Source organism: Candidatus Binataceae bacterium (genome assembly GCA_035500095.1).
Taxonomy (GTDB): Bacteria; Desulfobacterota; Binatia; order Binatales; family Binataceae; genus JAKAVN01.
Genome location: DATJXN010000029.1, coordinates 1 through 46,600, shown reverse-complemented (window position 1 = coordinate 46,600; position 46,600 = coordinate 1). Strand labels below are relative to the sequence as shown.

Annotated in this window: 47 protein-coding genes and 1 tRNA gene; 29 read left to right on the top strand and 19 right to left on the bottom strand. The window is 64.5% G+C overall.

Going from position 1 to position 46,600, the window contains the following annotated elements; genetic code table 11:
• Both VMI09_04125 and VMI09_04120 read left to right on the top strand, forming a co-directional pair.
• A partial coding sequence (locus VMI09_04125; GenBank protein ID HTQ23857.1) for a hypothetical protein occupies nt 1-242 on the top strand: 242 nt, incomplete at its 5' end.
• 260 nt (nt 243-502) lie between these two features.
• A complete protein-coding gene (locus tag VMI09_04120; GenBank protein HTQ23856.1) occupies nt 503-856 on the top strand; it encodes a hypothetical protein in 354 nt (117 codons plus the stop codon).
• Between the two features lie 133 nt (nt 857-989).
• Here the strand turns inward: VMI09_04120 and VMI09_04115 are convergent, their stop codons facing one another.
• The 4 genes from VMI09_04115 to VMI09_04100 all read right to left on the bottom strand — a co-directional run bounded on the left by VMI09_04115 (nt 990) and on the right by VMI09_04100 (nt 3,800).
• Entirely contained in the window at nt 990-1,208 is a 219-nt protein-coding gene (locus tag VMI09_04115; GenBank protein HTQ23855.1) for a helix-turn-helix domain-containing protein, read from the bottom strand.
• Nucleotides 1,209-2,152: 944 nt separating this feature from the next.
• Nucleotides 2,153-2,229: transfer RNA gene (locus tag VMI09_04110), tRNA-Met, on the bottom strand.
• Between the two features lie 87 nt (nt 2,230-2,316).
• A complete protein-coding gene (locus VMI09_04105; protein ID HTQ23854.1) occupies nt 2,317-3,525 on the bottom strand; it encodes an FAD-dependent monooxygenase in 1,209 nt (402 codons plus the stop codon).
• A 95-nt stretch (nt 3,526-3,620) separates the two neighbouring features.
• Nucleotides 3,621-3,800, bottom strand: coding sequence for a hypothetical protein (locus VMI09_04100; protein HTQ23853.1), 180 nt, complete (start codon nt 3,798-3,800; stop codon nt 3,621-3,623).
• A 129-nt stretch (nt 3,801-3,929) separates the two neighbouring features.
• On the opposite strand from VMI09_04100, the gene VMI09_04095 reads away from it, so the two are divergent.
• Together VMI09_04095 and VMI09_04090 are read left to right on the top strand one after the other, a co-directional pair.
• Nucleotides 3,930-5,090: a thiolase family protein gene (locus VMI09_04095; protein HTQ23852.1), complete on the top strand. Its 1,161-nt coding sequence runs from the start codon at nt 3,930-3,932 to the stop codon at nt 5,088-5,090.
• Complete coding sequence (locus VMI09_04090) at nt 5,087-5,488, top strand: Zn-ribbon domain-containing OB-fold protein (GenBank protein HTQ23851.1); 402 nt, start codon at nt 5,087-5,089, stop codon at nt 5,486-5,488. Before VMI09_04095 ends, VMI09_04090 begins: the two co-directional genes overlap by 4 nt.
• 37 nt (nt 5,489-5,525) lie before the next feature.
• On the opposite strand, the gene VMI09_04085 is transcribed toward VMI09_04090, so the two are convergent.
• Entirely contained in the window at nt 5,526-6,215 is a 690-nt protein-coding gene (locus VMI09_04085) for a DUF1614 domain-containing protein (protein HTQ23850.1), read from the bottom strand.
• Nucleotides 6,216-6,324: 109 nt separating this feature from the next.
• Here VMI09_04085 and pyrE point away from each other — a divergent pair, with 109 nt between their 5' ends.
• Both pyrE and aroE read left to right on the top strand, forming a co-directional pair.
• Complete coding sequence (gene pyrE, locus VMI09_04080) at nt 6,325-6,927, top strand: orotate phosphoribosyltransferase (protein ID HTQ23849.1); 603 nt, start codon at nt 6,325-6,327, stop codon at nt 6,925-6,927.
• On the top strand, nt 6,920-7,867 hold the full coding sequence (aroE, locus tag VMI09_04075) for a shikimate dehydrogenase (protein HTQ23848.1): 948 nt from the start codon (nt 6,920-6,922) through the stop codon (nt 7,865-7,867). The genes pyrE and aroE overlap by 8 nt, the downstream gene beginning before the upstream one ends.
• Nucleotides 7,868-7,938: 71 nt before the next feature.
• On the opposite strand, the gene dnaJ is transcribed toward aroE, so the two are convergent.
• The 4 genes from dnaJ to VMI09_04055 form a co-directional block, all read right to left on the bottom strand.
• Complete coding sequence (gene dnaJ, locus VMI09_04070) at nt 7,939-9,069, bottom strand: molecular chaperone DnaJ (protein HTQ23847.1); 1,131 nt, start codon at nt 9,067-9,069, stop codon at nt 7,939-7,941.
• A 109-nt stretch (nt 9,070-9,178) separates the two neighbouring features.
• Nucleotides 9,179-11,131: a molecular chaperone DnaK gene (gene dnaK / locus VMI09_04065; GenBank protein HTQ23846.1), complete on the bottom strand. Its 1,953-nt coding sequence runs from the start codon at nt 11,129-11,131 to the stop codon at nt 9,179-9,181.
• Nucleotides 11,132-11,188: 57 nt separating this feature from the next.
• Nucleotides 11,189-11,881 (bottom strand): nucleotide exchange factor GrpE, encoded by a 693-nt coding sequence (gene grpE, locus VMI09_04060; GenBank protein ID HTQ23845.1) that lies wholly within the window; start codon nt 11,879-11,881, stop codon nt 11,189-11,191.
• Nucleotides 11,882-12,230: 349 nt separating this feature from the next.
• Nucleotides 12,231-12,572: a hypothetical protein gene (locus tag VMI09_04055; protein ID HTQ23844.1), complete on the bottom strand. Its 342-nt coding sequence runs from the start codon at nt 12,570-12,572 to the stop codon at nt 12,231-12,233.
• A gap of 255 nt (nt 12,573-12,827) precedes the next feature.
• Here VMI09_04055 and VMI09_04050 point away from each other — a divergent pair, with 255 nt between their 5' ends.
• Nucleotides 12,828-14,099: a CoA transferase gene (locus VMI09_04050; GenBank protein HTQ23843.1), complete on the top strand. Its 1,272-nt coding sequence runs from the start codon at nt 12,828-12,830 to the stop codon at nt 14,097-14,099.
• A gap of 50 nt (nt 14,100-14,149) precedes the next feature.
• Here VMI09_04050 and VMI09_04045 read toward each other — a convergent pair whose 3' ends face one another.
• Nucleotides 14,150-14,878 (bottom strand): MBL fold metallo-hydrolase, encoded by a 729-nt coding sequence (locus tag VMI09_04045; protein ID HTQ23842.1) that lies wholly within the window; start codon nt 14,876-14,878, stop codon nt 14,150-14,152.
• A gap of 264 nt (nt 14,879-15,142) precedes the next feature.
• On the opposite strand from VMI09_04045, the gene VMI09_04040 reads away from it, so the two are divergent.
• A complete protein-coding gene (locus VMI09_04040; protein ID HTQ23841.1) occupies nt 15,143-15,817 on the top strand; it encodes a cupin domain-containing protein in 675 nt (224 codons plus the stop codon).
• A 29-nt stretch (nt 15,818-15,846) separates the two neighbouring features.
• On the top strand, nt 15,847-17,361 hold the full coding sequence (locus tag VMI09_04035) for an amidase (GenBank protein HTQ23840.1): 1,515 nt from the start codon (nt 15,847-15,849) through the stop codon (nt 17,359-17,361).
• Nucleotides 17,362-17,405: 44 nt separating this feature from the next.
• On the opposite strand, the gene fsa is transcribed toward VMI09_04035, so the two are convergent.
• The 3 genes from fsa to VMI09_04020 are packed head-to-tail and all read right to left on the bottom strand — an operon-like array spanning nt 17,406 to nt 19,792.
• On the bottom strand, nt 17,406-18,056 hold the full coding sequence (gene fsa / locus VMI09_04030) for a fructose-6-phosphate aldolase (protein ID HTQ23839.1): 651 nt from the start codon (nt 18,054-18,056) through the stop codon (nt 17,406-17,408).
• Entirely contained in the window at nt 18,053-18,616 is a 564-nt protein-coding gene (gene folK / locus VMI09_04025; GenBank protein ID HTQ23838.1) for a 2-amino-4-hydroxy-6-hydroxymethyldihydropteridine diphosphokinase, read from the bottom strand. Before folK ends, fsa begins: the two co-directional genes overlap by 4 nt.
• A 9-nt stretch (nt 18,617-18,625) precedes the next feature.
• Nucleotides 18,626-19,792, bottom strand: a complete 1,167-nt coding sequence (locus tag VMI09_04020) for an LL-diaminopimelate aminotransferase (GenBank protein ID HTQ23837.1) — start codon at nt 19,790-19,792, stop codon at nt 18,626-18,628.
• Nucleotides 19,793-20,243: 451 nt separating this feature from the next.
• On the opposite strand from VMI09_04020, the gene VMI09_04015 reads away from it, so the two are divergent.
• From VMI09_04015 to VMI09_03970, 10 genes are all read left to right on the top strand, one after another.
• Nucleotides 20,244-20,768: a cytochrome c3 family protein gene (locus VMI09_04015; protein HTQ23836.1), complete on the top strand. Its 525-nt coding sequence runs from the start codon at nt 20,244-20,246 to the stop codon at nt 20,766-20,768.
• A gap of 23 nt (nt 20,769-20,791) precedes the next feature.
• The gene (locus VMI09_04010; GenBank protein ID HTQ23835.1) at nt 20,792-23,707 is read left to right on the top strand and encodes a molybdopterin-dependent oxidoreductase; all 2,916 of its coding nucleotides are present in this window, start codon (nt 20,792-20,794) and stop codon (nt 23,705-23,707) included.
• Nucleotides 23,708-25,069: an NrfD/PsrC family molybdoenzyme membrane anchor subunit gene (gene nrfD, locus VMI09_04005; protein HTQ23834.1), complete on the top strand. Its 1,362-nt coding sequence runs from the start codon at nt 23,708-23,710 to the stop codon at nt 25,067-25,069. It begins immediately after the preceding gene.
• Nucleotides 25,066-25,581 carry a DUF3341 domain-containing protein gene (locus tag VMI09_04000; GenBank protein HTQ23833.1) on the top strand — a complete coding sequence of 172 codons (516 nt, stop codon included), beginning with the start codon at nt 25,066-25,068 and terminating at the stop codon, nt 25,579-25,581. The genes nrfD and VMI09_04000 overlap by 4 nt, the downstream gene beginning before the upstream one ends.
• A 41-nt stretch (nt 25,582-25,622) precedes the next feature.
• Nucleotides 25,623-26,834 (top strand): hypothetical protein, encoded by a 1,212-nt coding sequence (locus VMI09_03995; protein ID HTQ23832.1) that lies wholly within the window; start codon nt 25,623-25,625, stop codon nt 26,832-26,834.
• Nucleotides 26,834-27,877, top strand: a complete 1,044-nt coding sequence (gene coxB, locus VMI09_03990; GenBank protein HTQ23831.1) for a cytochrome c oxidase subunit II — start codon at nt 26,834-26,836, stop codon at nt 27,875-27,877. Before VMI09_03995 ends, coxB begins: the two co-directional genes overlap by 1 nt.
• Nucleotides 27,878-27,887: 10 nt before the next feature.
• Complete coding sequence (gene ctaD, locus VMI09_03985; protein ID HTQ23830.1) at nt 27,888-30,383, top strand: cytochrome c oxidase subunit I; 2,496 nt, start codon at nt 27,888-27,890, stop codon at nt 30,381-30,383.
• Nucleotides 30,380-30,727, top strand: a complete 348-nt coding sequence (locus tag VMI09_03980; GenBank protein HTQ23829.1) for a cytochrome C oxidase subunit IV family protein — start codon at nt 30,380-30,382, stop codon at nt 30,725-30,727. The genes ctaD and VMI09_03980 overlap by 4 nt, the downstream gene beginning before the upstream one ends.
• Before the next feature lie 39 nt (nt 30,728-30,766).
• Complete coding sequence (locus tag VMI09_03975) at nt 30,767-31,570, top strand: cytochrome c oxidase assembly protein (GenBank protein HTQ23828.1); 804 nt, start codon at nt 30,767-30,769, stop codon at nt 31,568-31,570.
• A 234-nt stretch (nt 31,571-31,804) separates the two neighbouring features.
• Nucleotides 31,805-32,761 carry a hypothetical protein gene (locus VMI09_03970; GenBank protein HTQ23827.1) on the top strand — a complete coding sequence of 319 codons (957 nt, stop codon included), beginning with the start codon at nt 31,805-31,807 and terminating at the stop codon, nt 32,759-32,761.
• 72 nt (nt 32,762-32,833) lie between these two features.
• Here VMI09_03970 and dapB read toward each other — a convergent pair whose 3' ends face one another.
• From dapB to VMI09_03945, 5 genes are all read right to left on the bottom strand, one after another.
• Nucleotides 32,834-33,631 (bottom strand): 4-hydroxy-tetrahydrodipicolinate reductase, encoded by a 798-nt coding sequence (gene dapB / locus VMI09_03965; GenBank protein ID HTQ23826.1) that lies wholly within the window; start codon nt 33,629-33,631, stop codon nt 32,834-32,836.
• Between the two features lie 104 nt (nt 33,632-33,735).
• Nucleotides 33,736-33,993, bottom strand: a complete 258-nt coding sequence (locus VMI09_03960; GenBank protein HTQ23825.1) for a hypothetical protein — start codon at nt 33,991-33,993, stop codon at nt 33,736-33,738.
• A 51-nt stretch (nt 33,994-34,044) separates the two neighbouring features.
• A complete protein-coding gene (locus VMI09_03955; protein HTQ23824.1) occupies nt 34,045-35,049 on the bottom strand; it encodes an NAD(P)H-dependent glycerol-3-phosphate dehydrogenase in 1,005 nt (334 codons plus the stop codon).
• A 74-nt stretch (nt 35,050-35,123) separates the two neighbouring features.
• Nucleotides 35,124-35,753, bottom strand: coding sequence for a DUF1054 family protein (locus tag VMI09_03950; protein ID HTQ23823.1), 630 nt, complete (start codon nt 35,751-35,753; stop codon nt 35,124-35,126).
• A complete protein-coding gene (locus tag VMI09_03945; GenBank protein ID HTQ23822.1) occupies nt 35,750-36,058 on the bottom strand; it encodes a GFA family protein in 309 nt (102 codons plus the stop codon). Before VMI09_03945 ends, VMI09_03950 begins: the two co-directional genes overlap by 4 nt.
• 273 nt (nt 36,059-36,331) lie before the next feature.
• Between VMI09_03945 and VMI09_03940 the strand changes: the two genes are divergently transcribed.
• Nucleotides 36,332-37,525 (top strand): acyl-CoA dehydrogenase family protein, encoded by a 1,194-nt coding sequence (locus VMI09_03940; GenBank protein ID HTQ23821.1) that lies wholly within the window; start codon nt 36,332-36,334, stop codon nt 37,523-37,525.
• On the opposite strand, the gene VMI09_03935 is transcribed toward VMI09_03940, so the two are convergent.
• Nucleotides 37,485-38,528, bottom strand: a complete 1,044-nt coding sequence (locus VMI09_03935) for an HPP family protein (protein HTQ23820.1) — start codon at nt 38,526-38,528, stop codon at nt 37,485-37,487. The genes VMI09_03940 and VMI09_03935 overlap by 41 nt on opposite strands.
• Nucleotides 38,529-38,705: 177 nt before the next feature.
• On the opposite strand from VMI09_03935, the gene arsS reads away from it, so the two are divergent.
• From arsS to VMI09_03890, 9 genes are all read left to right on the top strand, one after another.
• Nucleotides 38,706-39,653: an arsenosugar biosynthesis radical SAM (seleno)protein ArsS gene (gene arsS, locus VMI09_03930; GenBank protein ID HTQ23819.1), complete on the top strand. Its 948-nt coding sequence runs from the start codon at nt 38,706-38,708 to the stop codon at nt 39,651-39,653.
• Nucleotides 39,654-39,673: 20 nt separating this feature from the next.
• A complete protein-coding gene (locus tag VMI09_03925; protein ID HTQ23818.1) occupies nt 39,674-40,834 on the top strand; it encodes a serine hydrolase domain-containing protein in 1,161 nt (386 codons plus the stop codon).
• 109 nt (nt 40,835-40,943) lie between these two features.
• Nucleotides 40,944-41,300, top strand: coding sequence for an NADH-quinone oxidoreductase subunit A (locus tag VMI09_03920; GenBank protein ID HTQ23817.1), 357 nt, complete (start codon nt 40,944-40,946; stop codon nt 41,298-41,300).
• 27 nt (nt 41,301-41,327) lie between these two features.
• On the top strand, nt 41,328-41,828 hold the full coding sequence (locus tag VMI09_03915) for an NADH-quinone oxidoreductase subunit C (GenBank protein HTQ23816.1): 501 nt from the start codon (nt 41,328-41,330) through the stop codon (nt 41,826-41,828).
• A 40-nt stretch (nt 41,829-41,868) separates the two neighbouring features.
• Nucleotides 41,869-43,083 carry an NADH dehydrogenase (quinone) subunit D gene (nuoD, locus tag VMI09_03910; protein ID HTQ23815.1) on the top strand — a complete coding sequence of 405 codons (1,215 nt, stop codon included), beginning with the start codon at nt 41,869-41,871 and terminating at the stop codon, nt 43,081-43,083.
• A gap of 86 nt (nt 43,084-43,169) precedes the next feature.
• Entirely contained in the window at nt 43,170-44,366 is a 1,197-nt protein-coding gene (locus VMI09_03905; GenBank protein HTQ23814.1) for a glycosyltransferase family 9 protein, read from the top strand.
• Nucleotides 44,366-45,178, top strand: coding sequence for a lipopolysaccharide kinase InaA family protein (locus VMI09_03900; GenBank protein HTQ23813.1), 813 nt, complete (start codon nt 44,366-44,368; stop codon nt 45,176-45,178). The genes VMI09_03905 and VMI09_03900 overlap by 1 nt, the downstream gene beginning before the upstream one ends.
• A gap of 69 nt (nt 45,179-45,247) precedes the next feature.
• Entirely contained in the window at nt 45,248-45,940 is a 693-nt protein-coding gene (locus VMI09_03895) for a glycosyltransferase family 2 protein (protein ID HTQ23812.1), read from the top strand.
• A 3-nt stretch (nt 45,941-45,943) separates the two neighbouring features.
• A partial coding sequence (locus VMI09_03890; protein ID HTQ23811.1) for a glycosyltransferase occupies nt 45,944-46,600 on the top strand: 657 nt, incomplete at its 3' end.

Sequence of the window (46,600 nt, the reverse complement as noted above, 5' to 3'; positions counted from 1 at the left end):
AATGGATCGTCGAGGCTCCGGAAGTGGACGGCGAGATCGCGACGCTGGCTAACTACATCGCAGATCCCTGGTTTCAGACGTCCACGCAGGATGGCTTAGGCAACTTTGACTATCCCGGGCTTCCGAACGGTACGACCTCCTATAACATCACCATGGTGGACAGCATTGGAAACCCGATCTCGCGTGTCAAGCTGACGGGCGCCCAGCGGTTATGGTTCTTCGACGATGGCTCGGCATTCTGAAGCGGCGTCACTTTTTGTTCATTAGAGGTCTTTGAAAGCAAAAAACCCGCATCAATGCGGGTTTTTTGGTTGCGGGGGAGGGATTTGAACCTTCGACCTCCGGGTTATGAGCCCGGCGGAACCATGTTCGCCCACGTCCAGCCGAATGAAACCCCGCGGCACTCTGTCGTGCGGGACCTGTTTGACAGATTTCTAATCTAATGTTAGTCATTATGACCTAATAAGGTCTTATGTATCCAATGAGTCGGAAGAGGAAATTCGTGGGTGGACTTCCGGCGCTGGCCAAGAAGGTCAAGGACCTACAGGGCCAGAACAACTGGGCGGTCGTGGAGGGTGATAACGGCAATATCGTACGCCAATTCAGCAGCGCGGGCCCGGTCACGGGTTCTCATACTGCTGGCACTGGGTTATACACTGTCACCTTCAGCAAGGACGTCGCAGGCTGTGCATTTGTAGCAACCCTCGGTTCGGTTAACACGAATGCCCCGACCATCGGCACGATTGGTGTCACAGGGGATTCGGCGGATGGCAATTCTGTTGATGTTCAAACCACGGACATTAGCGGCAATCCTGTCAACGCGTCATTTCATCTCTACGTGTCATGTCCGAAATAGGACTGAGTCGAGTGTGGGCGTCAGAAGCAGGCGCCGAGGCATCTTGACTCTGGCCCGCGTTAAAGAAGCTATAGCGCCGACGCCAAGGAAAGAGTTGGGCGGATGTGCGATCATGACGAGAGCTACTCGTCGCTCATCCCCCCGCGCTTTCCTGCTTCAGGCGCCAGCTGTCGATGGCTTCGATGTTGAACCGCCAGTCGCTACCCATCTGAAACGCCGGTATCTGCTGCTGCTTCAGCAACCGGTAGATCGTGGACGGGTGCACCCGTAAGTATGCTGATACTTCGCGCACCGTCATCACCTTGCTAGGCAGCGTGTAGAGGGGCCTTTTGTCTATAGACTTCCGTTTCATACCTAGCACTTTACCATAGGTTTGCGTCGCAATTCGCCAACTACTTCCGTTTCGGCCTTCGACCGGTGACAGGAAGAAACGTCCGCGAGAATGCTTTTGGTCATTTCGTCGCAGTCTGCTGCTCAAGTCACGTTAGGCGTTGCAGGCAGGTTCCGACGCTATGTGAGACGCTAGCACTGCGGCTGGACGGGTTCCGCGTGCGCAATGAACGCCACTTTCCCCCAGGAGCAGCATCATCATTGGTTGCGGCCCGCCACGCCGCACAAAAGCTGTCCTTCCAAAAAGGGGCGAATCTATGAGTCGGGCGCTGCAACCAATCGAGCGCTCTAACTCCAGACTCGCGCCATTTCAAAATCGCAAAAAAACACGTGACGAACGGGTCCACGCGTTCGAGGTCGATCCCATTTCCATGGGGTAGGGCCGGTCGCCGGCTGGCAAGCATGCTTCTCGATCCAAATCTGTAGGACGGATGGTCCACTGTGACGGCGGTCACCATCCGCGATGTGCCGCGGTGAGCACGAGGTTGTCCGCTGGCCGGGGCGCAACGTGCTCGGCGGCCTGGCAAACGCCCGACCGCAAATAGCGCACATTGCATTAACCCGGCGTGGGTACGGCCTGGACCCGCCAATGTTTAATTCTGCCCAATGGCCATATCTGCCGGCCGTTGGCGTTACGGAGAACGCCGGCTTCACGATCTGGTGATAGCGGCCGCGACGACTGAGGGTCAGCCGATGGTCACCCGCCTGGAGGACTTTGGTCGTTTCGGAGCGCACACCGTCGAGCACGAGGTCGTCTGTTGACCCGGGCGAAGCGAACTCTCTTCTGCCGCTATCTCAGCCGAAATCGTCACCGATGGCTCTCAAAAGTGGCGGCCAACGTCCGGCCACGATGACAGAGCAAGCACAGAGCGCACAAAAAAACCCGCGCAGCTAGCGCAGGTTTTTTGGTTGCGGGGGAGGGATTTGAACCTTCGACCTCCGGGTTATGAGCCCGGCGAGCTACCAGACTGCTCCACCCCGCCCCGGCATACTATCGGCACCCCCCAAGCGGGGTCAACACACGATCCTCAAGCATAAGCGCTCGCTGCGTTTGCCCCGATCGCGTCGGGCTACGCGCGGCCGGCTGCGCGCATGATCCGCATCAGGTTGTTCGGCGCGTAAAACTCCGAGAGCGCGACGGTCGTGGCGACCGTGCCCATGAAGCGGCGCGTGTCGGCGTCGTTGCCGGCGAGCGCGGGCATCAGCGCGAGCAGCATCGGCGACGGCCCCTCGAGCCGCGCCAGCTCGCAGGTGAAGCGGTAGAGTTCCATCGAGGCCGCATTGCGTGCGCTTTCGTAACGAGCGAGCGCCTGTTCCATCGGCTCGCGCCCGGCCAGCCCCGCGCCGGCGGCCTCGGCCAGCAACTCGGCGTCGCGGAGCGCGTCCGTAATGCCGAAGCCGGTTATCGGATCTTTGTGATAGCCCGCGTCGCCCACCAGCGCCCATCCGGGGCCGTAGGGTCTGCGGAAATAGTTCGCGATACCGCCGGTGCCGGCGAACCGCTCCTCGCGAAAGCCCGCGCGCACGCGCTCGTACAGGTCCGGCGCCGCTTCCAGCGCCTTGAAGAAGCCGCCCTCGATATCGGATCGCCACGCTTCGAACTCGGCCTTGGGCCGCTCGACCGCGATGCAGGTGAGCGCGTCGTTGGTGGCGAAACCGAGCGCGGTGCATCCGGGACGCGGATGCACCTCGCAGGCATTCAGGCGCACACCGCTGAAGTAGCTGTAATAGCCGCAAGTCAGCGCGGACACAGTTTCGTACTCCGGCGCCTCGACCGCCCGCGCGACGGCCGACCACGGGCCGTCGGCGCCGATCACGATTCGCGCGTGCTCGCGATGCTCCTTCGCGCCGCGCAGATCGCGCCCGCGTATTCCGCTGACGCATCCGCTCTCCCACGTGAGAGCCTCGACCGTGAACGCGTCGCGTATTTCTGCTCCGGCCCGCGCGGCCGCATCGAACAGGATCTTGTCGAGCAGCATGCGCCGCGGACAAAGTGCAATCTCGGTGTCCTCGTAAGGCACGGGCGAGCTTTCGAGCGCGAGCGGTCCGGCGTCGAGCCGGATGCGCTCGATCGGCGGACAGTTGGTGGCGAGCACCGCGTCGAGCAGGCCCCATCGTTTGAGCCGCGCGACCCCCGGCTGATGGATGTAATGCGTGGACATGATGTCGCTCGGAAACTCCGCGCGGTCCACCAACAGCACGCGATGGCCCGCGCGCGCGAGCAGCATCGCCGTTGGCGCTCCCGCGCATCGCGCACCCACCACAATCGCGTCGTACATGAGCTTTTCCGTGGCCCGGTGTTAACGTCAGCCGGGCGCTTCCGTCAATCGGGCACTTCCGTCAATCGGGCACTTCGGTTAATCGGGCACTTCGGTTAATCGGGAACGATACGCAAATTACAATCGCGATGGGCGGCGCCGAAATCCGTCAGTTCCTTTTCGACCGCGGTCGGATTCGGCTTGGGCTCGCCCAGCATGACCTGCTTGGCCATCGCCACATCCATCCCGTCGGCCTCGACGGAGAGGTTGTGGTCGTCGCACATGACAAATGCCATCGGTAAAACGCTCCTTGCGAATCCGAATACGCTAACCGAAAGAGCCGCGCGTGTCAGCCTGCGTTGCTTACCGATCTCGCGCGCTTTGTGGTAGTCGATAGCGATGAAATGGAATTGGAGCGTGCTCTGATGAGTCTTAAAGGAACGGCCGCCGTTATCGGAATCGGCGAGCTCAAGCCTACCAAGGACGCGCCGCCGGACGCGACCGCGCTCGGCCTGATGTCGAACGCGGCGGCGGAAGCGATCGCGGATGCGGGCCTTGAGACCGGGGAGATCGACGGGTTCCTCTGCGGGATGGCGTTTGCGGATGCGGGAATGCTGTATCCGGCGAGCGTCGCCGAGGTGATGGGAATCAATCCGCGGATGCTCAACCAGGTCGATATCGGCGGCGCGAGCCCGGCCGGGATGGTGTGGCGGGCGGCGGCGGCGATCGCGGGCGGGATGTGTAACGCGGTGCTATGCGTGGTCGGCGATCTCAACAAGTTCGGCGACCAGAAGCCGCCCGTGATCTCGGTGCAGCGCGAATTCGAGGCGCCCTACGGAAATATCGGCGCCAATTGCGGCTACGCGATGATCGCCCATCGCCACATGTACGAGTACGGCACCACGGCCGAGCAGATGGCCAAGGTCGCGGTGGACCAGCGGAGAAGCGCGGTCAAAAACCCGCTCGCGACGTTCAACGACCGCGAACTCACGATCGCCGACGTGCTCAACTCGCGCATGATCGTCGATCCGCTCCACCTATACGAAATAGTCAGCCCGTGCAGCGGTGGATCGGCGGTCGTGGTGGCCTCGCCCGACGTCGCCCGGCGCGCCAAACATCCGCCGGTCTGGCTGCTCGGCGCGGGCGAATATTCGAATCACGCATCGATTACCTACGCGCCATCGCTGACCGATTCGCCGGTGAAAGTCGCGGCCGAGGCGGCGTTCAAGATGGCCGGCGTCGCGCACAAGGATATCGACCTCGTCTGCCCGTACGACTGCTACACCATCACGGTGATCGTGACGCTCGAGGACGCCGGATTCTGCAAGAAAGGGCAGGGCGGAAATTTCGTGTGGGAGCACGATCTGTCGTACGCCGGCGACTTTCCATGCAACACCCACGGCGGCCAGCTTTCCTTCGGGCAGCCGGGGCTGGGCGGCGGGATGAGCCACGTGACAGAGGCGGTGCGCCAGCTGATGGGCCGCGGCGGCGCGCGCCAGGTCAAGGACGCGCAGCTCGCCTACGTCAACGGCAACGGCGGCATCATGAGCGAGCAGGCAAGCCTCATCCTGGAGCGGCGGTCATGAGCGAATATCTCAAACCGCTGCCGAAGCCGACACCGACCAGCCGGCCATTCTGGGAAGCCGCGCGGCGCCATGAATTGAGCCTTCAGCGATGCGCCGCGTGCAAGGCGTATATCTATTATCCGCGCGAGCGCTGCCCCCACTGCTTTTCCGACCGCCTTGCGTGGGAGCGCGTCAGCGGACGCGGCCAGGTGTACAGCTACACCGTCGTGCGCCGCGCCTCGACCCGCTCGTTCGCCGATCAACCGTACGTGCTGGCGATCGTCGAACTCGACGAGGGGCCGCGGATGACGACGAATATCGTCGCGCCGCCGGAGAGCGTGAAGGTCGGGATGCCGGTTGTGGTACACTTCGACGACGTCACCCCCGAGCGCACGCTGGTAAAGTTCAAGCCCGCCTGAACGCGGACGGGCGCGCACTGAAACGCGCGCGGCGCCGCTAGGCCAGCAGCACCGCGACGATTCCGGTAAGGAAGATTCCGTCGAAGGTTCCGGCGCCGCCGATCGACGCGACCGGCGCGCCAAGCTCGCTCAGCCGCCCGAGGTTCATCAGGTCGGCGCCGATGAGCGTTCCCATCACGCCGCTGATATAGGCGATCGCGTCCGCGTGATGCGCGACACCGCCGCCGAGCAGCATCCCGAAGAGCGCCGCGACGATCGGCGGGATGAACATCGGGGTGGCGATTCCCACTTTCGGAATCGGGCGCGCCGCGCGATGCACGATGGCGGTCACCCCCGCGGTTCCCAGCATCGCGCGCACAAACACCGCCGGGTCGGCCGCAAGGATCCACGCGCAGATGCATAGCGGAACGATCGCGCCGCCCACGTTGATCGCAATCACGGTCGAACGTGTGGGCGCCAGATGCGTCGGCACCCGGTAGCGCACGCCGAAGTAGCTCACCACGTCGGCCGGCGGCGGCTCGCCGTCACCGCTTTCGATGCGGGTTATCGGGATGTTGATGTAACTCCCCAGCAGGCTAACCATCAGGGCCCAGAACGCCGCATGCGGCGGCAGGCCCAGCGCATTGAAGGCGTAGTCGATCGCGCCTATCTCGAGCATCGCGAACAAAAGCGCCAGCGCGACGAAAAAGATTATCGAGTAGAGGAACAGGAACGGCGCGAAAAACATGGTCCGTCATCATACCAAGCCTCCACGCATGGCACACCGGCCCTCGCATGCTCGGCCCCGGCAGTCCGTCTGTTTTGCGTCGTCTGTGCGGCCTCTTGTGCCCGGCGCGATGGGGGGTAAGATCGCGCGCAAGACGATGAACCAGGCCCAACGCAGCGAACTGCTCGCGCTACTGGCGCGCGAGTCCTATTTCGAACGCCCGGCCGCGCTGACGCTCGCGTCGGGGCGGTCGTCGAACTACTACATCGACTGCAAGCGCACACTCTATCTCCCGCGCGGAGCATACCTCGCCGGCGAGCTGATGCTCGAGCTGGTGCTGGAGGAGGGCGTCGAGCAGATCGGCGGGATGGCGGCGGGCGCGCTCCCGGTGACCGACGCGCTGATTGTCGCGGCGCACAATCGCGGGGCCAATCTGCGCGGCTTTTTCGTGCGCAAGGAGATGAAGGCGCACGGCCTGCAGCAGCAGATCGAAGGCGCGTTCCGCAAGGATCTTCGGGCCGCCGTGATCGACGATACGATCACTACCGGCGGCTCGAGCCTGCAGGCTGTCGACGCGCTGCGCGCGGAGGGCGCGACGGTGACCAACGCCTTCGCGCTGGTCGACCGCGGCGAGGGCGCGGCGGCGGCGTTCGCCGCCGCCGGGCTCAAGTACCGATGGCTCTATACGGCCGAGGAAGTGCGCGCGGAGCGTGCGCGAACTGGCGATGGCTGAGCGGCGCCGCCCCGGCGTGCGCGGCCGCCGCGCGGCCGCGGGCGCGCTCGCGCTCGGCGGCGCGACGCGCATCGCCGCCGTCTTCGGCGACCCGGTCGAACATTCGCTCTCGCCCGCGATGCACAACGCGGCCTATGCCGCGCTCGGCATGGATCGCGCCTACGCGGCCTTCCACGTCAAGCCGTCGATGCTCGCTGCGGCGCTCCGCGCGCTGCCCGCGCTCGGAATCGTCGGCGTCAACCTGACCGTGCCGCACAAGGAGCGCGCGCTTACGATGATGACGAAGCTTAGCGTCGAGGCCCTGATGCTCGGCGCGATCAATTGCGTCGTAAACCGCGGTGCCGGCCTTTATGGCGACAACACCGACGCCCGCGGCCTTGAGCGCGACCTCGCAAGCCTCGGGGTCGAGGTCGAAGGAGCGACGGCGCTCGTGGTCGGGGCCGGCGGCGCCGCCTCCTCCGCCGTCGTCGCCTGTCTGCGCCGCGGCGCCGGCGAGGTTGTGATCGCCAATCGCACGCTGGCGCGCGGCGCCGCCCTGATACGGCGGCTGCGCGCGCGGCTGCCGCTGGCGCTGGCCGGCGTGCCGCTTTCGGTGCGCGGGCTCGACGCGCTCGCCGACGCGGCGCTGCTCGGACGCGCCGCGATTATCTTGAACGCAACGCCGATGGGTCTCACGCAGGCGAGCTTCGCGCGAATCGACTACGCGCGGACGCCGCGCGGCTGTTTCTTTTACGATCTCATCTATGCGGCGCAGCCGACCGCTTTTCTGTGGCCGGCGATCGCGCTTGAACGGCGCGCCGCTGATGGCGCGGGGATGCTGGTGAATCAGGGTGAGCTCGCCTTCGAGCTGTTTAACGGCGTCGCACCGCCGCCGGGCGTGATGCGCCGCGCGCTCTTCGAGCGCCTCGGCCGTCAGGGAGGCGAATACGCCAAAAGCTGAAGGCCGCCTGTGCGCGAGCGCGAACCGGGCGCGAGCGCAGATTTTGGCCCGTCAGCCGAAAACCCGGCCGGCTAGCCGAACATCTCTTTGAGTTTGTCGACGAAGCCCTTGGAGAGAGGATGATTGACGGCCTCGCCGTCGATGCTCGCGAACTCCTCGAGCAGTTCGCGCTGGCGCGCGGTAAGCCGCTTCGGAGTCTCGACCACCATTCGCACCAGTTGGTCGCCGCGCCCGTAGCCGTGCAAATCCGGGAAGCCCTTACCCTTGAGCCGGAAGACCTTGCCCGATTGCGTGCCGGCCTGGATTTTCAGCTTGACCTTGCCGTCGAGCGTGGGCACCTCGACCTCGGTGCCGAGCGCGGCCTGCGGAAAGCTGACGGGCAATTCGATGATGACATCGTTGTCCTGGCGGACGAAGAGGTCGTGTTCCTTGACGTGGACCACCACGTAGAGGTCGCCTGACGGTCCGCCGCCCCATCCGGCTTCGCCCTCGCCGCGCAGTTTGAGGCGCGAGCCATTATCGACACCAGGAGGAATTCTCACCGACAGCGATTCGGAGCGGCGGATGCGTCCCTGGCCCTGGCACTTGGGACAGGGGTCGGCGATGATCGTGCCTTCGCCGCGGCATTGGCCGCAGGTGGTGGCGATGGAAAAGAAGCCCTGCTGAGTTCTGACCTGGCCGGTCCCGCGGCAATTGGGACAGGTGCGAGCGCCCTCCGCGCCGCCCCGCGCCCGGCTTCCGCCGCAGGCCTCGCAGCTCGCCAAGCGCTGGAATTTAATTACTTTTTCGGTGCCACGCGCCGCTTCCTCGAATTCGACTTCAAGATCGTAGCGCAGATCGTCGCCGCGCCGGGAGCGCGACCGTGTCCGCCCGCGTCCGGTGCCGAAAAAATCGCCGAAAATGTCCGAGAAGACCTCTTCGAAGCCCTGGGTAAACTCGAAGCCGAAGCCGTTGCCCTGAGCTCCCTGGAACGCGGCGTGCCCATAACGGTCGTACTGTGCGCGCCGCTCGGGGTCGGAGAGCACCTGGTAGGCCTCGTTGAGTTCCTTGAAGCGCTCCTCCGCTTGCCTGTCGCCGGGATTGCGGTCGGGATGGTATTGGATCGCCAGGCGGCGGTAGGCTTTCTTGAGCTCGTCTTCACCGGCGGCGCGTTCGACGCCGAGAACTTCGTAATAGTCGCGTTTTTTAGCCTGCGGCGGCATCGGCGCAATTCTAGTCTAGAACGCCTCTGAAAGTAAGCGGACCCCGGCGGTCTGTTGCTCAGGCTCGCGCCGGGGTCCGTTCATCTGCATCGCTGCGGCCGCGGGTCGCTTACTTCACTTCCTTGAAGTCCGCATCGACCACATCTTCCTTCTTCTCATCCTTCTCACCCTGGGCCGCGCCGCCGCCATGCTCGGCTCCGCTGTGGCCGTCGGCGCCCGCCGCACCCGCTGGACCCGCCTGCGCGCCCGCGCCTTGGCGGGTCTTGCTATACATCATCTCGGCGAGCTTGTGCGACGCAGCCATCAAGGCCTCGGTCGCCCGGCTGATCTCGTCGAGATCTTTGGATTCCAGCTTCTGCCGGGCCGACGCGAGCGCGTCCTCGACCGACTTGCGCGACGCCTCATCCAGCGCGCCGCTGTTCTCCTTGAGCGTCTTCTCGGTGGTGTAAACCAGATTGTCGAGCTTGTTGTGCGCTTCGGCGAGCTGGCGGCGCTGATGGTCGTCGGCCGCATGCTGCTGGGCCTCGTTCACCATCCGCTTGATCTCTTCCTCGTTCAGTCCCGAGGATGCGGTTATCTTGATCGACTGCTCCTTGTTGGTGCCGAGGTCCTTGGCGTGGACGTTCACGATACCGTTGGCGTCGATGTCGAAGGTGACCTCGATTTGCGGCAGGCCGCGCGGCGCCGGCGGGATGCCGATCAGGTCGAACTGGCCGAGCAGCTTATTGTCGGCCGCCATCTCGCGCTCGCCCTGGAAGACGCGGATCGTGACCGCGGTCTGATTGTCCTGGGCGGTCGAGAAAGTCTGGCTCTTGCGAGTCGGGATCGTCGTGTTCTTTTCGATAAGCTTGGTGAACACGCCGCCCAGCGTCTCGATACCCAGCGACAGCGGCGTCACGTCGAGCAGCAGGACGTCCTTGACCTCACCCTTGAGCACGCCGGCTTGAATCGCCGCGCCGATCGCCACAACCTCGTCCGGGTTGACTCCTTTGTGGCCCTCTTTGCCGAACAGCTTGCGCACCCGCCCCTGCACTGCCGGCATCCGGGTCATCCCGCCCACCAAAACGATCTCGTCGATGTCGCTGGCGCGCAGGCCCGCGTCCTTGAGCGCGGTGATGCAGGGCTGATCCAGCCGATCGAGCAGGTCGGAGCAGAGCGCCTCGAGCTTGGCCCGGGTGAGCTTGATGTTCAGATGCTTGGGACCGGACTGGTCGGCGGTGATGAAGGGCAGATTGATATCGGTCTCCATCACCGTGGAAAGCTCCATCTTGGCCTTCTCGGCGGCTTCCTTCAGCCGCTGCAGAGCCATCCGGTCGGCGCGCAGGTCGATGCCTTGGTCCTTGCGGAACTCGTCGGCCAGGTAGTCGATGACGCGCTGGTCGAAGTCCTCACCGCCGAGGAAGGTGTCGCCGTTGGTTGCCTTGACCTCGAACACTCCATCGCCGATCTCGAGGATCGAAACGTCAAAGGTGCCGCCGCCAAGGTCGAAGACCGCGATCTTCTCGTCCTTCTTCTTGTCGAGTCCGTACGCGAGCGAGGCCGCGGTAGGCTCGTTGATGATGCGGAGCACGTTCAAGCCGGCGATTCGGCCGGCATCCTTGGTGGCCTGCCGCTGGCTGTCGTTGAAGTAGGCCGGAACTGTGATAACCGCCTCCGAGACTTTCTCGCCGAGGTAATCTTCGGCGGTCTGTTTCATCTTCTGCAGGATGAACGCGGAAATCTCGGGCGGGCTGTATTTCTTGCCGCGGATTTCCACCCAGGCGGCCCCGTCATCGTTGCGCACGACCTTGTAAGGAAGGACCTTGGTCGCCTTCTGTACCTCGGGGTCCTCGAAGCGCCGGCCCATCAGGCGCTTTATCGCAAACACGGTGTTGGTCGGATTGGTGATCGCCTGACGGCGGGCGATTTGCCCGACCAGACGCTCGCCTGAATCCGTAAAGGCGACGACGGACGGGGTAGTTCGGGCGCCCTCAGCGTTGGCGATAACGACCGGATCACCCCCTTCCATCACTGCCACGCAGCTGTTGGTGGTGCCCAGATCGATGCCGATTACTTTTGCCATGGTTTTTAACGACCTCTAACTCTTCAATTAATCATTCTTTCGATGTTTTCAAACGATTTATTCGTTTGCGCCATTGCCGCCCTTGTTTTCGCGGCTATTTGGCGGAGGCTCGCCACGCGACGGTGCCTTGGCTACCGACACGCGCGCCGGGCGCAGCATGCGGTCCCCGACCTGGTAGCCGCGATGGAACTCGTTTATCACGGTGTTGGGCGGATAGTCGGTGCTCTCGACATGATCGACCGCCTCGTGGAACTGCGGGTCGAAAGGCTGGCCGATTGATTCGCGCGGGGCCACGCCCTGATTGCGCAGGAAGTCGAGGAGCGAGCGCAGCACCATCTCGACCCCTTCGACGATTGGCTTGCCGTTGCCGCCGCCGCGGGCCGCGTCGACGGCTCGTTCCAGGTTATCGGTAATCGGCAGCAGGTCGCGCAGCAGGCTTTCGCGCTGGAGACGCACAGTTTCTTCGCTCTGCTGGCGCATCCGCTTGCGAACGTTGTCAGCCTCGGCCAGGCCGCGCAGGTATTTGTCCTTGAGCTCGGCGATTTCCTTGTCTTTGAGGGAGATTTGTTCGCGAAGCTCGGCCTCCGCGCCCGCGGCAACCGCGTCGTTAGCGTTTAGCTCGATCGGGCGTTCAGCAGGATCGCTGCTCCGATGCCCGTCCTGACCAGAGTGATGCTCGTCGTGACCGGGGCCGTGTCCGGCCCCTGGCTCGTGGAGGTGATGATGCTTTTCGTCTTTGTGTTTGCTCATCTGGCGTAGCTTCGCGACATAATCCTGGGCAGGAACCAGTCAAATTTCCGGATTCCTCTACGCGAACAAACATAAGCATTATTCGAGGCGATGCCACAGCCCCGTGGCGGAATTCTTTAAAAATTTTGACCAACGTCCCCAGCCGGAATGTCGCGCTGGAGCAAGGGGCGCAAAAGAAAGAGGCCGGGCCGAGGCTTGGCGGCGCTGGTCCCGCTCGGAGCCCCCCATCTTCCGGCCTGGCCGGGTTCCAGACGGCCGCCCAATCAGACCTGCGGTCGGTCTCCGGAAGCGTCAGGTCCGGCGAGCCTCAGGTCCAGTCCCGGGCAGCGCTCTATTCCGGGGAAGCGCTTTACGAATGATGGTCATGATCGTGGTCGTGCGCTACCCAGTCCGGATGATGCTGCACCACCCACGGACGGTTGTTCTGCACCCACCAATCACGGTCGTGCCACGCGTGATGATCATCGTAATCGCCAATTCGCGGCGGTGCGGCGTACCCATAGGCCGGCGCAGGGGCGTAGGCGTATGCGTGGGGCGGTGCGTACGACGGTCCGTAATAAGGGGCGGGTTCCGCGTAATACGGATGTCCGCCGCCGCCGAAGAAGCAGCCCTGAAGAAGTATCGCTCCCGTGATAAAAACCAACGTCTTGATTGCGTTGGAAAGGCTTATTGGGAAGATGTCGCTCCTCATTTTCGTATCCCTCACTTGAGGAGAGGAGCATCAAGGATGCCAAGCGGGAAGGTCCAAGAGACGCGGAATCCATCGCTCATGAAATGGCGACCCGGATTTACCCACCGCCATCCCAAAACGTGCGAGGTGCAAATATTACGCGGCGACACCGCCCCTCGGCCACGGTTTTACAGCCCGACCGGCTTTTTGTACTGTGGGCGTAACCGCCCTGGAGCGCAGACGTACTAGGGCCGCCCACGCAGGAGGATTGCGACGATGCCCGATAAACCGCGGATGCTCGAAGGCTATCGAGTCCTGGATTTCACCCAGTTCGTCGCCGGGCCGACCTGCACGCGCGTGCTCGCCGAGATGGGCGCCGAGGTAATCAAGGTCGAACTTGCGCCGGCCGGCGACCGGGTGCGCGCCGCCGGACTCAAGCCGCTGGCGCCCGAGTACAAGGACTCGAGCCAAAGCACTTATTACTTCCAGCACAATCACAGCAAGCTCAGCTTCGCGATCGACATCAACAAGCCCGGCGCGCGCGAGCTTATCTATTCGATGATCCCGAAGATCGACGTGGTGGTGGAAAACTACGCCCCGGGGATCATCAAGAAGATGGGCTTCGGATACGAAGAACTGCGCAAGCGCAACCCTAGGATCATCATGTGCTCGATCTCGGCGCTGGGACAGAGCGGCCCGCTCGCCTACAAGGTCGGCTACGACTACATGGGACAGGCCTACGCCGCGATCACCGACGGCGTGGGCGAATTGGATCGCCCGCCGGCCATCTTCACGATGGCGATTGGCGACGTGTCCACCGGGATGTCGGCGGCGATGGCGGTCGGCTTCGCGCTGCTCCATCGCGAGCGCACGGGCGAGGGCCAGTACCTCGACGCGTCGATCCTCGACACCTACTTCCACATGCATGAGGCGAGCGTGCCGATGGTTTCGATGCGCGGCGGCAAGTATCGTCCCACGCGCAGCGGCTCGCAGCATCCCAATGGCGGCCCGACCGGAATCTTCCATTACCAGAGCAACCAGTACGTATTTCTCGCCGTGATGCCGCATCAGTGGCCGCAGCTCGTGCGCGCGATGGGCAAGCCGGAACTGGCGAGCGACCCGCGCTTTCGCAGCGCGCGCGGTCGGCGCGACAACAACGACGCGCTCAAGGGGATCATCGAGGAATGGCTCGGCGGGTTTGCCTCGCGCGACGCGGCGCTGGCGGCGCTGGACAAGGAACGGGTCGCCTGCGCGCCTGTGCTCTCGCTCAACGAGGCGGTCGAGCATCCCCATCTGCGTGCGCGCAAAACCGTGCGCCGGGTGAAGGATCGTTTCCTCGGTGAACTCGACATCCCGGGCGTGCCGGTCAAGTTCTCGGCCTGGCCCGACAAGCTTGATCTCCGTGCCGCGCTTTTGGGCGAAGACAACGAGCGTGTTCTGCGCGAGCTGACCGACATCTCCGACGACCGTATCGGGGAGCTCTATTCCCAGGGCGTGCTGGTGCGCGACCCGGCGCTCGCGGCGGAGCCGCAGGCCCGGGCGTCATAAAGGGACGCGGGCGCGCCGGTCAATCGCGAATCATAGGCGGCGCGCGCCGTTCAGGCGCGATCGAGAATCGCGGCGAGTTCGTGCAGCAGCGCGGCGCCGTCGCCCCGCCAGGCGCTCCCGTGCATGCATGCCAGCATTGACGGTTCGGTTGCGGCGAGATGCTCGAGCAGCGCGCGCGAATTGCGCGAGTGCGAGAAGTAGTCCAGTTTGGAGCGCAACGCCTCGCTGGGGCCGAGGATGTCACCTTCGGTCAGAGGCGCCGGTTTCGCGCCCGGCTGCGTGAACAGATCGCCGCAGAAGAGCGTGCGCGTGCGCCCCTCGAACAAATAGCCACATTCCCATCCGTGCGGCATATGCGGCGCATCGAGCCATCTGACCTCATGCTTTCCGAGCGAGAGGGCCTGGCCGTCCGCCATCTCGCGCGGCGGACGGTCGGCAAAGTCGCGGACCGACGTCAGCGCGGCGATTCGTCCGCATAGCGGAGCGGCGTTGGGCGCCGCGGCGAGCCATTCGTTGAGCGAGCCGCATTCGTCGGCTTCGAAATGTGAGAGCGCGAGATAGCGCAGGCGGCCGAGCGGAATGACCGAGGCAACCGCCTCGCGCACGAGCGGGAAGAGCCCGCGCCCTCCCGTGTGGAACAGCAGCGCCTCATCCCCGGCGATCAGATACTGGTTGAAAGTGAAGCCGCCGGGGATCGCGTCGATCGGCGTGCTGATCCGGTATATCCCCTCCGCCACTTCGTTGACGTTGGTTCCCGACTGCTGATTGGTGATCGGCATCTTTTCCTCCGTGTGGCGCGCTATAGGATGGCGCCGGCGAAAGTCACCGCTCTTCTATCCGAATCGTCTATCCGAATCTCCTATCCGAATCGTTCCGGGCTCGAATCCCAGCATAGGCATGCCGCAGCCGGTTTGACACGCGCGGCGGGGCGGAGATACACCCCGTTTGACCCAACGGTGAAACGCGACGGGCGGCCGCCGCCGGCCGCCCATCGAACGTCAGGACGCGGAGGAAAATCTGCGTCGAGACACGGAGGACCTGTTATGGCCGAAAGCCCGGCTTCACGGATGATCGCGGTCACGGATATCGAGTGGAAACGGCACGACACGCTTGCGGGGCTAAGGCAGAAGGAGCTGTGGGCCGACCCCGCCACCCAACGCCGCGCCGCGCTGGCCCGTTTCGAGCCGGGCGCGACTCTGCCGATGCATCGGCACGTCGGGGATGAAATTCTCTACGTCCTCGAGGGCGCGATTGCGGACGAAGCCGGCACGGTCAGCGCCGGCAACATGGGTTACCGGCCAAACGGATGCGTGCATACCGTGAGCAGCAAGAACGGCGCGACCGTGCTGGCCCTCATCACCGGCGGGGTCGAGCCGGCCAGGGAAACGGGCAGCGCGCCGCGCTCGGCGATCTTCGCGGTGAGCGACATCCCCTGGCGCGATACGCTCCCCGGCGTGCGTCAGAAGCCCATCTGGGAGGACAAGGCGGCCAACCGCCGCGCTGCGCTGGCGCTCTTCGAGCCCGGCGCCGCGATTCCGCGCCATCGCCACGTCGGCGAGGAATTGATTTACGTCGTGGAAGGCTCGCTCGCGGACGAGAGCGGCGAAGTGGCGACCGGCAACACGAGCTTCCGGCCCAACGGCTGCACGCACAACGTGAGCAGCAGGAACGGCGCTATCGTGCTCTTGTTCCTGTGGGGCGGAATCGAGATGGTCTAGGGCACGGCGTCGTCCGAGGGCCACGCGGCATGGCTGACGAAGCATTCAAACTCGAAGAAGCGACGATCGCCGATATCCATCAGGCGTTTCGCCGGCGGGTGCTTACCTGCCGGCAGCTCGTCCAACTCTACCTCGACCGGATCGAGATGTTTGACCGCAAGGGGCCGGCGCTCAATTCGATCGTGACCGTCAACCACAACGCCCTTGCCGAAGCGGATCGGCTCGACGAGCTCCATTCGCGCGCGGGGACGCTTACCGGGCCGCTGCACGGCATTCCCGTCGTCGTCAAAGATCAGGCCGAGACCAAGGGTATCGTCACGACATTCGGCTCGATCGCACTGGACGGCTATATCCCGCAGCACGACGCGACCGCGATCGCCAGGCTGAAGCAGGCCGGAGCGATCGTCCTGGCGAAATCCGCAATGCCGGACTTTGCGACTTCCTGGTTCGGCTTTTCTTCCAAGAGCGGCGAGACCAAAAATCCCTACGCCCTGGACCGTGATCCGGGTGGTTCGAGCAGCGGAACAGGCGCGGCCGTGGCGGCAAACCTGGGCACGGTCGGAATCGGCGAGGACACGGGCGGCTCAATCCGCGTGCCGGCCAGTTTCAATAACCTCTTTGGCCTCCGCGTCACACCCGGCTTGATCAGCCGAACCGGCATGTCGCCCCTGGTCGTTTTCCAGGATACCGCCGGTCCGATGACGCGCACGGTGACCGATGCCGCGCTGCTGCTCGACGCGCTGGCGGGATACGATCCCAAGGATCCGTACACGTCGGCCTACGCGATCGCCGGGCACACGGGAAGCTATAGCCGGCATCTCGATCGCGACGGCCTGACGGGCGCAAGGATTGGCGTTCTGACGCAGGCGTTCGGAAGCGAGACCGAAGAGGACGCTGCCCAAGTGAACGCATTGGTCAGGGCCGCAATCAAAAAGATGGAGGAGTCGGGGGCCGAGTTCACCGAGATCGCCATACCCAACCTGACGGAGCGTATCCTCGAAACGTCGCTATATCTCTTGCATTCGCGGCACGATATCGACCAGTTCCTCGGGGCGCGGCCGGGACTGCGCTACCGCACCGTCGGCAGCATACATGCGGCAAAGAAGTACCATCCCATGCTCGATCTGTTCGAGATGATCGTGCAGGGCCCGGCGCATCCCGCGGACGACCCGACATATTTTCGCAAGCTGGCGGCGCGCGAGGATTTCCAGCGCGACGTCGTCAACCTGCTCGCGCAAAGCGGGCTGACTGCGATGTGCTTTCCGTGCGTTCAGGTCCTGCCGCCGACCAAGAGCGCGATCAAGCTTGGCAAATGGCCCACGATGGCCTTCCCGACCAACACTTTCATCGCGTCGCAGGCATGGATGCCGTCGATGTGCGTGCCCGTGGGCTTCACCAGCGCGGGCATCCCCGTAGGAATGGAACTGGTCACGTATCCTTATCATGAGCCGGATCTGTTCAGACTGGCATTCGCATTCGAACAGGTCACACACCATCGCAAGGCCCCGGAGATACGACGGCCTAGCGAACTTTCACCTGACTGACCGCAGCGGCGCCATGAGGCGAAAGCCGCTGCAGCGTTGTACGGTCAGATCTTCTGCTTGGTGGCGCGCCAGTCGGCGAGAAATTTTTCCAGCCCGATGTCGGTCAGCGGATGATGCACGATCTGCTTCATCACCGCAAAGGGCAAGGTCGCGACGTGCGCGCCCATCTCGGCCGCGCGCAGCAGATGGGTCGGCGTGCGAATCGAGGCCACCAGCACCTGCGTCGGGTAGCCGTAATTGCGCAGGATGCGCACCAGTTGATCGATCATCGCGATGCCGTCGTGGCCGATGTCGTCGAGGCGGCCGACGAACGGCGAAAGATAGGTCGCGCCGCACTTCGCCGCCGCGAGCCCCTGCAGCGGACTGAAAACCAGCGTCACGTTGACTCTGATCCCGCGATTGCTGAGCGCGCGCGTCGCCTTCAGCCCCTCGATGATGAGCGGGCATTTCACCACGATGTTGGGATGCAGGCGCGCAAGCCGCTCGCCCTCCTCGAGCATCGCCGGCGCCTCGGTCGCCACGACTTCGGCGCTCACCGGGCCGTCCACCGCCTCGCAGATCTCGCGCAGAACATCGGCGTAGGGTCGGCCGGTCTTGGCGATGAGGCTTGGGTTGGTGGTGACGCCATCGACCAGACCCCAGGTTGCGGCCTCGCGGACCTCGTTGACATCGGCCGTATCGATAAAGAATTTCATCGCGAAGCCACCCCTCCCCCAACGGCGGACGGCGCCCTGAGCAGGTCCGCCCGCGCCAGCGTAACCCGATACGGTGATTTGAGCGCGGCGAGCATTTCCGAAATCGAAGCATTGAGCTTCGGATGGATCAGCGCGGGCGCAAGCTCGCTCATCGGGGCGAGCACGAAACGGCGCTCGTGCAGCCGCGGATGCGGCACCTTGAGCGTGCGGGTGTCGATAATCTCGTTGTCGAAAAAAAGCAAGTCGAGATCGATAATCCGCGGACGGTACTTGGCCCGGCTCGACGCGGGCTTCTTGCCGCGCACGCGCTTGCGCCCCATCAGGCGTTCGATCGCGAGCAGCCGGCGCATTATCGCGTCGGGCGCAAGCTCGGTCTCGACTTCGACCACGCCGTTGATGAACGCGCCCTTGATGTCGCCGACGGGCTCGGTTTCATAGACCGAGGATTGGCGGACCACCCGCGTCGTGGGCAGTGCGGCGATGCGCTGAACGGCCTCGCGATAATTGGCCGCCCTGTCGCCGAGATTGGTACCTAAACCGATGAAAGCCCGATGGGGCATCCTCTCCGTCTAAAACCGCAGCGCCTTGATTCGATCCACAGCCTCTTTCAACCGATCGTTCGCCACCGTCAACGAAAAGCGAACGAAGCCCTCGCCACCCTTGCCGAATCCCGAGCCTGGCGTTATCACCACGCCCGTTTCCTCGATCAAGCGCTCGGTAAACGAAACCGAGGTGTAGCCCTTGGGAACCTCGGCCCAGAGATAAAAGGTCGCGCGCGGCTTGGCGCATTCGAGCCCCAGGCCCCGCACCGCATCGACCATCAGGTCGCGCCGTTGCTGGTAGATGGCGCAGTACTCGTGCAGCGTCTCCTCGCCGCCCTCGAGCGCGGCGATCGCCGCCTCCTGCACGGCCTGAAAGACGCCCGAGTCGATATTGGTCTTGACCCGGCCGAGCGCCCCCACCGCCGCCGCATTGCCGACCACGAATCCCACCCGCCATCCGGTCATCGAATAGGTCTTGGAGAGCGAATGGAACTCGACCGCGCAGTCGCGCGCGCCGTCGATTTCGAGCACGCTCGGCGCGCGATAGCCGTCAAAGGCGATTTCGGAGTAGGCGAAGTCGTGGGCGAGGATGATGTCGTGCTTGAGGCAGAAATCCACCGCATCCTTCAGAAACGAGCGCTCGGCGGTCGCGGCGGTCGGATTGTTCGGGTAGTTGATCCACATCAGCTTGGCCCGGCGCGCGACCTCGGCCGGAATCGCTGCCAGGTCCGGCAGGAAGGCGTTCTGCTTGCTGAGCCCCATGAAGTAGGGCTCGCCGCCATTGAACACGCATCCTGAATAATAAACCGGGTAGCCCGGATCCGGAATCAGCACGATATCGCCCGGATCGACCACCGCCGTGGGAAAATTGGCGATTCCTTCCTTGGAGCCGAGCAGCGCGCAAACCTCGCGGGCGGGATCGAGCCGCACCTCGAAGCGGCGCCGGTACCATCCGGCGGCCGCGGCGCGAAAGCGCTCGAGTCCCTCGTAGTCGGGATAGCGATGGTTGACCGGATCGGCTGCGGCGGCCTGTAAGCGCGCGATGATGTGGTCAGGCGTCGGCAGGTCGGGATCGCCGATGCCGAGGCTGATCACGTCGACGCCCCGTTGTTGGACCTCTTTTTTCAGACGGTCGAGTTCGGCGAATAGATACGGAGGCAGCAGTCCGATTCTGGCGGCGGGCTTTATCTGCACCTTGGTGAGCGGTCTCCGGATTCAGATCGTACCCTTTTTACCACACTTGGGTCGGCGCACAAACATCGGCCGGCGCAGGTGCCCACAGCCTGGCAGCCGCCCCTGTGGGCAACCTTGTCGGACAAATAAATCACCGCCTGACGCCGCAAGTGGCGAAAACGGGGGCGTCTTGCGCCTATCGAGTGTCAGGTCAGCATGCAAACCTAAATTTCTTTTTCGGTTATTACTTTCTCTTGCCGAACGTACCCAGCAATGTTAGTTATCTTGCCGTTTGCGGTTTTGAACTTCCGGCTTGCATGAGACCTGAGAGCTCAAGATATATGCGCGGCCAGGCCGGTTGACCTCGCGTGCGAGGATGCAGCCGCGCACGCGATAGTATCCGGCACGCATCGCGGCCGTGCAGCTGCGTTGCGAGCGGGACTGGGGGGAGCGTTTTACCACCGGATCTGAAATGAATCTGAATTTGAACCGCACTTTGCTTACGCTTGCGCTGGTGATGTTCGCTGCCGGGGTCAGCACGATTGCCTTCTCGCAGCGGCCGTGGGCTCCCCGTTACGACGTCCAGCAGCCGATTCCCTTCAGCCACCGCATCCATGCCGGGGTCAACAAGATTCCCTGCCAGTACTGTCATGAATATGCGCGGCGCTCCTCGACTTCGGGCGTGCCGCCCGTGCAGCGCTGCGTCGGATGCCACGGCAGCCAGAAGAGCGGCGGATTGCTGCCGGTGACTCGTCCGTGGACCGATAACACGCAGTCCAATTTCGAAATTCGCTGGAACCGCGTCTACACCCTGCCCGATTTCGTGCGCTTTACCCATCGGCCCCATATCAATGCGGGCGTCGCCTGCCAGACCTGCCACGGTCCGGTCGAGACGATGGAACGGATACAGCCCGTGCACGAGATCAACATGGGGTTCTGCCTCGATTGTCATACCAAGCGCGGAGCCACCCAGGACTGCTACGTCTGCCACCACTAGAGGAGCGAGAGGGGACTATCCAAATGTCAGAGGGCTTGTCCAGGCGGTCGTTTATCAAGCTCGCCGCCACCGCCGGAGCAGCGGCGGCGATACCGGGATGCGAGCCGGCCGCCCGCAACCTGATTCCGTACGTCGTCCCCGACGAAAATGTGATTCCCGGCATGCCGACCTTCTACGCGACGGTATGCACCGAGTGTCCTGCCGGCTGCGGCCTGGTCGCGCGAGTGCGCGAGGGCCGGGTGATCAAGTTGGAGGGCAACCCCGCCGATCCCATAAGCCAGGGGTCGACTTGCGCTCGCGGCCAGGCCGGGCTGCAGGAAGTCTACAATCCCGACCGTCTGTCCAGGCCTCAGCGTCGCGCGCAGGGCGGATCCTTCGAGGCGGTCGGATGGGATGAATCGCTAAAGGGCTTCAACGAGCGGCTTGCCAGCGCTGCCAAGGCGGGCAAGGACCGCGTCGCATTTATCAGCGGACCGCTGGGCCCGACCCAGAGCAAAATCGCGCAAGTTTGGCTCGCAGCCTACAATTCGACCCGGATGGTGACCTACCAGCGGCTCGCGGACAATGCGGCGCGCGCCGCGGCCAAGGCCAGTTTCGGGCGTGACGATCTGCCTATCTACCGTATCGACCAAGCCGACGCGCTTATCTCGTTCGGCGCGGACTTCCTGAGCACTTGGGGCTCGCCCGTCGAGTTCCATCGCCAGTATGCCGCTTTCCGCACCCCCAAACAGCGCCGCGGGCAGTTGACCCTGGCGCGCGCCACCTACGTCGGCCCTGCGATGACCATGACGGCAGCCAAGTGCGACGAATGGGTCCCCACGGCGCCGGGGGACGAAGCCGCCATCGCGATGAGCGTGCTCAACGTGCTGGTCAAGCAGGGATGGGTGTCGCGCAACTCCGGCGTCGACCTCGACGCGCTGCGCAAGCTGACCGCGGATTTCGACCCCGCAAGCGTGGCGCAGAAGACCGGCGTCTCGGCCGAAGCGATCATGCGGATGGGCGAGGCGTTCGGGCAGTCGGAGAGCGCCGTCGCGATGGCTGGCACCGACGACCCGGCGCTGCACAACGCGGTCGCCATCCTCAACGCGGTAACCGGAAACGTCGGCAAGACCGTGGTCTTCGCCGACGGCGCGCCGGCGGCTCCCAGTTCGCCCGAGGATATCTCGGCGCTGGTCAAGGCGATGGCGGCGGGGGAGGTCGACGCGCTGGTAATCGCGGGCGGCAATCCGATGTTCACGATGCCGGTCGCGCAGAAATTCAGCCAGGCGCTCGGCAAGGTAGGTTTCGTCGCCTGGCTGGGAACCGTACCCGACGAGACCGCTGCTGCGGCTCATCTGCTCCTCCCGATCGACCACGCGCTGGAGACGTGGTTCGACCTCGAGCCGCGGGCGGGCGTGCGCGGCCTTGGGCAGCCCGTGATGGCGCGGGTGTTCGACTCGCGGCCGCTCGGCGACGTGCTGCTGGCCTCGGCTCGTGCCGGCGGCGCGACGGCCGACAAGGTACCGTGGGAGAACATGGCCGACGCGGTCAACGCTGCATGGCAGGACCTTGCCAAGGCCAACGGCGGCGCCTTTGACGAATTCTGGGAGAAGGCGCGCCGCTCCGGCGGTTACTATTCAGAGGCAAAGGCGGCCGGGGTCAAACTCGACAGCAAGGCGCTCGAAACGAGCGCACCTGCGCCCCAGGCGGCGACGGGCCTCACGCTTTTCGCCGTGCCGCACATCTTTTTCTATGACGGCCGTGGCGCCAACCAACCGTGGCTCCAGGAGATTCCCGAGCCGGTCGAACAGATCGTCTGGGATTCCTGGGTGCAGATACATCCGGACACCGCGCGCAGCCTCGGCATTTCGCAAAATGGAATCCTCGAGCTGACCTCAGAGGCCGGAACGATCTCCGTGCCCGCGCTGGTCTCCGAGCACGTCCGGCCGGGTGTGCTCGCAGTGCCGACCGGTCAGGGCCATACCGCTTACGGACGCTACGCCAACGGCAAGGGCGCGAACGTCTGGTCGGTGCTGCCGCAGTGGAGCCTGGCGGTCGCCGTCAAGGCGCGTCCGACCGGCGACGTACGCAAGCTGGTCTCGCCGCTCTTCAGGGCCGACCAGATGGAGCGCGGCATCGTCCAGACCATCAGTATCGACGATCTCGCCAAGGGCGTGCTGCCGCCGTCGGACGAACCCAAGCCGCCGCAGCCCTACGAACTGTACGCGCCGTTCGATTACCCCGTGCACAAATGGGCGATGACCGTCGATACGAACGCGTGCACCGGATGCAGCGCGTGCGTCGCGGCGTGTTATGCGGAAAACAATCTGCACGTGGTCGGCAAGGACGACGTCGAACGCGGCCGCATCATGTCGTGGATCCGGGTGGAGCGCTATTTCCCGCCCAAGGAAAAGGCGGACGAGGCGCCCCTCATGCAAGTCACGCCGATGCTCTGCCAGCAGTGCGACCGCGCGCCTTGCGAACCGGTATGCCCGGTTTTCGCCTCCGCGCACACCAAGGAAGGACTCAACCAGCAGATTTACAACCGCTGCGTCGGCACGCGCTATTGCAACAACAACTGTCCGTACAAGGTGCGGCGTTTCAACTGGTCGCTGCCCGAGTGGGAGGAGCCGCTCAACCTGCAGCTCAATCCCGACGTCGGAGTGCGCGGCGCGGGGGTGATGGAGAAGTGCTCGTTCTGCATCCAGCGCATCACGTACGCGGAGCTCAACGCGCTCATCGAAAAGCGTCCGGTCCGCGACGGCGAAATTCAGCCGGCCTGCGTGCAGGCCTGTCCGTCCAAGGCGATGACTTTCGGCGACGAGAACGATCCGCAGAGCGCGATGATGCAGCGGCGCGTCAACAACAAGCTTCGCCGCTACCTGGTCCTCGAAGAGATCAACGTCGGACCCAACGTGACCTATCTGCGCGATATCTATCAGACGAAAGGAAAAGCGTAAGTGGCTGCCGCAGTGAATGACATCAACCTGGATCCGACGTTTGCGGATATCGACCGCAGCGTCCACGCGATCCTGGAGCCGCCCGGCCTGCGGTACTGGGTCTGGATCGGGTTCCTCCTGACCCTGACTCTGATCGGCGGCGGGCTATGGACCAACCAGATCTACAACGGCCTGCATGTCACGGGCCTCGGCGACCCGGTGATGTGGGCGGTGTATATCACCAACTTCGTCTTCTGGGTCGGTATCGCACACTCCGGCACCCTGATCTCGGCCATCCTTTACCTGTTCCGCACGCGCTGGCGCACAGCGGTTTATCGCGCCGCCGAGACGATGACGATCTTCGCGGTTGCGACCGCCGGTCTCTTTCCGGTCATCCATCTCGGGCGCCCGTGGTTCTTCTACTGGCTCGCGCCGTATCCCAACGAGCGCTTCCTGCAGCCCGACTTCCGCTCGCCGCTAACGTGGGACTTCTTCGCGATCAGCACCTATCTCACGATCAGCGCGCTGTTCTGGTTCACCGGCCTCATCCCGGACGTGGCCAACGCGCGCGACGTGGCGACGGGCTGGCGCAAACAGCTCTATTCGATCGTGGCGATCGGATGGCAGGGGAGCGATCGCCAGTGGCGGCACTTCTCGATGGCCTACCTGCTGCTCGCGGGTCTGGCGACGCCGCTCGTGCTCTCGGTGCACAGCGTGGTCAGCTGGGATTTCGCGATGGCGCAGTTGCCAGGCTGGCACAGCACGATCTTCGCTCCGTATTTCGTCGCTGGCGCGATCTTTTCAGGCGTGGCGCTGGTGCTGACGCTGCTCATCCCGATGCGCTGGGTGATGGGTCTCGAAGACCTGATCACGCCGTGGCATCTGGACAACCTGGCCAAGGTCGTTTTGCTGACGTCGCTGGTCGTCAGCTATTCGTACATCGTCGAGTCGTTCATGGCCTGGTACAGCCAGGACCCGATCGAGCTGATGACCTTCCATATGCGCTATTTCGGGCCGTGGGGATGGATGTTTTGGGTGATGGTGCTGTGCAATTGCCTGATCCCGCTGTTCCTGTTCTCTCCGCACATCCGGATCAGTCCCGTTCCGTTGTTCATAATCACGATCTTCGTCAACATCGGGATGTGGTTCGAGCGCTTCGTGATCATCGCCGGCTCGCTCGCGACCAACTTCGAGCCCAGCACCTGGCGCTTCTGGCATCCGTCGCTCACCGAGATGGGAATCACCGTCGGCGCCTTCGCGTGGTTCATCATGCTGTTCTCGTTGTTCGCGCGATTCATGCCGATCGTTTCGATGACCGAATTGAAGGAGGGCATTACCTGGCTGAAGCAGGCGCTGCGCCAGGGATACGCCAAGGCAGCATGAGCGCAGAAGTCGAATTGGTCGGAGCGTTCGCCTACACCGACGAGGAGCGGCTGATCCACTGCATCGAGCAGCTGCAGGCTGCGGATACGCAGTTTCGCGTCTTCTCGCCGATCCCGAGTGAGCACCTCAACAAGGCCATCTACAAACGGTCGAGTTTCGTGCGCTGGTTCGTGCTGCTCGGCGGAATCACCGGGATCGTCACGGCCTTCGTGATGACCATCGGGACCTCGCTCGAGTGGAACCTGGTCACCGGCGGCAAGCCGATCGCCTCGATTCCGCCATACATGATAATCGCATTTGAACTGATGGTGCTGTTCGGCGGCATCTCGGCGCTCACAAGCTGGGTGCTGCTCGCCAACTTGCCGAGCTTCGAACCGCTGAGCGGGTATCGTCCGCGCTTTTCGAGCGACGAGTTCGGCCTGGTGGTGCGATGCGCAGAGACCGACGCGCAGCGCTTCGAATCGATGCTGCGCGAGGCCGGCGCTCAGGAGATAACGCGCGAGGCGGCTTGACCGACGCCGTCCAGCACTGGAATCACGAGTCTGGAATAACGATGAGCCCCAATTCTGGTACCGCTTCGCATCACTCCGGCGCTTCGGGAACGCCCCCGGCGGCCAACCTGCCGGCGCAGCCGCTGACTACAATCGCCTATGCGCTGATAGCGCTGGGCCTCGTCGCCTTCGCCATCGCGCTCACCCAGGGGCTCGCTCAGCGCGCCTGGGAGGCGTTCCTGGTCAACCTGCTGTTCTTTCTCGGAATCGCGCAGGGCGGCGTGACCGCCTCGGCCGCCTTCTACCTGACGCAGGGACGATGGGCCGGGCGCGCGCACTATCGCCTGGCCGAAGCCTTCAGCGGCTTCCTGATTCCCGGCTTTATCCTGTTCTGGTTTCTGTTCTTCGGCCGCGAACTGATCTTCCCCTGGATTCGGCATCCAATTGCCGCCAAGGCGGCCTGGCTGAACGCTCCCTTCCTCTTCCTGCGCGACGGTCTGGCGCTCGCGGTGATGACCTGGATCGACTTGAAGTTCCTTGCGGCCTCGCGCGGCGAGGAAGCCCGTCAATGGGCGGCGACCTCGGCCAACATCGCGATGCCCCCGCCCGCCATCCGCCGGCTCGCGCCCGCGGTGGCCATCTGCTTCGGCCTGGTTTACTCGCTGCTGTCCTTCGACCTCGTGATGTCGCTGTCACCGCTGTGGCACTCGACGCTGTTCGGCTGGTGGTATTTCGCCGGCGCCTTCTGGAGCGGAGTGGTGACGATGGCGTTTGCGGCGGTCTGTCTGCGGCGCGTGCTGGGGCCGGGAAATATCTACACCGAGGGCCGCATCATGCGCGATTTGGGCCTGATGGTGTTCGCCTTTTCGGTGTTCTGGTTCTACACGCTGTTCGCGCAGTATATCGTTATCTGGTACGCCGACATTCCGATGGAGACGTTCTTTATTGCGGTGCGCGCACACTACGTGCCGTGGGCGTATATGTCGTGGGGGGTCGTCTGCCTGGTGTGGGCGATTCCGTTCGTCGTCCTGCTCGGTATCCGGCCCAAGAAAACGCCGGTCATTTTGGGCACGGTGACATTGCTCGGGGCAGTCGGCATCTGGTGCGAAAACTACATCTTGATCGTGCCCTCGCTCTCGCCGCGGACGGTTCCGTTGGGGTGGGTCGAAATCCTGGTCACGGCCGGATTCCTTGGCGCTTTTTGGCTATGTTCGTATCCCGGCTTGAAAATGGCATCGGCGGCCGCGATGGAGCCGATCGGAGAATCGCACTGATGAAGCCGCCGGTTCGTTTTCTCAACAGGGCTTCGCTCGCGAGCGTCCTGATGGCGCTCCTGGCCGCGATTTCGGGTTGCGCACCGAACTACCCGATGGACACGCTGAGCAACGGGTCCGACTTCGCGCGGCGAATCCACGGGATTTACGTCTTCGTCAACTGGATCGACTTCCTCATCATGGTGCTGGTGGCCGTGGTGATGTTCCTCGCGCTGTTCTGGTTCTCGACGCGCGTCGGCGAGCCGGGTGAGCCGTCCAACGTCACTTCGGATATCCGGCTGGAAGTCGCCTGGACCGCGATTCCCGCCCTCATCCTGGTCGCCATCACGGTGCCGACCGTTCGCGCCATCTGGGCGACGCAGCCCGATCATTGGCCCAAAGACGCGCTGACCATCAACGTGATCGCGCATCAATGGTGGTGGGAATTCCAGTATCCGGAGTACGGCATCGACACCGCCGACGAAGTGCATCTGCAGGCGGGCCGCATGGTGCATTTCTCGATGCAGTCGGCGGATATCATCCACAGCTTCTGGGTCCCCACGCTGGGCGGCAAGCGCGACGTCGTGCCCGGCCAGGTCAATTCGATCACATACACGCCCGACCAACTAGGGATGTTCTACGGACAGTGCGTGGAGTTCTGCGGCGATTCGCATGCCAACATGCGCCTGCGCGCCTTCGTCCAAAGCAAGGACGACTTCGATCAGTGGGTCAAGCACCAGCAATCGCCCCCGGCGACGCCGTCGGGCGGGTCTGCTGCGGCGGGCGCGGTGATTTTCGCCAATGCGCCGTGCGCGATCTGCCATCGGGTCAAGGGCCTCTCGGGCTTTTCTCCGGAGTATAAGGGTACCTTCAAGGGGCCTGATCTGACCCATTTCGGCTCGCGCGCGACGATCGCAGGCAGTATTTTGGAAAACACGCCGGAGAATCTGGCGAAGTGGATTCAGGATCCGGACGGGGTGAAGCCGGGCGCGTACATGCCCAAGCTCGGCGTGCACGGCAAGGACCTCGACGACCTGGTCGCTTATCTCGAGAGCCTCAAGTAGGTAGAGGGCTATGGCTGCGCAACCCAAACATCTCCCGCTGGAGCGTTATAACTACCTGACGGCAGAGTCGGGTATTTACAGTTGGTTGACCACTGTCGATCACAAGCGCGTCGCTGTCCTGTACCTGGTGGCGTCGCTCTTCTTCATGTTGCTCGGCGGTATCGAGGCGATGGCGATTCGGACCCAGCTCGCGGTGCCGAACAACACTTTCCTCTCGGCCAACACCTACAACCAGATGTTCACGATGCACGGCACGACCATGATCTTCATGGTCGTGATGCCGCTGGAGCTCGGGTTCTTCGCCAACTTCCTCATCCCGCTCCAGATCGGCGCCCGCGACGTCGCTTTTCCGCGGATCAATGCGCTCAGCTTCTGGGTCTTCCTCTTCGGCGCGCTGTTTATGAACCTCGGATGGCTCAACCTCACGCTTCCCGACGGCGGATGGTTCGGCTACGCCAATCTGACCGAGCGCTACTTCTCCCCCGGTCTCAACATTGATCTCTGGAACATCGGCTTGCTCATCCTCGGCATCTCGACCTTGCTGAGCGGCCTGAACTTCTTCGTCACGATCGTCAACATGCGCGCTCCGGGCATGACCTTCATGCGCATGCCGATGTTCATGTGGTCGATGCTGGTGACCACTATCCTTATCCTGCTGGCCTTCCCGTGCCTGACGGTGGGACTGATCTTCCTGTTCCTCGACCGCTTCGTCGGGACCCACTTCTACCTGGTCGAGCTGGGCGCGACGCCGATCCTCTGGCAGCATCTGTTCTGGCTGTTCGGCCATCCGGAAGTTTACATCATGGCGCTGCCGGCCTTCGGCATGATGTCGGAGATCATCCCGGTGTTTTCGCGCAAGCCCCTGTTCGGCTATGCCGGGATGGCGTATTCGATGGTGCTGATCGGCTTTCTGTCGTATGGCGTGTGGGGCCACCACATGTTTGCGACCGGGATGGGTCCAGTGGCCGACTCGACGTTCGCGATCACCACGATGCTGATCGCGATTCCCACCGGGATCAAGATTTTCAGCTGGGTCGCGACCGTGTGGGGCGGCTCGCTGAGGATGAAAGTCGCGTTTTTCTTCGGCGTCGCGGCGGTGGTCGAATTCACGCTCGGCGGACTGAGCGGGGTCATGCACGCGAGCGTGCCGATCGACCTCCAGCAGACCGACACCTACTTCGTCGTGGCGCATTTCCACTACGTGCTCTTCGGCGGGATGATGTTCGCGATCCTCGGCGGGTTCTACTACTGGTGGCCCAAGATCACCGGCCGAATGATGAACGAGGAACTCGGCAAGCTGCACTTCTGGCTGACCATCGTCGGCTTCAATTGCACTTTTTTTCCGATGCACTTTCTCGGCGTCTGGGGAATGCCGCGGCGGATCTACACCTACGCGCCCGGAATGGGATGGGATTTCTGGAACGCCTTCGAGACCGCTTCGGCGTATTTGCTGTTCGTGGCCTTTGTAGTTTTCGGCTACAACCTGATCCGCAGCCTCAGCCACGGCGAAAAGGCGGAAGCGGACCCGTGGGACGCCCGCACCCTGGAGTGGGCAACCCCATCGCCGCCGCCGCCGTACAACTTCGAGCAGATTCCGGTGGCCCGCGGCCGCGACGCCTTTTGGGTCGATAAGTACGGCGTGATGGTCGAAGTGCACGGCCACGGCCACAGCAGCATGCCTGCCCAGGGTGAGACCTCGGGCGCTGCGGCGCCGGCCGCGCATCACGAAGCCGCCGCCCACGGCGCTCCGCATATGCCGGCGCCGTCGATATACCCGCTGCTGTTCGCGCTCGGCCTCGTGGTCGGCGCCGCGGGCGTGCTGATGAACTGGGTCAGGATCGACGTGCTCGGCGCGCTGCTCCTGTTCTTCTCGATTATCGGGATGGCTTTCGAGTATCCGGACCACGGCGAAGAGCACCCTCATCAGGATGCTCCGACCTATGCCGGCATCGACCATCGCAAGGCCGGGATGTGGGCGTTCCTCGGTTCGGAGTGCGTCTTCTTCGCGTGCCTTATCTCGGTCTACATGGTTTACAAGCCGCGCAACGTTGGCGTCGGCGCGGAAGTGCTCAATATCCCGCTGACCTCGTTCAGCACCTTTATCCTGCTGATGTCGAGCTTCCTGATGGTGCTGGCGCTGGCGGCCACGCAGCGCGGCGACCAGAAGTGGTCGACCATCTGGCTCTGCGGTACCGCCTTCTTCGGACTGATCTTCCTCGGCGGCCAGTTCTACGAATTTTCAACCCTGTTCCTGCACGACCATCTCTCGATGCAGGGAAGCATCTTCGGCCAGACCTTCTACACCCTGGTCGGCACGCACGGGACGCACGTCGCGATCGGCGTCATCTGGCTGATCGTGATGGCGGTGGCGTCGGCGACCGGCAGGGCGGGAAAGTCGCGGGCGCTTTCGGTCGAGATCGTGGGTCTCTACTGGCACTTCGTTGACGTGGTCTGGATTCTGATTTTCACTTTGATCTACCTGATGAGGTCGGTGAAGGGCGCATGAGCGAGAACGTAGCGGCGGCTGAACACGGACACGTTGCGGCGGGCGAGCACGCATCGGGGCATCCCGGCCCCGCGCTCTATGCGCTCATCGCGATCGCCCTGGTGATCCTGACCTTCATGGAACTGGCGGTCTATTACGTCAGTTTCCTGCAGCCCTTGCTGGTGCCTATTCTGATCCTGCTGGCGCTGGCCAAGTTTCTGCTGGTCGGCGGGTTCTACATGCACCTCTACTACGACCAGAAGATCTTCAGCATCTTCTTCGTCTTTCCTCTGATCCTGGCGTGCTTCATCGGCGCCGCGCTGATGATGATCTTCTCGGCGCTCGAAGCCCGTGTGATACTTTGAATTAGATGCGGAGCCGGCTCCGCGTCAGAGTAGTTTCAAATGGATCCATCAGCAGCAATCGGTATCGCTCTGCTGGCGGCCGTGTACGCGCTTGCGGCCTGGCAGATGGGGCGCCGCCCCACTCAGCGCCAGGTATTTTTCTTCGGCCTGCTCATCGTCGCGATGCTCATCACCTTCGGTCCGCTCGACGAACTGGGCGATGAACGCTCGTTCTGGGCACACATGCTCGAGCATTCGTTCCAGAGCTGGGTCATCCCGCCGCTCTTCCTGCTTTCGGTGCCGGACTGGATGTTCCGGCCGATCCTGATGAGCGCTCCGGTGCGGCCGTTCGCGCGTCTCTTCACCAATCCCATTGTCGCCTTCGCAACCTTCACGACTATCTACGTCTTCGCGCACGATCCGCCGATCTTCAACCTGATGACCACGAACGAGAATGTTCACATCGCGGTCCATCTGGCCTTCATGATCTCGGGCACCATCCTGTTCTGGCCGCTGCTGAGCCCGATGGCGGAGTATCCGCGGCTCAGCTACCCGGCGCAGATTCTCTATCTGTTCCTGCTGATGGTCCCGATGACCGCGGTGGCGGCGCCGATAACGCTTTCGGAATCGGTCACCTACCCATGGTACGCCGTCGCCCCGCATCCGTTTGGCCTCGAGCCGCGGCAGGACCAGGTGATCGGCGGAATTCTGATGTGGGTGGGCGACAGTTTCTACCTGATGCTCATCACTACGCTCATCTTCTTCCGTTGGGCGCGCAACGAGGAGATAGAAGTGCCGGCGATAAACCTGCGCCGCCCGCCAGAACTGCGCGTACTCCGTCCGACCCGCAACGCTCGCGCCTAAGCGCTCTAAATTCTTTTATCGCGTCCGATTCTTTGTCGTCGTCGGGCGTCCTTAAAATTTTCGCTTCCCTCCGCGATGCACAAGGCATAATGCTGGAATCAAAGGGGGCGCCGATCCGGGCCCCAAGAGACCTACATCGTCTTCCCGGGAAACCGCCGGTTTGCTCCGGCCGGTTGCGCTTTCCGATCCTACGGCACTCTTGGCTCTCGGCGCCTTCATCGAAAGGAGGATCCGATGAACCGGAAAATACGGATGACCGCCGACGGCGCGTTCGCAGGCATAATTGGCGCGGCTGTCATTGCGCTGTGGTACCTGATTTTTGACGCCGCGCGGGGTCAGCCGCTCGGCTCTCCCGGAGCGCTCGCCGCGACGCTCTTCGGCGGAGCGCATCCCGGCGCAGCGCTTACGATTGGCCGGCTCGTCTTTCATTTCGGCGTCTTTGCGCTAATCGGCGTAGCTGGCGCCATGATGCTCGAAACGGCCGAGCACGACGAGTCGCTCTTTCCAACCATGATGCTGCTGGTGCCGGTGTTCGAGATTTTCTGCATCCTGATCCTGATGTTGATCGGGCCTTCCGCCCAGGTCTCGCTGCCGTGGTGGAAATTTCTGATCGGCGCGTTGATGGCGACCTCGGCAATGCTCGCGTTCTTTCTCGAGCGCCATCCTACGCTGGCGCATCATCTGGCGGGGCCATGGACCGGAGTGGCCCGCGAGGGCACGGTCGCCGGTGTCATCGGTGCGGTCGTGGTCGCACTCTGGTTTCTCGGCTGCGACACTGTGAGCGGCGAGGTTTTTCGCACCCCGGCGCTGCTTGGTGCGGCGATCTTCCAGGGCATCTTTGACCCCAACCAGGTTCAGGTGACGCTGCCGCTGGTGCTGGGCTATACGGCGCTCCATTTCTTTGCCTTCGCGATGTTCGGGATCGCGACCGCGGTGCTCCTCTACGCGGCTGACTTCGAGCCGGTGTTCGCGCTGGCCGCACTTTTTCTGCTTGCGATTTTCGAGATCTTTTTCGTCGGGGCGCTGGCCGCTTTCGACCAGGCGGCGCTGGCCGAGTTGGGATTCTGGAAGATCCTGGCCGGAAACGTGTTGGCGATGGCGGCGATGCTCGGTTACTTCGAAACCCGGCATCGCGGATGGTGGGCGCGTTTCCGCGAGCGATGGGAAGTGCTGCAACTACGGCGCGACTAGAAGCAGACGGGGCGGGCGCGTCTCGTACGAGATGCGCCTGCCCGGCGCGGGGCGGGCAGCCCGCGAAGGGGCCTACAGCCCCAGTACGTCGCGCATCGAGTAGAGCCCGGGCGGCTGTTGCTCCAGCCACGCCGCCGCGTGCAACGCTCCGCGCGCGAGCGAATCGCGGCTCTGCGTGCGATGGATCAGTTCCAGCCGCTCGCCCTGGCCGCCGAATATAACGGTGTGATCGCCGACCGCGTCGCCCGCTCTGAGAGCCATCACGGCGATTTTCTCGGCTGGCCGCACGCCGGTTATACCTTCGCGTCCGTAGATCGCGTTGGCCGCGAAGTCCTGCCCGCGCGCCGCCGCAATAATGCGGCCCAGCGCGACGGCGGTGCCGCTCGGCGCATCGACCTTGGTCCGATGATGGATCTCGAGGACTTCGGCGTCGAAGTCGGGCAATATTTTGGCGACCTCGGCCACGATTTTCATCAGCACGTTGACTCCGACGCTCATGTTGGGGGCGATCACGGTGCGCGTGCGCGGAGCGATTTCGCGCGCCCGCGCTTCCATCGCCGGCGTGAGGCCCGTCGTGCCGAGCACGATCGCGGCCCCGGCGCCGGCGGCGACCTCGAGATGCTCCATCGCCGCAGCCGCGACGGTGAAATCGAGCGTGATGGTGTCGGGCCTGGCGATCGCGGCGTAGTCGGCGACGACGGGCACGCCGAGCGGCCCCACGCCCGCGAGCGTACCAGCGTCGGCGCCGATCGCGGGCACGGCGGGAGCCTCGATTGCGCCGACCAGGCGATGGGTCCGGTCTTGTGCGATTAGCGAAGTCAGCAGGCGGCCCATCCGGCCGGCTGCCCCAGCCACAATAAGGTTGGCCATCGTGCCTCTCCGATTCGGGCGCGCCGACGCGGGGCGAGCCGGGCTCGTGCGGGGCGCGGACTTATTCGGGGTATCGTCCGCCCGGTTTTATCGCCCGAGGCCGGTCAGGCGCTTTGCTCCGCGGGTGCGGCCGGAGCCTCGGGGGCGGCCGCCGCGCCCTTTTTGCCGTGCTTGGCGGTCCAGTGTTCTTCGCAGAGGCTCCCGCGCACGCGCTTTTTGCGGCACTTCTCGAAAGTGCAGGTACTATAGCGCGCCTTCGGCATTTCGCCGTGACGCCACAGGCGATAGTGCTTGCGGCAATAACCCTTCGCGATCACTTCGCGGTTACAATCCGTGGCCTTGCAGGTTCCCTTGTTCGCCATTAACGCTCTTCTCTCGAAATTATGAATTGCCGCGTCGGTGTTTCCGGGCAGTCAGAACTCGGCCTTGAGCTCGCGGCTCAGCAGTTCATCGACCATAGCGTTTGCGGGCGCGCCTTCATAGAGCACCCGGCAGACCGCGGAGACGATTGGCATCTCCACGCCCATCCGTCCGGCCAGTTGGCTTATCGAGCGCGCGTTGGAAACGCCCTCTGCCACCGGATGGCCGGAAGACATGTTCGCCATGACGGCGTCGATTCCTTCGCCGCGGCCGATCCTGAGTCCCAATGCGCGATTGCGCGAGAGATCGCCCGTGCAGGTCAGCACCAGGTCGCCCAGCCCGGCGAGCCCGTAAATCGTCTCGGCGCGCGCGCCGGCCCGCACGCCAAGCCGCGTCAGTTCGGCCAGGCCGCGTGTGACGAGGGCCGCCCGCGCGCTCGAACCGAGGCCGAGGCCGTCGCTGATTCCGGCCGCGATCGCGATTACGTTCTTGGCCGCGCCCGCGAGTTCGACCCCGCTTACGTCAACGCTGCGGTAAACGCGGAGCCTGCGCGAGGCGAAGAGCCGCTGGACGTCGAGCGAGACCGTCTCGTCGCGCGCCGCCGCGACCACCGCGGCGGGTTTGCCGCGCGCGACCTCGGCGGCGAACGCCGGGCCTGACAGCACCGCGATCCTTTGTACTGCGGGCGCAAGGCTGGCCAGCATCGCGGTCATCGTGCAGAGCGAGGCCTCTTCGATCCCCTTGGTAACGCTGACGAGCGTCGCGCCGGCGCCGAGCGCCGGACCTACCGGCGTCATCGCTGCCCGCGCGAAACGCGACGGCACCGCCATCAGGACCGTATCGCTTGCGCCCGCCGCGTCGGCCCATCGATCGCTGATTTCGATCGCTTCCGGCAGCGCCACGCCGGACAGGTAAGCGGCGTTCTCGCGCTGCTCCCGGATTGCCGCGGCATGATCGCTGCGCCGCGCGCACAGCGTCACGCGATAACCCGCGCGGGCGAGCTCGACAGCGAGCGCCGTGCCCCACGCTCCCGCTCCCAGGACCGCAATCGTGCTCATGGCCTCCTGGCCGGAACAGCCGCGATTTCGAGCCGCAACTTCAAGCGGACGACCGGCGCCGATCCATATTACGGCTATACGACGCCGATGACGATTCGGTACAGGGGCTCAAGTTCGCGGTAGGCGTCGAGCAGCTCGGCGCGATCCAGGCGGATCGCGTCGCGCACGTTCCATCCGAAACCGACGTCGATTCCGCCGGTCTTTTTGCCGAGCTCTTCCGCGAGCGAGGTAAAAAGCGTCTCGTCGGCCGCGATCTCCCTGGGCAGCGCGCTGAAATCCCAATTTTCATAGCGCGCGACGCGCGTTCCGCGAAGCGATCTTGCGAGCGCGGCGGCGTTTGTGGCAATGCCGTGCGCCATGGACGCCCGGCCGTCGGCCTCTGGCTTGACCACGATTCGCGCATGCAGCCCTGCGCTCGAGACGCAGAGCGCCAGGTGACCGTAACGCCGGTAGCCCCTCGGCGATGGTCCGAACGCGGCCCAAGTTTCGGGCGGCGGATTGACGGTGCGGCGCGCATGCCGGGCGAGGTGAGGATAAAGCTCGTGATTGAGCGTGCGCGCGAGCTCGGGCGTCAATTCATCGGCGAGCCGCGCGAGGCGCGGACGCACCCGCGCATCGATCTCCTGCATGCGTGTGTTGAAGTCCTCGATCTTGAAGACTGCGAAGTCGGCCGGCGTGAAGCCGAGCCCGGAGGGTTTTTTCACTGCTTCGCGCGATGCGCCACGATGGCCGTTTCCCAGTTGCGCCCGTCGAAGCGCTCGACCTCGAGCGCGAAAAGTTCAATCCCCTCGAGGCATCGCGCATTGACGTCGATCTTGTCCGGGTCGGAGCGAGGGATATAGAAGGCGGCGACGCCGCAGTTGGGGCAGAAATGGTGTTTCGCGACACCCGTGTTGAAGGTGTAGGTCGAGAGATTTTCGGCTGGGGTCAGCAAACGAAAAGTCTCCCGCGCCACGATCCAGTGCAGGTATCCTTTTTTGACGCAGATCGAGCAGTTGCATTCGCTCACTGTTTCCGTTTCGGGGCGGCCATCGACTTCGAAGGCGACGCGTCCGCAATGGCATCCGCCGCGAGAGATTGCGCCTCGTGCGTTCATCAGATTTGAACTTTTGATTGAATGGCGAGCGGCATTTTTTCTTGCCTCGATCCCATAGTGCAGGCCGGAGGGTATCGCAAGGGACTCGAACATTTTAGCATTTCGCGCCGGAACCCGGTGGCGCGGCACTTTTGCGTCCGGAGCTTTTGCGCTAGAGACTAAGCGTCGGGACGGCGGCAAGGAAAAATGGACTTCAGCTACACGCCTGAAGAGGAGGCCTTTCGCCTGCGCGCGCGCCAGTGGCTCGAGGCCAACGCGCCGCGCGACATCCCCGACCGCGGGTTCTCGCTGCCGACGGATCCGGCGTCGATCCAGACGCTGCGCGACTGGCAGCGCCGGCTTTTCGAGGCCGGGTTCCTCGGCCTCTCGTGTCCCGTCGAATACGGCGGCCAGGGCAAGACGATCGTATATAGCGCGATCCTGAGCGAAGAGATGGCGCGGGCGCGCGCCCCCGCGGCGCTCAACCTCATCGGGCTCTCGATGGCGGCGCCGACGATCCTGGAGCACGGGACCGAGGAGCAGCGGCGCCGCTTCGTGCCGAAAATTCTCTCGTGCGAGGAGATCTGGTGCCAGGGGTTCTCCGAGCCCGGCTCGGGATCCGATCTTGCCGCGCTCAGGAGCCGCGCCGAGCTCAAGGGCGACGAGTTCATCGTCAACGGCGCGAAGGTCTGGACCTCGCACGGGCAAATCGCCGACTGGTGCATGCTGCTCGTGCGCACGGAGCCCGACAAGCCCAAGCATCGCGGCCTCAGCTACCTGCTGGTCGATATGCACAGCCCGGGCGTCTCCGTGCGGCCGCTGCGCCAGATGACCGGCGAGGAGGAATTCAACCAGCTCTTCTTCGATGACGTCCGTGTGCCGCGCGAAAACCTGCTCGGGCCGCAGGGCGGCGGATGGGGCGTGGCGCTGACCACGCTGATGAACGAGCGAGCGACGCTGTCGCTGTCGATCGTCGCGCGCTTCGGCAACACCTTCGACGACCTCAAGCGGCTCGCGCTCCGCACGCTCGCCGACGGCACGACGCCGCTTGACCCGCGCGTCATCCGCCAGGCGCTCGCGCAGTTCTATATCGACGTCGAATCGATGAAATACCTCGCCTACCGCAATTTCTCGCGCCTGCTGCGGGGCGGCACGCCGGGTCCCGAAGGCTCGATTTCCAAGCTCCTGTGGAGCGAGCTGAATCAGCGGATGAACGAGTTCGCGCTGGCCGTCCAGGGTCCGCACGCGGTGCTCGACGAGGGATCGCCGCACGTGGTCGAGGACGGGCGATGGCAGTACGGCACGCTGCGCGCGCGCGGCAACACGATCGAGGAAGGGACTTCCGAGATTCAGCGCAGCATCATTGCCGAGCGGCTGCTCGGGATGCCCAAGGGATACTGAGCGCGCCGCGCGAAAGCCGCTGCCAGGCGAAGAACCATAGCGCGAGCAGCGTGGTCCCGATCCCGACCGCGAACGGATACATGATCGTCGGACGATCCATCACCAGCGGCAGCAGCGCGACGGCGAGCGCCGGCGGCACGTGAAGGTCGCACACGCGCAGCACCGCGATTCCCCACGCCATGCTTACAGCCGCGGCAAGCGGCGTCACCCCGAAGAAGTGCCACGACACGAATCCGCCGAGCGCCGTCAGAAAGCACGCGACCGGTAGCCGGATTGGCTTGTCCGCCCACGGACAAATGGCGGTGTGGCCAAGCATCTCGAATCCAATCACCACCAGCGGCGGGAACAGCACAAAACGAAGCCCGGTCAGCTTGACGAAGAATACCGCGACCGCGACGAAGGCGAACAGGGCCGCAAGCCACAGGCGGCCGGCCGGCACTTCCTCGATAAGGTCGTCAAGAACGTCGAGATCGTCAAGGCGCCCGGCGTCTGCTGCCGCATCGCTCGCGGCGCGCGCGGGCGCGACCGCGCGCTCGGCGCATAGTTTTTTCCACGGCACGGACAGCACCGCGAGCATCACCGTTCCGAGCGCGATCGCCGGCGGGTACCACCAGCTCTTCACTCCCAGCACGAGCGGGAGCAGGCCCGCGGAGATCGCCGGCGCAATCGGCGAGCGCAGGGCGAAGATGATCGCTATTGCGCTCGCGACGGTCAGCAGCACCGAGAGATATCCGTAAGGCAGCGCTCGGGTGAAGAAGATGCCGGCGGCGCCGGTCAGCGCGGGCGTAATCGCGAGCAGCACCGGCGCGTTGGCCCAGGTCCCGCGCGGGCGCGTCATCACGTCGTGCGAGAGCGCGCCGAGCTCCGGGAACAGGACATAGACCGCGCCGGTCGCACACGCGATCTGGGCGATGATCGCGATATATACGAGCGCGATCAGCTCGGCGCCCAACTGGTAGAGTCCGCCGAGCGGCGCAGCGCCAGCCGGACGCTCGCGGCTCAATGGGGCCGGCGCCCCCAGACGCGGGTGAGGTTATGAAGTCCGCTCAAGTTGCGATACCAATAACATATAATGGCGGCTGGGATGACGGGGCAAAATCAAAAAACCGATCGGGACACGGCGAAGCGTGCGCGGACCGGGTCGCGGTCCGCTCCGCCGCCCTTCGCGGATTTTGATCGGGTGCTCGCGCGCTATGGGTTGGGCGCTCTTACGCGCACCCAGCCGGTCGCGCTGCAGGTCAACGTCGGCAAGCACTGCAATCAGGCGTGCCATCACTGCCACGTGGACGCCGGTCCCGCGCGCACCGAACGGATGGAAAACGCTACGGCAAAGCGTGTGCTCGAGCTGCTTGCGCGAAGCCCGGCGATACGCACGCTCGACCTGACCGGCGGCGCGCCGGAGCTCAACGGAAATTTCCCGATGCTGGTCGAGGGCGGCCGCCGCGCCGAGCGCCAGGTGATGGTTCGATGCAACCTGACGGTGATGTTCGAGCCCGGGATGGAACGGCTCGGCGAATTCTATCGCGACAACCGCGTGACGCTGGTCTGTTCGCTGCCGTGCTACAGCGCGGCGAACGTCGAGCGCCAGCGCGGGCGCGGCGTCTTCGAAAAAAGCATCGCCGCGCTCCGGAGGCTCAACGCGCTGGGCTATGGCGGGGGCGGAGATCTCAGGCTCGATCTCGTTTACAATCCGGTCGGCCCGGCGCTGCCGCCGCCCCAGGCCGCGCTCGAAGCGGACTACCGGCGCGCGCTCGCCGCTCACGGCGTCCGCTTCGATCGCCTGTTGACGATCGCCAACATGCCGATCTCGCGTTTTGCCCGTCAACTCCATCAGTGGGACAAGTACGCGGATTACATGGGGCTGCTGGTGAATCATTTCAACCCGGGTACGGTAGAGGGCGTGATGTGCCGCACGCTGGTGAGCGTCGGATGGGACGGGCGGTTGTACGATTGCGACTTCAACCAGATGCTCGAAATGCCGATCGGCGCTGCGGGCGAGCGCCGCACGCTCACAGTGTGGGACGTCGAAGATCTGGAGGCGCTCGCGGGTGCGCCTATCGCGACCGGCGCGCATTGCTTCGGATGCACGGCCGGCGCGGGCTCGAGTTGCGCCGGCGCGCTGGTCTAATCGCAGGAAACTTCACAAACATGACTGACGTTACGATCGAGGGAAGCTGCGATGCGCGGTTTGCGCGCGTGCGCGAGGCCTTTGCCGCAAACTTCGTCAACTATCGCGAGACCGGAGCCTCGGTCTCGCTCGTGCTCGACGGCCGCGTCGTCGCCGATCTGTGGGGCGGATGGGCCGACAAGGCGCGGACGCGCCCCTGGAGACGCGACACGATCGTCAATACGTATTCGACCACCAAGGGGCTCACTGCGATTTGCGCGCATCGCCTCGCCGGCGAGGGCCGGCTCGACCTCGACGCGCCGGTCGCCGAATACTGGCCCGAGTTCGCGGCCAACGGGAAGAGTCGCATCCCCGTGCGCCAGTTGATGAACCATCGCGCCGGTCTTCCCGCGATTCGCAGGCCGCTTAAGCTCGAGGACCTCTACGATTGGCGAACAATGACCGGCGCGCTGGCGGCCGAGGAGCCGTGGTGGGAGCCGGGAACGCGGCACGGCTACCATGCGCTCACCTTCGGCTACCTGGTCGGCGAGGTGATTCGCCGTGTCGCGGGCCGGAGCGTCGGAAATTACTTCAGGGACGAAATCGCCGCGCCGGTCGGCCTCGACGCGCATATCGGGCTGGACGCGCGCGAAGACGATCGCGTTGCCGAGATGATTGGCGCCCCGCCGCCCGCGCCGGGCGAATTCAATCTGTTTGCCGAGATGGCGAAAAATCCCGACTCGGTCACCGCGCGCACCTTCGCCAATCCGCCGGTGCTGTCGATGGCGACGGTGAACTCGCGCGGATGGCGCGGCGCGGAGATTCCGGCCGCCAATGGCCATACCAACGCCCGCGCGCTGGCCCGCCTGTACGGCGCGCTCGCCCGTGGCGGCGAGGTTGACAGCGTGCGCGTGATGGCGGCGCCTGCGATTCCCGCCCTAAGCGTCGAAGAGTCGTTCGGTCCCGACGCGGTCCTGCTCATTTCGACGCGCTTTTCGCCGGGCTTCATGCTCTCGCAGCCAGGCGAAGAGATGGGACCCAATGCGCGCGCCTTCGGCCATCCGGGCGCCGGCGGCTCGCTCGGCTTCGCCGATCCCGAGGCGAAAATCGGCTTCGGCTACGCGATGAACCGGATGGGCGCAGGTATCCTGCTCGACCCGCGCGCCAAGGCGCTGATCGCCGCGGCGTATGCGTCGCTCTAGTTGCTGTGCGGTTGGCCGCCGCCCGCTTCCGTTGGAAAAGCCCGGCTAATCCGCTATTCATAATGCGATTAGGAACGCTGATTGAAAGGGCGCAGGCGAAGTAGTCAGGATGTTGCTCACCTGGTTTCCGATTCTGGTAACGCTGGCCGTGGCGGCGATCGTCGTCGGCGCGATGGTCACGATCAACCGCCTGACCGGGCCGCGGCGCCCGAGCAAGATCAAGGGCGAGGCCTTCGAGTGTGGCAATCCGCCGAGCGGCGTCGCTTGGGGCCGCTTCTCGGTGCACTTTTACCTGACCGCGCTCCTGTTCGTCGTGTTCGACGTCGAAGTCGTTTTCCTCTACCCGTGGGCGGTCGAGTTGCGCCATCTCGGGATGTTCGGCCTGGTCGAGGCGCTGGTCTTCATCGCGATTCTCACGGTCGGACTCGTGTACGCATGGCGCCGCGGCGCGCTGGACTGGACCTGAACCGGGCGCTTCGCGGCAAATCGAAAAATGCTGCTTGACCAACTGAAGGAGCGCTTCGGCGCGGATATCCTCGCGGCCGAGAGCGCCCGCGGCGAAGAAACGATCTCGGTCGCGCGCGAGCGCGCGCCCGAGGTGCTGCGCGCGTTGCGCGACGAGCCGGCGTTCGCCTTTAATTTCCTTGCCGACCTTACCGCGGTGGACTGGCCCGCGCGCACGCCGCGCTTTGACGTCGTCTATCATCTGCATTCGATCAAACTCGGCCATCGCCTGCGGGTAAAGGTCCGAGCCGGCGAGCCCGACCCGTCCGTCGCGAGTGTGACGGCGTTGTGGAAGTCGGCCGACTGGCTCGAGCGCGAGTGCTACGACATGTTCGGCATCCGCTTCGAGGGCCATCCCGACCTCCGCCGTATCCTGATGTACGATTCCTTCGAGGGCCATCCGCTGCGCAAGGACTACCCGGTCAACCGGCGCCAGCCGATGGTGCCCGAGACCGACCCGATTCTTAATCCGCTGCGGCCCTCGCGCTGAGCGCGGCGGCCCCGATCGCAACCGACACCCGGGAGAGCACATGGCACTGCCCGCGCGCTGGAGCAAAAACGCCGAGATCGCGGATTCGACCGACGAGGTGATGGAAATCCAGATGGGGCCGTCGCATCCGGCCTCTCACGGCACGATCAAGTTCAATTTGAAGCTCGACGGCGAGCAGATTGTCGATTGCGACGTCGAGGTCGGCTACCTCCATCGCGGCTTCGAAAAGATGTGCGAGCAGGGCACCTGGACGCAGTGCTTTCCCTACACCGACCGCCTCAACTACGCCTCCCCATGTATCAACAACGTCGGCTTCGCGCTCGCGGTCGAACGCCTGCTCGGCGTTAGCGCGCCCGAACGATGCCAGTACGCGCGCGTCATCATGAGCGAGGTCCATCGCTTGGCCGACCATCTGACCTGCCTGGGGATGGCGGCGGGCGAGGTCGGCGCGCAAAGCGTGATGTTCTACATGCTCGAGGCGCGCGAGTTTCTCTACGACCTGGTCGAGGCGGTAACCGGCGCGCGGCTGACCGTGACCTGGTGCCGCGCGGGCGGAATCTCGCGCGATCTGCCGGCCGACCTGGGCGATAGAGTCGTGCTCGCTTTTCGCCATCTTGACGGCATTCTGTCGGACTGCGACAAGCTCCTCGGCCGCAACCGGGTGTTCGTCGATCGGATGGCGGAGATCGGAGCGATGAGCGCCGACGAGGCGATCTCCCACGGCCTGTCGGGTCCGCTCCTGCGCGCCTCGGGCGTGGCCTACGACGTGCGCAAGGCCCATCCGTACCTGGTTTACGACCGCTTCGAATTCGACGTCCCGACCGGCAGCAAGGGCGACAATTACGACCGCTTCAACGTGCGCTTCCAGGAGATGTACGAGTCGCGCAAGATCATCGAGCAGGCGATGCGCACGCTGCCGCAAGGGCCGTTTGCGCTCGACGATCCGCGAATCGTGTTGCCGCCCAAGGAGCGCGTGTACAACTCCATCGAGGGGCTGATGAACCATTTCAAGCTCATCATGGAGGGTATCAAGGTGCCCGCGGGCGAAGTTTACCAGGCGGTCGAGGGCTCCAACGGCGAGCTGGGCTTTTACGTGGTGAGCGACGGCAGCGGCCGTCCGTACCGGGTGCGCGTGCGGCCGCCCTGCTTTCTCGGGATGGGCGCGCTTTCGCAGATGCTTAAAGGCCATATGATCGCGGATATCGTGGCGACCTTCGGCATGATCAACATGATCGGCGGCGAGTGCGACCGCTGAACATGCGTCGCGCCGACGGCGCCGGACGGCTTCGGGCAACCATCGCCGGCTGCTAAGCTCGGCTCCCAGGGTAGCCTGAAGACCGCATGTCCCGCGCCGATAAGACCGATCCCGAAACCGCCATCGACGCTACCGCCAGAGCGCCTTCAGCCGGGCCAACCGAGACCGGCGCCGCGCCAAGCCGCGTCGTGGAACCGGACGCGACGCCGCGCCGGATTTTGATAATTTTGCTCGGCGCGATCGGCGACGTCGTGCGCGCACTGCCGTTGCTCGGCCGTATCCGCCGCGCATGGCCGCACGCGCACATCGCGTGGGCGGTCGAGCCCAAGTCGCAGGCGGTGCTGGAAGGCCATCCCTGGCTCGACCAGTTGATCGTTTACGACCGCCGGCGCGCGCCATTTTCGTTTCTGCCCTTTCTCGTCCGTGTGCGCGCAGGCCGCTTCGATCTCGCGCTCGACCTTCAGCGCCATCTGAAGAGCGGCGTGGTCTCGATCGTTTGTGGAGCCCGCGTGCGATTAGGCTTCGATCGTGCCAACGTCAAGGAATTCAACCATCTGTTCTCCACCCGGCGGATCGCGCCGCAGCCGCCGATGCGCCTTAAGCTGATGCAATACCAGGCTTTCGGCGACGCGCTCGAACTTCCGCCGGCGCCGGTGGAATTCGGCCTTGTGGCCACGGACGCCGAACGCGCGCGCGCCGCGGCGATGCTGAAGGACACGCCGAGGCCGCTGCTCGCGGTGATCCTGGGCTCATCATGGCCGAGCCGGCTTTATTTTCCCGACTCGATCGCCGCTGTGATTCGCGAGATGGCGGCCGGGCGCGACGGCTATCCGGCGCTTTCCCCGGTGCTGCTCGGCAGCGGCCGCGACGAGGTGGCGTTGGCGGGCCAGGTGGTCGCAAATCTCGCCGGCACGCCCGTCCTGAATCTGGCGGGCCGCACCAACCTGCGCGACCTGGTCGCGATTTTTGCCGAGTCCGCTGCCGCCTTCGGCCCCGACTCGGGCCCCATGCATATTGCCGCGGCCGCTGGATGCCCCGTCGTTTCGCTTTGGGGTGCGACCGCGCCCGAGCGCTCGGCGCCGTGGGGTTTTGCCGAACTGGCGCTGGCCCCCGCGATCCCATGCCATCCGTGCTATCTCCGCGAGTGCCCCATCGGCCGCGAATGTATGCGGCGGATCGCGCCGGGCGACGTCGCCGATGCGCTCCGGCGCGCGCTCGCCGCTCCGCGCAACGCCGGCTCGCCTGCAGATCGCGGGTCGCTGCCGCTCGCGCCGGCTTCTTGATGACGACGGAGGCCAAAGCGCGGATCGAGCGCGACGGATGGTCGCTCTTGCTGGCGCCCGCGCTCGTCGAACTTCCCTCGCGGCTCGGCCTCGAACTTATCGAGCGTGCGCTCAGGATAGCCGGCGGCGCAGGCGAACATCCGGTGCGCCGCTCGCGCCACGCTTCGACCTACCTGGTTCGGCTCGGTACGCCGCTCTCCGGCGAGGCCGAGGTTTTCGTCAAGCTGCTCGACGCGCCGCGCGGGCTTAGGGCGGTTCGGCGTCTGTTTCTCGGCGCGCGTGCCGAACGCATGCAGGCGATTCTCGAGGCGCTGGCCGCCGGGGGATTCGGGGTGGCGCCGATTTTGATCCTCGGCGACGAGCGGGGTAGCGGGCGCACGATGATGGTGACCGCGCGCGTTGCGGGCGAGCCGCTGCCGCGCTTTCTGCGGTGCTCGGTTGGCGCTCCGGGGTCCAGGCGCGAGGTGTTGCGCGCGCTCGGCGCCGAGGTCGCGCGGCTCCATCGCGCCGGTTTCATCCACGGCGATCTCACGCCCTATAACATCTTCGTCACCGCCGCCACGCCGGAGCGCTTCAGCCTGATCGATCACGAACGGACGGCCGAGCCGCGGCTTAACTGGGAGCGCCGGCGGCTGCGCAACCTGGTGCAGCTCTGCCGCTTCGAGCTCGATGGGATGGGCCGCACCAACCGCCTTCGGATTATCCACGCCTACAGTCGGGCGATGGGCGAGGAGCCGCGGCGGCTGGTCCGGCGGATTAACAGGATGCTGCGCGCGCGCCGGGTTCGCGATACTGTTGGCGGCGGGCCGTAGATCGCCGAAGAAATCGGGAGCGGCGCGCCGGCGAAGGACGCACAAGGAGGGGAGGTCTCGAGCAGAACGATGGACGACGCGGTCAGGATTTCAGTCGTGATTCCGGTTTACAACGAGGCCGGCACGATCGGTGAGGTCATCAAGCGCGTGCTCGATTGCGGCTTCGAAACCGAGGTCATCGTGGTCGACGACGCTTCGACCGACGCGACAGCCAAATACCTGCGCTCGCTGGAGCATCCGCAGGTCCAATGTTTCTACCATGCGGTGAATCGCGGCAAGGGGGCGGCGCTGCGCACGGGTTTTGCGGCGGCGCGCAATCCGTACGTCGTGGTCCAGGACGCGGACCTCGAGTACGATCCGCGGGACTACAAGCCCCTGCTCGAAGCCCTGGTCGATGGCCGCGCGGACATGGTTTACGGCTCGCGCTTTCTCGGCGGACCCCATCGAGTGCTCTTCTTCTGGCACTACGTGGGCAACCGGATGCTCACGCTGGCGTCGGACATGATGTGCAATCTCAACCTGACCGATATGGAAACCGGGATGAAAGCGTTTCGCCGCGACAAGCTGACGACGCTCAAGCTCAGCGCCGACCGCTTCACCTTCGAGCCCGAAATAACCGCCAAGGCGGCGCGCGCGCGATGGCGGATCTACGAGGTCCCGATCTCATACTCGGGGCGCACCTATGCCGAGGGCAAGAAGATCGGCTGGCGCGACGCGATCGCCGCGATTGCCGCGATCCTCTATTACCGGTTTGCCGATTAAGCGATGGATTGTCCGCCTCCGGCCGACCCGCCTGAAGGCGATCCCGCCGCGGCGCCTCCGGCGCCGGAGCCGCTCAGCATCGCCGGCGTCGATCCGGAGCGGAATTTCGCCGGCGGCGAGACCCAGGTGCTCGGGCTTACCCTCGAGCTTCGCGCGATGGGCCATCGCGCGGAACTCCTGTGCGATCCGGCGGGTGAGCTATGGCGGCGCGCCCGAGCGGCCGACGTCGTGTGCCACCCGCTGCCGATCCGCAACGCCGTGGACCTCGCAGCCGCCGCCGCATTGAGGCACCTGCTGCGCGCCGGACGCTATGACGTCGTGCATTTCCATACTGCGCGGGCGCATGCGATGGCGCCGTGGGTGCGCGGACTCGCCCGCGCAGCGGTGGTGACGCGGCGGATGGATTACGTGCCGAACCGATTGTTCGCGCGATGGCTCTATGGCGGCGCGGTGGACGGGGTCGCGGCAATCTCGAGCGCCGTCGCCGGCGCGCTTGAGCGCGCCGGCGTTGCGCGCGAGAGTATCGCGCTGATTCCGAGCGGCGTCGATTGCGCGCACTTTCGTCCGCCGACGGCGGACGAACGCGCGCATGCGCGCGCAGCGCTGGGCATCGGAGGCGCCGACTGCGCCGTCGGCGCGGTCGGCGCGCTCGAGCCGCGC

Excerpts from the sequence above, each read along its gene's own strand:
- VMI09_04095 (HTQ23852.1), top strand. The coding sequence starts at position 3,930 with ATGAGTCTTAAAGGAACGGCCGCCGTTATCGGAATCGGCGAGCTCAAG.
- VMI09_03920 (HTQ23817.1), top strand. The coding sequence starts at position 40,944 with ATGTTGCTCACCTGGTTTCCGATTCTGGTAACGCTGGCCGTGGCGGCG.
- VMI09_04090 (HTQ23851.1), top strand. The coding sequence starts at position 5,087 with ATGAGCGAATATCTCAAACCGCTGCCGAAGCCGACACCGACCAGCCGG.
- VMI09_04100 (HTQ23853.1), bottom strand. The coding sequence starts at position 3,800 with ATGGCATTTGTCATGTGCGACGACCACAACCTCTCCGTCGAGGCCGAC.
- nuoD (HTQ23815.1), top strand. The coding sequence starts at position 41,869 with ATGGCACTGCCCGCGCGCTGGAGCAAAAACGCCGAGATCGCGGATTCG.
- VMI09_03980 (HTQ23829.1), top strand. The coding sequence starts at position 30,380 with ATGAGCGAGAACGTAGCGGCGGCTGAACACGGACACGTTGCGGCGGGC.
- VMI09_03940 (HTQ23821.1), top strand. The coding sequence starts at position 36,332 with ATGGACTTCAGCTACACGCCTGAAGAGGAGGCCTTTCGCCTGCGCGCG.
- VMI09_04055 (HTQ23844.1), bottom strand. The coding sequence starts at position 12,572 with ATGAGGAGCGACATCTTCCCAATAAGCCTTTCCAACGCAATCAAGACG.
- VMI09_04000 (HTQ23833.1), top strand. The coding sequence starts at position 25,066 with ATGAGCGCAGAAGTCGAATTGGTCGGAGCGTTCGCCTACACCGACGAG.
- VMI09_03955 (HTQ23824.1), bottom strand. The coding sequence starts at position 35,049 with ATGAGCACGATTGCGGTCCTGGGAGCGGGAGCGTGGGGCACGGCGCTC.
- dapB (HTQ23826.1), bottom strand. The coding sequence starts at position 33,631 with ATGGCCAACCTTATTGTGGCTGGGGCAGCCGGCCGGATGGGCCGCCTG.
- VMI09_03905 (HTQ23814.1), top strand. The coding sequence starts at position 43,170 with ATGTCCCGCGCCGATAAGACCGATCCCGAAACCGCCATCGACGCTACC.
- VMI09_04040 (HTQ23841.1), top strand. The coding sequence starts at position 15,143 with ATGGCCGAAAGCCCGGCTTCACGGATGATCGCGGTCACGGATATCGAG.
- ctaD (HTQ23830.1), top strand. The coding sequence starts at position 27,888 with ATGGCTGCGCAACCCAAACATCTCCCGCTGGAGCGTTATAACTACCTG.
- VMI09_03895 (HTQ23812.1), top strand. The coding sequence starts at position 45,248 with ATGGACGACGCGGTCAGGATTTCAGTCGTGATTCCGGTTTACAACGAG.
- VMI09_03975 (HTQ23828.1), top strand. The coding sequence starts at position 30,767 with ATGGATCCATCAGCAGCAATCGGTATCGCTCTGCTGGCGGCCGTGTAC.
- VMI09_04105 (HTQ23854.1), bottom strand. The coding sequence starts at position 3,525 with ATGTACGACGCGATTGTGGTGGGTGCGCGATGCGCGGGAGCGCCAACG.
- grpE (HTQ23845.1), bottom strand. The coding sequence starts at position 11,881 with ATGAGCAAACACAAAGACGAAAAGCATCATCACCTCCACGAGCCAGGG.
- dnaK (HTQ23846.1), bottom strand. The coding sequence starts at position 11,131 with ATGGCAAAAGTAATCGGCATCGATCTGGGCACCACCAACAGCTGCGTG.
- coxB (HTQ23831.1), top strand. The coding sequence starts at position 26,834 with ATGAAGCCGCCGGTTCGTTTTCTCAACAGGGCTTCGCTCGCGAGCGTC.
- VMI09_04085 (HTQ23850.1), bottom strand. The coding sequence starts at position 6,215 with ATGTTTTTCGCGCCGTTCCTGTTCCTCTACTCGATAATCTTTTTCGTC.
- VMI09_04115 (HTQ23855.1), bottom strand. The coding sequence starts at position 1,208 with ATGAAACGGAAGTCTATAGACAAAAGGCCCCTCTACACGCTGCCTAGC.
- VMI09_04045 (HTQ23842.1), bottom strand. The coding sequence starts at position 14,878 with ATGCCGATCACCAATCAGCAGTCGGGAACCAACGTCAACGAAGTGGCG.
- VMI09_03995 (HTQ23832.1), top strand. The coding sequence starts at position 25,623 with ATGAGCCCCAATTCTGGTACCGCTTCGCATCACTCCGGCGCTTCGGGA.
- dnaJ (HTQ23847.1), bottom strand. The coding sequence starts at position 9,069 with ATGCCGCCGCAGGCTAAAAAACGCGACTATTACGAAGTTCTCGGCGTC.
- VMI09_03970 (HTQ23827.1), top strand. The coding sequence starts at position 31,805 with ATGAACCGGAAAATACGGATGACCGCCGACGGCGCGTTCGCAGGCATA.
- VMI09_03925 (HTQ23818.1), top strand. The coding sequence starts at position 39,674 with ATGACTGACGTTACGATCGAGGGAAGCTGCGATGCGCGGTTTGCGCGC.
- aroE (HTQ23848.1), top strand. The coding sequence starts at position 6,920 with ATGGCTGAGCGGCGCCGCCCCGGCGTGCGCGGCCGCCGCGCGGCCGCG.
- VMI09_04035 (HTQ23840.1), top strand. The coding sequence starts at position 15,847 with ATGGCTGACGAAGCATTCAAACTCGAAGAAGCGACGATCGCCGATATC.
- folK (HTQ23838.1), bottom strand. The coding sequence starts at position 18,616 with ATGCCCCATCGGGCTTTCATCGGTTTAGGTACCAATCTCGGCGACAGG.
- VMI09_04015 (HTQ23836.1), top strand. The coding sequence starts at position 20,244 with ATGAATCTGAATTTGAACCGCACTTTGCTTACGCTTGCGCTGGTGATG.
- pyrE (HTQ23849.1), top strand. The coding sequence starts at position 6,325 with ATGGGGGGTAAGATCGCGCGCAAGACGATGAACCAGGCCCAACGCAGC.
- VMI09_03960 (HTQ23825.1), bottom strand. The coding sequence starts at position 33,993 with ATGGCGAACAAGGGAACCTGCAAGGCCACGGATTGTAACCGCGAAGTG.
- VMI09_03915 (HTQ23816.1), top strand. The coding sequence starts at position 41,328 with ATGCTGCTTGACCAACTGAAGGAGCGCTTCGGCGCGGATATCCTCGCG.
- fsa (HTQ23839.1), bottom strand. The coding sequence starts at position 18,056 with ATGAAATTCTTTATCGATACGGCCGATGTCAACGAGGTCCGCGAGGCC.
- VMI09_03900 (HTQ23813.1), top strand. The coding sequence starts at position 44,366 with ATGACGACGGAGGCCAAAGCGCGGATCGAGCGCGACGGATGGTCGCTC.
- VMI09_04010 (HTQ23835.1), top strand. The coding sequence starts at position 20,792 with ATGTCAGAGGGCTTGTCCAGGCGGTCGTTTATCAAGCTCGCCGCCACC.
- VMI09_04050 (HTQ23843.1), top strand. The coding sequence starts at position 12,828 with ATGCCCGATAAACCGCGGATGCTCGAAGGCTATCGAGTCCTGGATTTC.